Annotated in this window: 55 protein-coding genes, 2 tRNA genes and 1 pseudogene (1 of these 58 running past the window's edge); 15 read left to right on the forward strand and 43 right to left on the reverse strand. The window is 44.8% G+C overall.

Annotated elements, in window-relative coordinates:
* Positions 1-114 (forward strand): annotated as a pseudogene (locus LN893_RS12855) (IS1 family transposase); the annotation flags it as partial.
* A gap of 13 nt (positions 115-127) precedes the next feature.
* On the opposite strand, the gene LN893_RS12860 reads toward LN893_RS12855, so the two are convergent.
* Both LN893_RS12860 and LN893_RS12865 read right to left on the reverse strand, forming a co-directional pair.
* Positions 128-1,138 carry a dipeptidase gene (locus LN893_RS12860; protein WP_229970655.1) on the reverse strand — a complete coding sequence of 337 codons (1,011 nt, stop codon included), beginning with the start codon at positions 1,136-1,138 and terminating at the stop codon, positions 128-130.
* Positions 1,139-1,315: 177 nt separating this feature from the next.
* Positions 1,316-1,846, reverse strand: coding sequence for an RNA methyltransferase (locus LN893_RS12865; RefSeq protein WP_229970657.1), 531 nt, complete (start codon positions 1,844-1,846; stop codon positions 1,316-1,318).
* Between the two features lie 272 nt (positions 1,847-2,118).
* On the opposite strand from LN893_RS12865, the gene mutS reads away from it, so the two are divergent.
* The 4 genes from mutS to LN893_RS12885 all read left to right on the forward strand — a co-directional run bounded on the left by mutS (position 2,119) and on the right by LN893_RS12885 (position 6,260).
* Entirely contained in the window at positions 2,119-4,752 is a 2,634-nt protein-coding gene (mutS, locus tag LN893_RS12870; protein ID WP_229970659.1) for a DNA mismatch repair protein MutS, read from the forward strand.
* Positions 4,753-4,977: 225 nt separating this feature from the next.
* Positions 4,978-5,050: transfer RNA gene (locus tag LN893_RS12875), tRNA-Gly, on the forward strand.
* 85 nt (positions 5,051-5,135) lie between these two features.
* Positions 5,136-5,219, forward strand: a tRNA-Leu gene (locus LN893_RS12880).
* 867 nt (positions 5,220-6,086) lie between these two features.
* Positions 6,087-6,260 carry a hypothetical protein gene (locus LN893_RS12885; protein ID WP_229970661.1) on the forward strand — a complete coding sequence of 58 codons (174 nt, stop codon included), beginning with the start codon at positions 6,087-6,089 and terminating at the stop codon, positions 6,258-6,260.
* Positions 6,261-6,275: 15 nt separating this feature from the next.
* Here the strand turns inward: LN893_RS12885 and rodA are convergent, their stop codons facing one another.
* The 29 genes from rodA to LN893_RS13030 form a co-directional block, all read right to left on the reverse strand.
* The gene (rodA, locus tag LN893_RS12890) at positions 6,276-7,598 is read right to left on the reverse strand and encodes a rod shape-determining protein RodA (protein ID WP_229970663.1); all 1,323 of its coding nucleotides are present in this window, start codon (positions 7,596-7,598) and stop codon (positions 6,276-6,278) included.
* Positions 7,599-7,602: 4 nt separating this feature from the next.
* Positions 7,603-9,435, reverse strand: coding sequence for a penicillin-binding protein 2 (gene mrdA / locus LN893_RS12895; protein ID WP_229970665.1), 1,833 nt, complete (start codon positions 9,433-9,435; stop codon positions 7,603-7,605).
* Positions 9,435-9,962 carry a hypothetical protein gene (locus LN893_RS12900; RefSeq protein WP_229970667.1) on the reverse strand — a complete coding sequence of 176 codons (528 nt, stop codon included), beginning with the start codon at positions 9,960-9,962 and terminating at the stop codon, positions 9,435-9,437. Before LN893_RS12900 ends, mrdA begins: the two co-directional genes overlap by 1 nt.
* On the reverse strand, positions 9,952-10,818 hold the full coding sequence (gene mreC / locus LN893_RS12905; protein WP_229970669.1) for a rod shape-determining protein MreC: 867 nt from the start codon (positions 10,816-10,818) through the stop codon (positions 9,952-9,954). Before mreC ends, LN893_RS12900 begins: the two co-directional genes overlap by 11 nt.
* 9 nt (positions 10,819-10,827) lie before the next feature.
* Positions 10,828-11,853, reverse strand: a complete 1,026-nt coding sequence (locus LN893_RS12910) for a rod shape-determining protein (protein WP_229970670.1) — start codon at positions 11,851-11,853, stop codon at positions 10,828-10,830.
* 325 nt (positions 11,854-12,178) lie between these two features.
* Positions 12,179-13,699 carry a bifunctional phosphoribosylaminoimidazolecarboxamide formyltransferase/IMP cyclohydrolase gene (purH, locus tag LN893_RS12915; RefSeq protein WP_229970671.1) on the reverse strand — a complete coding sequence of 507 codons (1,521 nt, stop codon included), beginning with the start codon at positions 13,697-13,699 and terminating at the stop codon, positions 12,179-12,181.
* A 57-nt stretch (positions 13,700-13,756) separates the two neighbouring features.
* Positions 13,757-14,344: a phosphoribosylglycinamide formyltransferase gene (purN, locus tag LN893_RS12920; RefSeq protein WP_229970672.1), complete on the reverse strand. Its 588-nt coding sequence runs from the start codon at positions 14,342-14,344 to the stop codon at positions 13,757-13,759.
* A gap of 611 nt (positions 14,345-14,955) precedes the next feature.
* Entirely contained in the window at positions 14,956-15,213 is a 258-nt protein-coding gene (locus tag LN893_RS12925) for a hypothetical protein (RefSeq protein ID WP_229970673.1), read from the reverse strand.
* Positions 15,214-15,569: 356 nt separating this feature from the next.
* Positions 15,570-16,061: a PaaI family thioesterase gene (locus LN893_RS12930; protein ID WP_229970674.1), complete on the reverse strand. Its 492-nt coding sequence runs from the start codon at positions 16,059-16,061 to the stop codon at positions 15,570-15,572.
* Between the two features lie 95 nt (positions 16,062-16,156).
* Positions 16,157-16,594, reverse strand: coding sequence for a Fur family transcriptional regulator (locus LN893_RS12935; protein ID WP_229970675.1), 438 nt, complete (start codon positions 16,592-16,594; stop codon positions 16,157-16,159).
* A gap of 66 nt (positions 16,595-16,660) precedes the next feature.
* A complete protein-coding gene (locus LN893_RS12940) occupies positions 16,661-17,506 on the reverse strand; it encodes a geranylgeranylglycerol-phosphate geranylgeranyltransferase (protein WP_229970676.1) in 846 nt (281 codons plus the stop codon).
* A gap of 107 nt (positions 17,507-17,613) precedes the next feature.
* Entirely contained in the window at positions 17,614-17,808 is a 195-nt protein-coding gene (locus tag LN893_RS12945) for a cold-shock protein (protein WP_229970677.1), read from the reverse strand.
* Between the two features lie 117 nt (positions 17,809-17,925).
* Positions 17,926-18,423 (reverse strand): KdsC family phosphatase, encoded by a 498-nt coding sequence (locus LN893_RS12950; protein ID WP_229970679.1) that lies wholly within the window; start codon positions 18,421-18,423, stop codon positions 17,926-17,928.
* 227 nt (positions 18,424-18,650) lie between these two features.
* Positions 18,651-18,893 (reverse strand): Fe-S cluster assembly protein IscX, encoded by a 243-nt coding sequence (gene iscX / locus LN893_RS12955; RefSeq protein ID WP_229970682.1) that lies wholly within the window; start codon positions 18,891-18,893, stop codon positions 18,651-18,653.
* 105 nt (positions 18,894-18,998) lie between these two features.
* Complete coding sequence (locus LN893_RS12960) at positions 18,999-19,328, reverse strand: 2Fe-2S iron-sulfur cluster-binding protein (protein WP_229970684.1); 330 nt, start codon at positions 19,326-19,328, stop codon at positions 18,999-19,001.
* A 100-nt stretch (positions 19,329-19,428) separates the two neighbouring features.
* The gene (locus LN893_RS12965; protein ID WP_229970686.1) at positions 19,429-20,217 is read right to left on the reverse strand and encodes a Rossmann-like and DUF2520 domain-containing protein; all 789 of its coding nucleotides are present in this window, start codon (positions 20,215-20,217) and stop codon (positions 19,429-19,431) included.
* Entirely contained in the window at positions 20,214-21,425 is a 1,212-nt protein-coding gene (locus LN893_RS12970; protein WP_229970688.1) for a glycosyltransferase, read from the reverse strand. Before LN893_RS12970 ends, LN893_RS12965 begins: the two co-directional genes overlap by 4 nt.
* A gap of 84 nt (positions 21,426-21,509) precedes the next feature.
* A complete protein-coding gene (ccsA, locus tag LN893_RS12975) occupies positions 21,510-24,110 on the reverse strand; it encodes a cytochrome c biogenesis protein CcsA (RefSeq protein ID WP_229970690.1) in 2,601 nt (866 codons plus the stop codon).
* 147 nt (positions 24,111-24,257) lie between these two features.
* Complete coding sequence (locus tag LN893_RS12980; RefSeq protein WP_229970692.1) at positions 24,258-24,680, reverse strand: cytochrome c maturation protein CcmE domain-containing protein; 423 nt, start codon at positions 24,678-24,680, stop codon at positions 24,258-24,260.
* A gap of 144 nt (positions 24,681-24,824) precedes the next feature.
* Entirely contained in the window at positions 24,825-25,100 is a 276-nt protein-coding gene (locus LN893_RS12985; RefSeq protein WP_369427677.1) for a CcmD family protein, read from the reverse strand.
* Positions 25,087-25,782 (reverse strand): cytochrome c biogenesis protein CcsA, encoded by a 696-nt coding sequence (gene ccsA, locus LN893_RS12990; protein ID WP_500797095.1) that lies wholly within the window; start codon positions 25,780-25,782, stop codon positions 25,087-25,089. Before ccsA (LN893_RS12990) ends, LN893_RS12985 begins: the two co-directional genes overlap by 14 nt.
* 150 nt (positions 25,783-25,932) lie before the next feature.
* The gene (locus LN893_RS12995) at positions 25,933-26,601 is read right to left on the reverse strand and encodes a heme exporter protein CcmB (RefSeq protein WP_229970696.1); all 669 of its coding nucleotides are present in this window, start codon (positions 26,599-26,601) and stop codon (positions 25,933-25,935) included.
* A gap of 365 nt (positions 26,602-26,966) precedes the next feature.
* Positions 26,967-27,647, reverse strand: a complete 681-nt coding sequence (gene phoU, locus LN893_RS13000; RefSeq protein WP_229970699.1) for a phosphate signaling complex protein PhoU — start codon at positions 27,645-27,647, stop codon at positions 26,967-26,969.
* 58 nt (positions 27,648-27,705) lie between these two features.
* Positions 27,706-28,470 (reverse strand): phosphate ABC transporter ATP-binding protein PstB, encoded by a 765-nt coding sequence (pstB, locus tag LN893_RS13005; protein ID WP_229970701.1) that lies wholly within the window; start codon positions 28,468-28,470, stop codon positions 27,706-27,708.
* Between the two features lie 96 nt (positions 28,471-28,566).
* On the reverse strand, positions 28,567-29,424 hold the full coding sequence (gene pstA, locus LN893_RS13010) for a phosphate ABC transporter permease PstA (protein ID WP_229970702.1): 858 nt from the start codon (positions 29,422-29,424) through the stop codon (positions 28,567-28,569).
* Positions 29,417-30,322 carry a phosphate ABC transporter permease subunit PstC gene (pstC, locus tag LN893_RS13015; RefSeq protein ID WP_229970704.1) on the reverse strand — a complete coding sequence of 302 codons (906 nt, stop codon included), beginning with the start codon at positions 30,320-30,322 and terminating at the stop codon, positions 29,417-29,419. The genes pstA and pstC overlap by 8 nt, the downstream gene beginning before the upstream one ends.
* 53 nt (positions 30,323-30,375) lie before the next feature.
* Positions 30,376-31,380, reverse strand: coding sequence for a PstS family phosphate ABC transporter substrate-binding protein (locus tag LN893_RS13020; RefSeq protein ID WP_229970705.1), 1,005 nt, complete (start codon positions 31,378-31,380; stop codon positions 30,376-30,378).
* Between the two features lie 215 nt (positions 31,381-31,595).
* A complete protein-coding gene (locus LN893_RS13025; RefSeq protein WP_229970707.1) occupies positions 31,596-32,783 on the reverse strand; it encodes a porin in 1,188 nt (395 codons plus the stop codon).
* 162 nt (positions 32,784-32,945) lie between these two features.
* A complete protein-coding gene (locus LN893_RS13030) occupies positions 32,946-34,271 on the reverse strand; it encodes a porin (RefSeq protein WP_229970711.1) in 1,326 nt (441 codons plus the stop codon).
* A gap of 412 nt (positions 34,272-34,683) precedes the next feature.
* Here LN893_RS13030 and LN893_RS13035 point away from each other — a divergent pair, with 412 nt between their 5' ends.
* Both LN893_RS13035 and LN893_RS13040 read left to right on the forward strand, forming a co-directional pair.
* Entirely contained in the window at positions 34,684-37,494 is a 2,811-nt protein-coding gene (locus LN893_RS13035; RefSeq protein WP_229970713.1) for a TonB-dependent receptor, read from the forward strand.
* Positions 37,495-37,540: 46 nt separating this feature from the next.
* Positions 37,541-38,905 carry a beta-helix domain-containing protein gene (locus tag LN893_RS13040; protein WP_229970716.1) on the forward strand — a complete coding sequence of 455 codons (1,365 nt, stop codon included), beginning with the start codon at positions 37,541-37,543 and terminating at the stop codon, positions 38,903-38,905.
* 141 nt (positions 38,906-39,046) lie between these two features.
* Here LN893_RS13040 and LN893_RS13045 read toward each other — a convergent pair whose 3' ends face one another.
* The 5 genes from LN893_RS13045 to LN893_RS13065 form a co-directional block, all read right to left on the reverse strand.
* Positions 39,047-39,211 carry a hypothetical protein gene (locus tag LN893_RS13045; protein WP_229970718.1) on the reverse strand — a complete coding sequence of 55 codons (165 nt, stop codon included), beginning with the start codon at positions 39,209-39,211 and terminating at the stop codon, positions 39,047-39,049.
* 169 nt (positions 39,212-39,380) lie between these two features.
* The gene (locus LN893_RS13050; protein ID WP_229970720.1) at positions 39,381-40,373 is read right to left on the reverse strand and encodes an AAA family ATPase; all 993 of its coding nucleotides are present in this window, start codon (positions 40,371-40,373) and stop codon (positions 39,381-39,383) included.
* A 166-nt stretch (positions 40,374-40,539) separates the two neighbouring features.
* Entirely contained in the window at positions 40,540-41,040 is a 501-nt protein-coding gene (locus LN893_RS13055; protein ID WP_229970722.1) for a hypothetical protein, read from the reverse strand.
* Between the two features lie 259 nt (positions 41,041-41,299).
* Complete coding sequence (locus LN893_RS13060) at positions 41,300-41,686, reverse strand: hypothetical protein (RefSeq protein WP_229970723.1); 387 nt, start codon at positions 41,684-41,686, stop codon at positions 41,300-41,302.
* Positions 41,687-42,002: 316 nt separating this feature from the next.
* Positions 42,003-43,103, reverse strand: a complete 1,101-nt coding sequence (locus LN893_RS13065; protein WP_229970725.1) for a DUF8457 domain-containing protein — start codon at positions 43,101-43,103, stop codon at positions 42,003-42,005.
* 33 nt (positions 43,104-43,136) lie between these two features.
* On the opposite strand from LN893_RS13065, the gene LN893_RS13070 reads away from it, so the two are divergent.
* The 4 genes from LN893_RS13070 to recO all read left to right on the forward strand — a co-directional run bounded on the left by LN893_RS13070 (position 43,137) and on the right by recO (position 47,426).
* Entirely contained in the window at positions 43,137-43,457 is a 321-nt protein-coding gene (locus tag LN893_RS13070) for a 2Fe-2S iron-sulfur cluster-binding protein (protein ID WP_229970727.1), read from the forward strand.
* 157 nt (positions 43,458-43,614) lie between these two features.
* Complete coding sequence (locus LN893_RS13075; RefSeq protein ID WP_229970729.1) at positions 43,615-44,211, forward strand: thymidine kinase; 597 nt, start codon at positions 43,615-43,617, stop codon at positions 44,209-44,211.
* Between the two features lie 185 nt (positions 44,212-44,396).
* The gene (gene porZ, locus LN893_RS13080) at positions 44,397-46,709 is read left to right on the forward strand and encodes a type IX secretion system anionic LPS delivery protein PorZ (RefSeq protein ID WP_229970731.1); all 2,313 of its coding nucleotides are present in this window, start codon (positions 44,397-44,399) and stop codon (positions 46,707-46,709) included.
* Between the two features lie 3 nt (positions 46,710-46,712).
* The gene (gene recO / locus LN893_RS13085) at positions 46,713-47,426 is read left to right on the forward strand and encodes a DNA repair protein RecO (protein WP_229970733.1); all 714 of its coding nucleotides are present in this window, start codon (positions 46,713-46,715) and stop codon (positions 47,424-47,426) included.
* A gap of 53 nt (positions 47,427-47,479) precedes the next feature.
* On the opposite strand, the gene LN893_RS13090 is transcribed toward recO, so the two are convergent.
* The 3 genes from LN893_RS13090 to LN893_RS13100 are packed head-to-tail and all read right to left on the reverse strand — an operon-like array spanning position 47,480 to position 50,106.
* Positions 47,480-48,061 carry an FKBP-type peptidyl-prolyl cis-trans isomerase gene (locus LN893_RS13090; protein ID WP_229970735.1) on the reverse strand — a complete coding sequence of 194 codons (582 nt, stop codon included), beginning with the start codon at positions 48,059-48,061 and terminating at the stop codon, positions 47,480-47,482.
* A gap of 28 nt (positions 48,062-48,089) precedes the next feature.
* A complete protein-coding gene (locus LN893_RS13095; RefSeq protein ID WP_229970737.1) occupies positions 48,090-49,055 on the reverse strand; it encodes an FKBP-type peptidyl-prolyl cis-trans isomerase in 966 nt (321 codons plus the stop codon).
* A gap of 31 nt (positions 49,056-49,086) precedes the next feature.
* Positions 49,087-50,106, reverse strand: a complete 1,020-nt coding sequence (locus LN893_RS13100) for a DHH family phosphoesterase (RefSeq protein ID WP_229970739.1) — start codon at positions 50,104-50,106, stop codon at positions 49,087-49,089.
* 227 nt (positions 50,107-50,333) lie between these two features.
* Between LN893_RS13100 and LN893_RS13105 the strand changes: the two genes are divergently transcribed.
* The gene (locus LN893_RS13105) at positions 50,334-50,753 is read left to right on the forward strand and encodes a nucleoside-diphosphate kinase (protein ID WP_229970741.1); all 420 of its coding nucleotides are present in this window, start codon (positions 50,334-50,336) and stop codon (positions 50,751-50,753) included.
* Between the two features lie 197 nt (positions 50,754-50,950).
* Here the strand turns inward: LN893_RS13105 and LN893_RS13110 are convergent, their stop codons facing one another.
* Complete coding sequence (locus LN893_RS13110) at positions 50,951-51,328, reverse strand: LysM peptidoglycan-binding domain-containing protein (RefSeq protein ID WP_229970743.1); 378 nt, start codon at positions 51,326-51,328, stop codon at positions 50,951-50,953.
* A gap of 212 nt (positions 51,329-51,540) precedes the next feature.
* Here LN893_RS13110 and LN893_RS13115 point away from each other — a divergent pair, with 212 nt between their 5' ends.
* Positions 51,541-51,966: a hypothetical protein gene (locus LN893_RS13115; RefSeq protein WP_229970745.1), complete on the forward strand. Its 426-nt coding sequence runs from the start codon at positions 51,541-51,543 to the stop codon at positions 51,964-51,966.
* Between the two features lie 63 nt (positions 51,967-52,029).
* On the opposite strand, the gene LN893_RS13120 is transcribed toward LN893_RS13115, so the two are convergent.
* The 3 genes from LN893_RS13120 to dxs all read right to left on the reverse strand — a co-directional run bounded on the left by LN893_RS13120 (position 52,030) and on the right by dxs (position 56,256).
* Complete coding sequence (locus tag LN893_RS13120; protein ID WP_229970748.1) at positions 52,030-53,211, reverse strand: MFS transporter; 1,182 nt, start codon at positions 53,209-53,211, stop codon at positions 52,030-52,032.
* Positions 53,212-53,391: 180 nt separating this feature from the next.
* On the reverse strand, positions 53,392-54,168 hold the full coding sequence (locus LN893_RS13125) for an alpha/beta fold hydrolase (RefSeq protein ID WP_229970750.1): 777 nt from the start codon (positions 54,166-54,168) through the stop codon (positions 53,392-53,394).
* 168 nt (positions 54,169-54,336) lie between these two features.
* Positions 54,337-56,256 carry a 1-deoxy-D-xylulose-5-phosphate synthase gene (gene dxs, locus LN893_RS13130; protein WP_229970752.1) on the reverse strand — a complete coding sequence of 640 codons (1,920 nt, stop codon included), beginning with the start codon at positions 56,254-56,256 and terminating at the stop codon, positions 54,337-54,339.
* Between the two features lie 363 nt (positions 56,257-56,619).
* Here dxs and LN893_RS13135 point away from each other — a divergent pair, with 363 nt between their 5' ends.
* Positions 56,620-57,390: a segregation and condensation protein A gene (locus LN893_RS13135; protein ID WP_229970754.1), complete on the forward strand. Its 771-nt coding sequence runs from the start codon at positions 56,620-56,622 to the stop codon at positions 57,388-57,390.
* A gap of 111 nt (positions 57,391-57,501) precedes the next feature.
* Positions 57,502-57,671 carry the beginning of a lysylphosphatidylglycerol synthase transmembrane domain-containing protein gene (locus LN893_RS13140; protein WP_229970756.1) on the forward strand. The gene runs 880 nt beyond the window's last position, so 170 of the gene's 1,050 nt are visible here — the first part of the coding sequence; the start codon lies at positions 57,502-57,504; its stop codon lies beyond the right edge, outside the window.

Consider the following 57,671-nt stretch of genomic DNA (forward strand, 5'->3'; position numbering starts at 1 on the left):
CAGAGATGTTCAAGGTTAGTGAGAAAGGCACTCTCTTTCTCGAAAAAAATCGACAGGCACCTAATGGCTATTAAGTTCTTTGTCGCCAACTATAACTTATCATTACTTTTATAGAAGTACCGATACTTTATATAGCCCAAAGCCTTTGGATAAAATCTGCAGTGTTACCAAAAGCAATTTTTTCTACTTGTATGGGTGTAAGGTTTTTTCTTAGCTCGCTGAGTATATAGTTATAACTTATGCCTGCCTGCTCATGTTCTGTAAAATAAAATGGAAACCGCTCCTGGTCTGGATGGTCGGCAACATAGAAGTAATCAGCGCCAAAGCAAACGGTGTTTTCCGCACCATTTTCTAAGCCATACCTTATATGCTGTAGCAGTGCCTCTGGCTCATGGTTGTTTACAAAAGCTCTTAAAAAGTTCATGCCGATCAGCCCTTGTCGGCGAATGATTTCCTGCGTAAGTTCATCAGGTAGGTTACGGTTGTGCTGCCACACAGGCCTAAAATTAGAATGACTGGCGAGAATAGGTATGTCCAGGCGTTGGCTATCGATGTGGTTGAGAATATCATGAGCCAATGCGTCGCTGGTATGAGACAAGTCAACAGCGATACGGCGGCCATGCAGATAGTCGAGCAGCAGTTTACCATCTGTGGTTATGCCTAAATCAGACATATTGCCGCCTCCAAAGCGGTTAGGGGTGTGGTGAGTAAGACTAATGTACAGGATACGTCCGCAGTCGGTGATAATATTCTCTAACTTCTTAAAACCCTCTTCTAGATCATCATCTTCTTCGCAAAAGCCAGAGGCATTTTCTATAGCCGCCACCACACCAATAGTTGGCTCTTCGGCAGAACTCTGCAACACCTGCCCCAGGGAGGTAGCATCCGTTACGGGAACTAAGCAGTTGTCGGCTGTGGCTAGCTCTTTAAACATCTTGCTTTGCAAGCGTGCATAATTAGAACTTCCCGCGCCTACTGCCGAATAAATGGCCATTACCTGTAGCCTCACATTGCCCTGTAAAAGCGAGGGTATGGCACAGCCAATCTCTTCTACTTTATCGGCTGCAGAGCCAGGTACATCTGTCAGATACACCAATAAGTCGCAGTGCAGGTCAATAATGGGTAGGGGAGCAGCCATGTGTTTACTTTATTTTGTAGTTTTTGTTTTGTACTAGTTAAGCCCGTGCAGGGTTTAGTTGATCGCAACTACAATAAAGGCTGGCGTTTAGGCGCCACAACATAGCTATAATTGAAGGCAGAAATATGATTCCATTCTCGGAAGGGTTAGGTTCAACTTAAGAGGGAAATTGCAGCCTTATAAACTGCTTTTACTCAGAAAGTCCCATACCACCACACCTGTGGCCACCGAGATGTTAAGGGAGTGCTTCGTGCCGAATTGCGGTATCTCCAGCACAAAATCAGAAATATTAATCACCTCCTGGTCTACACCGAATACCTCATTACCTAGCACAAGTGCATAATGCTGGCCTGAGGCAGGTATAAACTCATGGAGTTTGAGACTGTTTTCCGCCTGCTCCACAGAACCGACTTTATAACCTTGCTCTTTTAGCCTCTTCACAAGTTCCAGCGTGTCGGCTGCATGTTCCCACTCCACCGACTCAGTGGCTCCCAGGGCTGTTTTCTCAATGTCGCGATGCGGAGGTGTGCCTGTAATGCCGCAGAGGTAAATTTTTTCTACCATAAAAGCATCAGAGGTTCTGAACACCGAGCCCACATTGTTCAGGCTGCGCACATTGTCTAGCACCAAGACTAACGGTATTTTTTTCTTATTTTTGAAGCTTTCAACCGAATCGCGGTTGAGATCGTCCATCGAAAGTTTACGCATGCTATTGATTAAGATTTAAAACACAGAACACAAGACTTTAAATCAGAAGAAGCAAGCTGTGCTACTACAAAGGTCAGGCAGAAGCGGCAGAAATCAAATTATTGTGGCTTACTGATTGTTCATTGTTAAATGGCTGTTTAACTAAATTGCTATTTTTCGCTGTTTCGGATTGCAAGTCCGAAACAGCTGAAGGAAGTAAGACACAGTAGGTGGCGCAGGGGTGGGAAGCCATTCATAATTTATAATTCAGAATTCATAATTACGCACATAGTATGAAAGGAGGAGACAAGGCTACAGTAACCCCGCTGATGAAGCAGTACAACGCCATCAAGGTGAAGCATCCGGGGGCGCTGCTGCTTTTCAGGGTAGGCGATTTTTACGAAACCTTTGGCGAAGACGCCATCAAGGCAAGTAAGATATTAGATATTGTACTCACCAAGCGTGGCAACGGCTCTGCCTCCGAAACGGCGCTGGCTGGTTTTCCGCACCACTCCCTCGACACCTATTTGCCAAAGCTGGTAAGGGCAGGGGAGCGGGTGGCCATTTGCGACCAGTTGGAAGACCCGAAAACCGTGAAAGGCATTGTGAAGCGGGGGGTAACGGAACTGGTAACGCCAGGTGTTTCCTTCAACGACCAGGTGCTGGAGCGGCGCAGCAACAATTACCTGGCAGCCGTACATTTTGGCAAAACCGAGACAGGTATTTCCTTCCTGGATATTTCTACAGGGGAGTTTATCACAGCGCAGGGTGATAAGAATTATATTGGCAAGTTGCTGCAAAGCTTGGCACCAGCAGAGGTGCTTTTCTGCAAACGTGAGAAAGAAACCTTTACTGAACGCTACGGTCCTGACTTCAGATATTATGCGCTGGAGGAGTGGGTGTTCAGCTATGATTTTGCTTATGAGTCGCTGACGCGACAATTCAGCACTACATCGCTGAAGGGCTTTGGTATAGAAGGCATGGCCGAAGGGATTATTTCGGCAGGTGCTATACTTCATTACCTTTCCGAAACACAGCATAACGAAATCAGCCATATCGCCACCATTTCCCGCCTGGAGGAGGATAAGTATGTATGGCTCGATCGGTTTACGGTGCGAAACCTGGAATTACGCTTTCCACAGCACCAGGAAGGCGTGCCGCTGATTCAGGTACTAGACCAAACGGTAACGCCTATGGGTGCCCGCCTGCTGAAGAAGTGGGTGGTGCTGCCGCTAAAGGACGTTGTTCAAATAAGGCGCCGACTTGATACGGTAGAGGCTTTAACGAAGCATACCGAATTGCTAGACGAATTGAACCAGCACCTGAAGCAAATCAACGACCTGGAGCGCCTGATCTCAAAGGTGGCGGTGCGCAGAGTAAACCCACGGGAACTGACGCAACTAGCCAAAGCCCTCGATGCAATTGTGCCGATTCAGCAGCAACTGGCCCTGAGCGATATTCCTGCCCTGCAGAAGCTGGCAGCTCAGCTGGCGCCTTGCGATGGACTGCGAGAGGAGATCAAGAACGTGCTGAAGCCAGAGGCGCCGCTGCTTACGAACCAGGGCAACATGATTAACGATGGCGTAAACGAGGAACTGGATGAGCTACGTCAAATTGCTTTCTCGGGCAAAGACTACCTGGCAAAACTGCAGCAGCGGGAAGTGAAAAACACTGGCATCAGCTCCCTGAAAATTGCTTACAATAAAGTGTTCGGTTATTACCTGGAGGTAAGCAATGCGCACAAAGATAAGGTACCAGCCACCTGGGTACGGAAGCAGACACTCGTAAATGCCGAACGTTATATTACCGAAGAGCTCAAAACCTACGAGGAGAAAATTCTGAATGCAGAAGATCGTATCTACACTATTGAGTTAAGCTTATTTAACGAGCTGGTGCTGCATGCCCTGGATTATGTGGCGCAAGTGCAGCAGAATGCCAAAGTGATCGGTGTAATTGACTGCCTAAGTTCTTTTGCAAGTATAGCTTTGGCCAATAAGTATGTGAAGCCCGATGTAAGTGATACGCACGTGCTGGACATAAAGAAAGGTCGCCACCCTGTTATAGAGAAGCAGCTGCCGTTGGGCGAAAGTTATGTGCCAAACGATATCTACCTCGACAACGAAGAGCAGCAGGTCATCATCATCACTGGTCCGAATATGGCGGGTAAAAGTGCTTTGCTGCGCCAGACAGCCTTAATCGTGCTGATGGCCCAGATTGGTTCGTATGTGCCTGCCGAGGCTGCTAGTATTGGCATTATTGATAAGATTTTTACCCGTGTGGGAGCCTCGGATAATTTATCGAAAGGTGAATCTACCTTTATGGTGGAGATGACGGAGACAGCCAGTATCCTGAACAACCTCTCGGACCGCAGCCTGGTGCTGATGGACGAGATTGGCCGCGGTACCAGCACCTACGATGGTATTTCTATTGCCTGGGCTATTGTGGAGCACCTACACAACCACCCTAAGTATAAAGCCAAAACCCTTTTTGCGACGCACTACCACGAACTGAATCAACTGGCGGAGGAGCTGCCGCGCGTGAAGAACTATAACGTGTCGGTGCGTGAGGCAGGCGGCAAGATACTTTTTATGCGCAAACTGGTGGAAGGTGGTAGCGAACATAGCTTTGGTATACATGTGGCCCAGATGGCGGGTATGCCGAACAACGTGGTGCTGCGTGCAGATGAAATTATGCACCACCTAGAGAAGGAGAAGGTTTCGGAGCAGGCACCGCAGCAAAAAATGAAGTCGGCTCCTAAAAGCAACTACCAACTCAGTATGTTCGAACTGAACGATCCACAGCTACAGCGGGTAAAAGAATTAGTAGAGCAACTGGATATAAATACCATTACGCCTGTAGAAGCGCTGCTGAAGCTAAATGAGTTGAAATTGCTGCTAAAGGACAAACGAGGAGAGGCGGTAGGGTAAAATCTTAGGAAAATTTGATGTGAATTCTTGTCTCTGTTCATTGGTTCAAGATCTTTTTTGAAAGGAGAAGTGGAGGTAGATATCTTTTATGAAAAATTTTCTCCTTGAAAATCAGGAGCAAACAATAAAATGATAGATTTTTTTTGCGGGTGCTATTGACATCTAACATTTTGTCTATATCTTTGCATCACTAAATCGCTAACGGGGTTTAGGAAATCAAAAAAAGCGGGAGTAGCTCAGTTGGTAGAGCGCGACCTTGCCAAGGTCGAGGCCGCGGGTTCGAATCCCGTCTCCCGCTCTGCTTACATAAAAAACAAAGACGTTGTCGAAAACAACGTCTTTGTTTTTTGAAGAAACCACTTCGGGTAACGATCCGAATGGCTGCCGGGATGGTGGAACTGGTAGACACGCAAGACTTAAAATCTTGTGAGCGCAAGCTCGTGCGGGTTCGATTCCCGCTCCTGGTACATAAGTCTCCTTTACAGGGAGCAGATGATTAAACAGAAAGCCCGCTTAAACATTGTTTAAGCGGGCTTTCTGTTTTCATAGTCCTTCACTAGTATACTCAGGGTTTTCGCCTACTATTTTCATAGCATTGCCAAAACCAGATCGCTGGACAGTCAGACAGGTTCATAAAAACCGAAAATGAAAGGGTAAAAGAGGCGCAGCAATAACTCTTCAGCAACACAGCCCTTACTTAAACAACGCAGCGCTTTCTGCTACGAGTTCATAGCCAAGGTACAGCAGCGAGCCTGCTAGCATGATGGAAATCATTATGTTTGGTGTCATAGCTAATGAAATTAGGTGATAAAACAACCCTGAAGCCCTAGCTGGTTCAGGTAGTTTATCAATAGACTTTTGCTGGTAATGTTTAAATAGTCGATGGTTATTAGTAGAAGTAGAATACAAACTTATGCAGATAGTTTAAAGGAGAGACAAAGAAAGCCCATACTTGTTACAAAGCAGCCGCTTAAACTGTAAAAAGAGTAAGCGGCTGCTTTGTATGTTAACTTATCTGCTGCTGTTGTGCATTCTTTATGAAATCTATTACTACTTGCCCCTTTGCTAAACTTATGCAAACAGAAGTTAAGAATGCCTTTGGAAGAACCTTCTATAAAATTAACTATCGGAAAGATCTGAATATAGTAGATGCCACCTGGCATGGTTCTGCGTCGAAGTAGGATCTGCAGAAAGCATTTTCTGTAAGGCTGGAGATGCACGAGTTCGTGCACTGTCCCTTTAGATTGAATGAAAACACTGACTTTTCTGGCCCTTGGGCAGATGCGGTTTCTTGGCTAGAGGAAGTATGATTGCCGCGCGTTTATAAAGCAGGAGTGAGATTCCTGGCGCATGTTGCCCGACCAAGCTCCTTTGGTGAAGCTGCAGGAGAGGCAATGCTTATCGGAAACATAGGGAAAGCAATAGAAGTTTGTCTCTTCTACAACAGAGACGAAGCAATTGATTGGCTAAAATCAAAACAGAGCCACACCCAGGCACAGCTTAGCTAAGCATAATCTCTTTACTTACCTCGACAAGTCTCTTGCTCTGTTGGCATCTATTGCAAGCAATATAAACAGCAATATTGTAAATGACCATAACGAGGAGCCTCCGTAACTGAAGAATGGTAACGGAATACCCACCACAGGCGCCAAACCAATAGTCATGCCCACGTTTACCAGAAAGTGGAAGAAGATAATAGAGGCAACGCAGTAGCCATAAGTACGACCAAAGACAGATCGTTGCCGTTCGGCTACCGCTACAATACGAGTAAGGAGCAATAAGAAAAGCCCGATCAGGATAGTGCTGCCTACCCAACCATGCTCCTCACCTATAGTACAGAAAATAAAGTCGGTGCTTTGCTCGGGCACAAAGTCAAACTTTGTCTGTGTTCCTTCTAAAAATCCTTTGCCAATCAGGCCACCAGAGCCAATTGCAATTTTAGATTGAGTAACATTCCAACCATAACCCAACGGGTCTGCCTCAGGGTTAATAAGGGCCTTTATACGGTTTTGCTGGTGCGGCTGTAATACATCATTTACAAAGTAATCAACACTAAAGATCATCCCGACTATAATCAGCAGCAAAGCGACCATGGTTTTAAGGCGGCGCATGAGGCGGTAGTCTAGCCAAATGGCTGCTCCCATCAGGGCAGTTATACCTATAATTAGGTAGAGCTTAGGCACCAACAGCGTTAAAATAAAAATTGCCGCTGCCGACACACCTATAATCAGTATAAGCGGTGACATACCCTCTCTGAAAAAAGGAAGTACAAAGGCTGCAAATACAAGCGCTGTACCTGTTTCGTTTTGAAGTATGATGATGGCAGGAGGCAGTAACGTAATTGCAGCCAAGATCATCTGGTCTTTGAGCCTTTGCTGGCGCAGGTTAACGTTGCTGAGGAACTTGGATACAGCAAGTGCTGTGGCAAACTTTGCCAATTCGGCAGGTTGTAAACGTATGCCGCCACCTAAATCGAGCCACGATCTAGAACCTGCAATAGGCTTGGCTACGGCTAGTGTAAAAAGCAGGAGCAATATAATGCCTCCATAAATAGGATAAGCTAGGTGGTCGTAAACCTTATAATCAACTACCAGCAATACGATAATCAGTATGATAGCTGCCGACATCCAGGCTAACTGCTTGCCAGAGTTAATGTCCCAGCTAAAAATGTTGACAACGTTGTCTGGGCTGTACACTACAGCATAAATGTTCATCCAACCGAGGCAAACAAGCACAAAATAGATTAGTATAGTAGGCCAGTCAAGCTTAGTAAAAAGGTTGTTTGACGAACGGTTACTGCTGCGAGTAGCTATTTTATACTTGGGTATAATCTGTTCTGCTGGCATGACTCTATTTAATTTCAAGGTAAGCTCTACTAAGCACCCATTTCTCTTTCCACAGATTCTTTTCAGATATAGTTCCTGTTAGGTACTTCTCCATCATCAGGCCAGCGATAGGAGCTGCCGACTGTGCACCAAACCCTGCATTTTCTACATACACAGCAATGGCTATTTTAGGGTTGTCTTTGGGAGCAAAGGCTACAAACACTGCGTGGTCTTTGCCCTGTGGGTTCTCAGCAGTTCCTGTTTTTCCACAAACTACAACGCCAATGTTTTCCAAAGAGGAGTTCCTGCCTGTACCTGATTTTACTACCGCTGCCATACCCTCCACCACAGGAGGGAAATGCTGCGCATCTACAGTAGTATAGTTCTTTTTCTGATATTCAGGCAGCGGTTCGCCATTCTCTCCAATAGAGCGAATTATATGGGGCTTGATGTAATAGCCTCTGTTAGCCATAATGGCCATAAAGTTTGCCATCTGGAGCGGTGTAACACCTAGCTCTCCCTGGCCGATACTCAAAGAATAGATGGTAGAGAACTTCCAGCGGTTTTGGCCATACACACGGTCATATAAATTTGTAGAGGCAATTATGCCCTGCTTCTCATTAGGCAGGTCTATACCTAATTTGGTGCCGAAGCCAAAGCTGGTAATTTGCTCTCGCCAAGCTGCCAAACCCAGCGCTGTGTCTTTAAATGTGTTTTTAGATTTGCCCTGGTTGAGCATCGCCCTAAACACCTGGTAGAAATAAGGGTTACAAGAGGTTTGTATAGCGATAGAAAGGTTGCTAGGAGCAGCATGTGCGTGAGAACACTTCACCAGGCTCTGGTTACACGGATAACCTGTATTGGGAGTAATAACACCATCCTGCATGGCAACAAGTGCCTGTGCCAGTTTAAAAATAGAACCTGGTGGGTTGCTGCTGGCCATTATCGGACGGTTGAACATGGTCTTATTAGGGTCGGACAGCAAGTTCATGTAGTTTTTGCCGTAGTCTTTGCCTGTGAACAGGTTTGGGTCGTAGAATGGGCTGGAGATATAGGCCAGAACCTCACCAGTAGCAGGTTCTATGGCTACTACACTTCCTTTCGCTCCATTCAGCAGGTATTCTCCGTAAGCTTGCAGGTCTAAATCTATGGTGCTAACTAAATTTTGACCAGCCACAGAGAGTGTGTCGTAAGCGCCATCTTTAAAAGAGCCTTTTTCCACGCCACGTACGTTCACCATCTTGTACTTTACGCCACGCTTGCCCATCAGGTACTTCTCGTACTCCAGTTCAATACCGCTTTTGCCAATATAGTCGCCTGGGCGGTAGCCTTTATAGGTAGAGTCTTCTAACTGCTTCGGACTGATTTCGGCAATGTAACCTAAGGCATGGGCCAAACTCTGGTGTGGATAGCCACGCGCCGTACGGGCATTTACATAAAAGCCTGGGAAATCAATCAGGTTGTCCTGGATATGAGCTAGGTCCTCAGTTGTTAGCTTCTGATAGAAAATAGAAGGTTGTACATAAGAGAAGGAGCGAGCTTTCTTCAGGCGCTCTCTAACATCCTCCATAGGCAATTCTAATAGGTTGCTTAGGCGAAGCGTATCCAGCTGCTTTACCTCCTTTGGAATAACCATCAGGTCATAGACAGGCGTGTTCTGCACCAGCAACTTGCCGTTGCGGTCGTAGATAAGACCCCTGAAAGGATATTGGATAATGGTTTTGATGGCATTGGTTTCGGCAGCCTGTTTATAGCTGCTGTCTATTACCTGAATGTAGAAAAGGCGAAGCGCATAAACCACGCCCACTAATACAAAAATGCCCTGAATAATGTACTTTCGGTTTTCGAGGTAATTCATTATAGTCTACTCGCTCTCTTAGATGAAAAGAATAGCAGTTGTAAGATAATCATTACAACACCAGTAAACAGGGTACTGAGAAGAACCTTGGCAAGTGTATACCATGCGATTTCGAAATTGATTGTTTCGAGAAAGAAAACAGCCGCATGATGAAACAGTATAAGCGTAAAAGCATACGTTAAAAACCAACGCCACCCCATCACGTGTATGTTCACGGAATCGTTGGTATCGTAACCATCGCGGGGTGTAAGAAGGTTCAAAATAGATGGTCTTAAAAAGGCCAGCAGTACACTAGCCGCGGCATGTATGCCCATGGTATCGTAAAAGACATCTACCGTAAAACCAACTGTAAAACCGAGGAAGAGCAGCACCACTTTGCTGATATCTATCGGTAGAAATAGCAGGAAAGCCACATAGATATAGCAGAAGCCTGTACTGTAAAGCACAAGGTTATCCATGAGCAGGATCTGCAAAGAAACGAACAGGATAAACTGCACGATATGTATAATGCCAAAGCTATTGTTCATCTGGAAGTATACCTGCGTTTTGTTCTAATGTGTCGCGTTCAGGCTTCAGTAGGTTTTCCACCACATACACATAGGATAGCTGTGCAAAATCTACCGACAACAGGACTTTTATAGTATAAAAGCTTTTGTCGGCCTCTTTCTCTACAGAACTGATGGTGCCCAACATGATGCCTTCTGGGAAAACTGTGTTAAAGCCGCTGGTTACAACAGTGTCGCCTATAGCTGGTTTAACGTGTAGGGGCACATAGTCGAGCAGCGCATTTCTGTAGTCTCCTCCCGTCCACTTTATGGTACCGAAAGTGTCGTCTTTCTTGATTTTGGCTGAAATCAACATCTGGGAGTGCAACAGCGAGGTGGCGGTGGCGTAATGCTCCGAAACAGTTTTAATGCGGCCTACAACGCCATTGGGAGAAATAACGCCCATGCCTGGTTTTACACCTTCTGCCGTACCGATAGAAAGCGTGAGGTAGTTGTTGCTCCTGCGTATAGAGTTGTTGATAACACGGCCCGCATGCAGTACATAAGGCACTTCTCTGAGCGTATCGGAGGCAGCAAAATAGGTGGTGTCCATTTCTGCAGTGCTGTCAGCTAACTGTACACGCTTGTAGGCCATTAACTCCTGGCGCAGCGTTGCATTTTCGCGAGCAAGGGTGCTGTTTACCGCTGCCAGCCTAAAGTAATCGGTAACGCCACTTTGGAACTCCAGCACCTGCCCCACATACTTACTGGCTGAATTGAAAAACGCTGCGCCCTGATACGTATTATAACGCACGATCAGGTAGACGCACAGCACCTCCAACAACACAAATATGAGGAACGCACGGAACCGAAAAATAAAAGAAAAGAGATTCCGCATGTAGCCTTACTATGTCAGCAGCACGTTTTTGAAGCCTTCAATATTTTTGATAGCTGCCCCTGTGCCACGCACAACGGCTCTTAACGGATCTTCGGCTACGTGAATAGGCAGTTTGGTTTTTGCAGCCAGACGCTTGTCCAGGCCACGCAGCAAGGCTCCGCCACCTGTCAGGTGAATACCGTTGTCGTAGATATCAGCAGAAAGCTCTGGCGGCGCAATTTCCAGTGCCTTCAGTACAGCTTCCTCTATTTTGGCAACCGATTTATCCAGGGCAATAGCAATTTCCTGGAAAGTTACCTTGATAACTTTTGGAATTCCCGTCATCAAATCACGGCCACGAATCTCGTAGTCAGCAGGTGGGTTTTCTATTTCAGTAAGTGCGGCACCTACCTCAATTTTTATTTTCTCGGCAGAACGCTCCCCGATCAGCAGGTTGTGCTGACGGCGCATGTAGTCCAGAATGTCTTTGGTGAATACGTCGCCTGCAATACGGATAGACTGGTCGCATACAATACCCGAAAGCGCGATAACGGCAATCTCGGTAGTACCGCCGCCTATATCCACAATCATAGAACCGATTGGCTGCTCCACGTCGATACCGATACCGATAGCAGCTGCCATTGGCTCTTGTATCATCCAAACTTCTTTAGCGCCAGCGTGCTGAGCAGAGTCGCGTACGGCACGTTTCTCCACCTCTGTAATGCCCGAAGGAATACAGATCACCATGCGGTGCGAAGGCTGGAACAAACGACGGCCTGTGTCAATCATCTTGATCATACCGCGAAGCATTTCCTCTGCAGCGTGGAAGTCAGCAATCACACCGTCCTTCAGTGGTCGAATAGTACGTATATTTTCGTGCGTTTTCTCGTGCATCTGCTGCGCATTGCGGCCTATGGCAATTACTTTGCCCGAAGTCCTGTCGATGGCGATGATGGAAGGTTCGTCAACAACAATTTTATCGTTATGGATGATCAAGGTATTGGCCGTACCCAAGTCAATCGCTATATCACTTGTAAGAAAATTAAATAGTCCCATTCTGCGGTGGTTTAGGCATATTTAGTGCCTATTATATTTTAAATATATGATATTTCTAGTCAGAAACTTGCGGCAAAATTAGTGAATTTCAGCGGAATTAATAATGCTGCATCCTTATAGGGGAAAGATTTATACTTTTTTGTGCAAGCCCCTCTTTTGTTTAAGCTGCCCCCATACAATAGTACCACATTTCTACCAAACCCACTTACGTATTTATAGCAAACGCACCGTAGTGACGAATACATATAAAAAGCCCTGCTTTCTGTACAAGAAGCAGGGCTTTTTAATTCTAAGTTTCTAATTATTAATTGCGCGCAGCGCTATACTAGTGCTTAAAGTGGCGTACGCCTGTCATTACCATGGCCATGTTGTGAGCGTCGCAATACTCTATCGAGTCTTTGTCTTTGATAGAACCACCTGGCTGTACGACTGCTTTTATGCCAGCCTGATCAGCAATCTCCACGCAATCTGGGAAAGGGAAGAAAGCATCAGAAGCCATCACGGTTTTGCTTATGTCAAAGCCGAAGCTGTTGGCTTTTTCGATAGCCTGACGAAGAGCATCTACACGTGAGGTTTGACCAACACCGCTGGAGAACATCATTTTGTCTGTAGCCAACACAATAGTGTTTGATTTAGTGTGCTTACAAACCTTTGCGGCAAACACAAGCGCTTTTTTCTCCTCCGCTGTTGGCTCGCGCTTCGTAACGGTAGTAAAGTCGGCCTCAGTTTCTGTTTTAAGGTCTTTATCCTGCTCAATTACACCGTTCAGCAAAGTTTTGAACAGCTTAGTTGGCAACTCTACTGGCTTTTGCTTCAGCAGGATGCGGTTCTTTTTAGAGCGCAGTAGCTCCAGGGCATCAGCATCATACTCAGGCGCAATTAGTACTTCAAAGAAGAGCTTGTTCAGTTCTTCGGCAGTGCCTAAATCTATGGTTCTGTTGGCGATAATCACGCCTCCGAAAGCTGAAACAGGATCAGAAGAAAGGGCCAGCAGATACGCTTCTTTTATAGTGTCGGCAGTGGCGCAACCGCAGGCGTTGGTATGCTTTAGGATAGCCACAGCTGGTTCCTCAAACTCAGCACCTAAAGCCACGGCAGCATCTACGTCTACCAGGTTGTTGTAAGAAAGCTGCTTTCCGTTCAGTTGCTCAAACAGGTCATCTAGCTTACCATAGAAAGTGCCTTGCTGGTGCGGGTTTTCACCGTAACGAAGCGGTGTTGCCTCTCGCAAGCTCTGCTTAAACACCTGCTCCTGCTCGTTGTTCAGGTAATTGAAAATGTGCGTATCGTAGTGTGAGGATACATCAAACGCTTTGGCTGCAAAACGCTTACGGTCTTCCAGATCGGTAGCACCGTCTTTAGACTGCAGCAACTCTACTACCTCTCCATACTGCTCGCGCGAAGACACAATCAGCACATCTTTAAAATTCTTAGCTGCTGCACGGATCAGGGAGATACCTCCAATATCGATCTTCTCGATGACGTCGGCTTCTGCGGCACCAGATGCTACTGTTTCCTCGAAAGGATACAGGTCAACTATAACCAAGTCGATTGGCGGAATCTCGAATTTCTCTCTTTCGCTTAGGTCGCTTTCGTTGTCGCGGCGGTGCAGGATGCCCCCGAAAACTTTCGGGTGCAGCGTTTTTACACGGCCTCCGAAAATTGAGGGATAATCCGTTAGGTCTTCTACGGCTACTACCGAAGCGCCTTGTTCCTCTAAGAAAGTTTGTGTGCCTCCTGTAGAGTAAATAGTAACATTGTGCTGTTTCAGGAGCTCTACAAGCGGCTCCAGACGGTCTTTATAATATACCGAGATCAGCGCGGATTTAATTTTAACAGATTGCATAGGAAATGTGCTAATTTATGAATTTGCTGATGTGCTACTTATCAGCTGTATGTCCTTTTAAAGTTTTTCAAGTAAAAGCCGCTCCACTACACGCGGCAAATGCTCATGCTCTAATTTTAAGATACGGGCGGCCAGATCTTCAGGCGTGTCGTTTTCGTGCACGGGGCAGCGCTCCTGCAGTATAAACTCACCTTGGTCGTACTCCTCGTTGATGTGGTGGATGGTAATGCCAGACTCTTTATCGCCAGCCGTTACTACCGCTGTATGTACGTTGAGGCCGTGCATGCCTCTGCCGCCATAGTTGGGTAGCAGGGCAGGGTGTATGTTAATGATCTTGTTAGGGAAAGCCCTCAGGAAGTTTTGCGGTACCAGCCAAAGAAAGCCAGCCAGCACTATAAGGTCAGGCTCAAAAGTCTGTACCTGCTCTAGCACCGTGTCGGAAGTATAGAAGGCTTCGCGGTTAAACAAAAGAGCCGGGACGTGGAAGGTCTCGGCTCTTTTTAGGGCATACGCTTTCGGGTTGTTGGCGAACAGGGCGGCCACCTGAATCTCAGGGTGGTGCTCGAAGTACTCCATGAGGCGCTGTGCATTGCTCCCCGACCCCGAAGCGAAAATGACTATATTCTTTTTTCTAGCTTGTGCCAAAAGTATAAATCGTAATGTTGGCGCAAATATAGTTGGTTTGTTTTTGAGAAGCCAGCGAAGTGTAATGAGAAAAGTGTAGAGGTGGCCAACTAAACAAATAAGCCGTAGTTTACCTGCTGCCCTTTATGCCCGCCAGCACAGCCTGGTTTAGGTGGCTTTCTTTGAGAACGATAAGGTAGGAGTAGTTGCGACTATAGGCTTTCTTTAAAGTGTGGACTTATGGTGTTGCCTCTCTTAGGTATCTATAAACTTACGTGCCTGCCGCCTACATAGGTAAGTTTGCCTGTGGTAAGATCAGTAAACGGCAAAAAGGTAGTCTTTATACCCCGCTGTATTTATGAGAATCTGGGACTGGTACACATTCAGTTTACACTCTTCGCCATACTTACGGTAGTCTTGCAATGTTCAGTTCCTATTGAAATTTTCTGATGCTGAGAATGGCTGTAGTGGAGTTTGTTTGTGCAAAGAAGGTAAGAGAGAAGAGCGTAAGCATAAGTTTTATTTAGATTTTACTATCGTTGTTTTTCGCACTTGATTTACGGTGGCACAGCTACCCTAAAGGCGTACTTAGCCAAAGTTCTATTAATGAATTAGGTAATTTTCTATAGTTCCTAAACTATAAAGCTATCATAGCACCAGTCAATTACATTTCCTGTCTTATTCATGATAATGTATAAGTCTTTTCCACTCCACCTATCCTTCGAGTACAGCCTAATGAAAACATAGATTTTGTCTCCAATTTCCAGATATTGATATATTTCCATAACACCAGTTTTGCCTGAGGGGGCTAAAGCTTTGATAAACTTTTTCTTAATTGGCTTTCTTACTTCCAATGAAAAAGTTGCCTGCTTTTCAAATGCCTTATTCATTTGATTTAGATATTGCTCAAACTCCTTGACTTTTACTTTTTGACTGTCACACATGATAGCCCTATGGTAGTAACACTTGAATCTACACGCCCATCAAAATAGGCCTGAATTTCCATGAATGGCTCCTCCTTATGTAGAAGGCTATCGGTAAAAAAGTCTAAGGCTACTTGCTCATATACAAGATTTTTCTTTCCATCATTTTGATTAGACAATGATGAAGAGTTGAAAATGCATAAAATTAAAATTATAGCTATCAATTTTTGATTTGAATAAGGTATAACAAGCAGATAATCGTATGTAAGCTCTCTATTAAATATTGCAACTATCATAGAGAGAGCATAACTCTCTCCTCGCCTCTACTTCTTCTTCGCCTTCAATGACCACGTAAACCTAAACTCCGCCACCTGCTCACCTTGCTCATCTACACCGCGGCTGATGGCTACTACCGTTACGCCCTCACCTGTGGCTTTCGTTTGGTCGGCGGCTTCCTGAATGCTTTTCCCGTCTTCGCAGGTGAAGGTAATTTTGCCCACTGCCTTCTTCGTGAAGTCGGCTTCCATGTGCACCACCAGCATCGAAACAGCAGGATCGGATTGGTAAACGTGCATCATACAGAGTACACCTGTAGAGAGTTCTGCAGCCATGCTGAGGCAGGCAAAATAAATAGAGTTGAACGGATTCTTGTTCAGGTACTTGTAAGGAATGGTTACGGAGGCGCGCCCAACAGTGAGGGAGGAGACTTTTAAATCGGCCATAAACGCCATCGGTAACTTAGATAGCATAAACAGGCGAAACTTGGCAGGGGAGGCCACCAAACGGCGGAATGCTTCTGTAGACGATTCTTTCACTTGGCAGGTAGTTTAGTGGAACAGGTGAGGCAGGTACTTGCTGCCTCTACTAAACCTACTAAAACACAGTCGCTTTCACAAATGAATTGTGTGGACTAAATGGAGGCAGCCGAACAGTTTTTGCATATACCCTGGGCTGTAAACTGTAGGCTGGCAGCTTTGTAGCCTTTCGGAAGTTGTATTTTCGGTATTTGTACTTCGTTTATACAGTAGGTCTGGCCACAGGTGGTGCAGCTGAAATGTATATGATTGTCCTGGTGCTGGTGTTCATCGCAGGACTCGTGGCAAAGGGCATACTTAGCTGCGCCGCTGCTGTCGTTAATGCCATGCAACAGCCCCTTCTCCTCAAAAGTATACAAAGTTCTGTACAGGGTTACGCGGTCATAGCGGTCACCAAGGGCTTCTTCTATATCGGCATGTGCCAACGCATGTTTTTTGCTCAGCAAGAGCTGTAGCACATCTAACCTGCAATTGGTTTTACGTAGGCCGTACTTCTCTAAAATTGCTTTAACTTCTGCCTTTGCAAACTCCATCTTCCGAAATGATACTTTATAGGATGCGAAAAAAATATTTAAGTTAACATATCTTACCTAAATAAGCTATTTAGCTAACAACATAGATAATATACCTGTCAGCATGATAAACTTGTTTAAGTTGCTCAGGAAGGTGAAATCGCGCTTTCGGTCCGCTCTAATGAGTTTTATAAGCATCCAAATGCTAGGCGCGAGTACCAGTATTATCATGTAAGCTTCAAAGTAAAACGAAGTACTTGGGTGAAAAACACTAGCCAGAAGGAGCACAAGAAACAAAGCGATAATAGGATAAAGCACCAGTTTTGTTTTGGGTAAGCCCGTTACAATGGGTAAGGTGCGGCAGTCGAAAGAGGCATCGCCTTTCATATCTTCGACGTCTTTGATGATCTCCCGGATCAGCGAGATAAAAAAAGCGAACAAAGCATATCCCAAGGTAACATTGTTGAGCATATCGGCATACACGGCCACTACCAAAAGCATGGAGGCTGAAAGCAAGGCGATAACAATGTTCCCTATCAGCAGCATTTTCTTAAATCGTGCCGAGTATCCCCACAGCAGCAATACAGCTCCCAAGTTAATAAGTGCCACTGGAATAGAGAGCATTAGCCCCAAAGCAACCCCTGCAAAAGACAGCAGCAGGTGTGCAAACATGGCTCTGCGCCTGCGGATTGCTTTGCCCACCAACACTCGGCTGGGCTTGTTGATAGCATCTATTTTGATATCGTAATAATCGTTGATGATGTAGCCAGCCGCAGCAATGCACACAGTGGAGAGGGTGAGCATACCAAAAGAAGGCTCCAGAACCCGCGACCAGCTAACGCCTGATGCCAACAAGCATGCCTGTACCAATGCCTGGCTTAGAACCACCAGCACAAGATTAGGAAACCGGATGAGGTTTAAAAACGCTTTCACGCAAGAAGATAAAAGGTAAGAGCTGTAAAGGTACGGCAGCGTAGTGAAAAGACAAGACATAAAAAAAGCCCCAAGGCAGGGGCTTTTCTGTAACGGTAAAAGTATCTTTAGATTCTTTGTACGTTAACAGCGTTGATTCCTTTTTTACCTTCTTGGGTATCGAATGTAACACGGTCATGCTGCTGAATCTCTACTCCGTTCAAACCAGTAACATGCACAAAGAAATCTTCATTGGTTTCGTCTTCTGTGATAAAGCCAAAGCCTTTGGATTCAATAAAGAATTTTACTTTTCCTGTCTTCATAAAAATGAAATAATTTAACTTTTAATCAAATGCTCTGTAATATAGATGCTAATCCTAATATATCCAAATTAATATTAAGAGAAATTTACTATTTGTAGATAGAATAGTATAATAGCTTTACCAAGTATCCTGTGCTTTCATAATCTTTTCAATCAGTTCACGCACAGCACCCTTGCCTCCGTCTCTTGTAGAAATAAAGGTGCTTATTTCTTTTATGTCATCCGCGGCATCGGCTGGGCAGGCACGCAGACCACAGCGCTCCATGGCCTCTAGGTCGGGCATATCGTCACCCATATAGGCTACTGTGGCAGGATGAATTCCCTGCATGTACAGGTAGTCTTCTAATGCGTCTACTTTATCGTCGGCACCTAAAAATATATGTTCTATGTCGAGCTGCTCCAGTCTTGTGCGTACCCCTGGTTCGTTTTTAGCTGAAATGATGGCTAAATTATAGCCTTGCCTGATGGCATGCTTTATGGCAAAACCATCTTTAATATTAAAGGCCCGTACTTGTTCGCCGTCGGCAAAGCAGTAGAGTAAACCATCGGTTAATACGCCATCTACATCAAAAACAAACGTGTTGATGCGAGTAAGGTCTGGTTGGGTAATTGACATAAGTTAGTTTGATAAACAGAAGATACTTTTATTTAAAGCAGCTCTGGTTGCTGTCAAAGTTTAGAAAAGAAGTGTACCACTGAGGTTCAGGCGTAAAAATAAAAAAAAGAGGCTGTACCAATTACTGGTGCAGCCTCTTTTTTTATTTTTAGTATCTCCTGCAAAAAAGCTTAAGCTGTTTTCTTCAGGAGATGTTTTTTCTATTAAAGGGGAGTACTTGAAATAAATTAATCCTGGTTATCACGCCATTCGTACACCCATGCCGCCTGAATCTGCTCCAGGTGGCCTTCGTTAGCCTGCTCACGCGTGCCTTCAAAATTAGGAACTTCCAACACCCACTCCAATAGTTCAGTAAAACGGATGCGGTATATTTTAGACTCTGTAAAGTCATCGCCGAATCTTTCGTACAGTGCCATTGCAATGTCTTCGTGATCGTTCCAGTGGATAGGTGGCTCGTAACTATTGCTCATATTTTTTTCTGTTAAGAATAAATTTAGGTAATTTATACATGACGCGCAGAACGTAAGGCAAGCTTTGCTTTCCCTGGAGCTCATGCTGCCATTTGCTGATGCTTGTTAGTGCCCCAGGAAGTCTTGCTCAGGTATGGTTACGACTAAATCTTCGTTACCTTGTACCACACATTGGCATCCCAGTCTGGAATTGATACGTGGATCTACAGCCCTATCGATGTAGTCTTCCTCTTTATCAGAAATTTCTGGCAAGTCATCCATGCCTGCTTCTACATAAACATGACAGGTACTGCATCCGCACACACCGCCGCAATTATGCTGCAGCTTAATGTTGTTGTTAAGGGCCACATCCAGCACTGATTCTCCTTCCACAGCAGGAAGGGTTTGGTCTGGAGAGCCGTTAGCAAACTTAAAGGTTATATTTACAACTTTCATTTTCTAATGCTTTTAAAATGCAAAGTTACAAAGTCAGCCTGCCGAATCAAAGTATAAGCCTAACTTGCCGCTTCAGCTGGTTTAATAACCCTTAGTGGATTTACTTGTTTCTGGCATCAATGGTTTTATCTTGTATGCTTCTGGAAAGCTGCTGGTACAGCAGTTGGTAAGTAGGATGGCTTTGTAGTGCCTGTAGGTGCTCTTCCAATACATTGTTGTCATGCCGCACAGCGGGGCCAGTCTGAACAGTAAATGGATCGTGTTGCGCAGCTTTTGCCACTGTTTCCTGGATGAGCGGCTGTAGCAAGCCTTCTGGTAAGTCTGCTTCTTGTAGCAGCTCGCGGCTTATTCCTAGCAAGTGATTTGTGAAGTTGCAGGCAAACACTGCAGCCAAATGCAATTGCTTACGCGCTGTAGAGTTAACCTCTTCTACCTTTTGGCTTATGCTTTGCGCCACCAACCGCAGTCGTTCAAGCGTCTTTATATTTTGCGCCTCCACTAACAGTGGTACCTCTTTAAAATCGACAGGCTTATGTTTAGAGAACGTTTGCAGTGGATAAAATACACCCAAACTCGCATTTGGTATACTTTCCAGTACAGCCATAGGCTGAGAACCTGAGGTATGAGCTACCACCGTACCTGATTTTACTTGTAGTTGAGTTGCTACCGTGGCTATGGCTGCATCGGGTACGGCTATCAGTACAAGCTCCACTTCTAGCTCTGTTAAGTTGAGAGAATGTAACTCCTTTGCCAGCGGCAGTTGGTTTAGCAATTCTTTTCTACTGGCTTCTGAGCGACTATAAACTGCTACTATCTGATGGTTTGCAGCTTTTAATGCTTTTGAAAGGTGCCATGCCACATTGCCAGCACCAATAAGGGCAATTTTCATGGATTCGTTTTAGTTATTATTTCCTGGTACTGCTGTACCAATCGAGGTAACACGGCCTGGCCTGAAAACCTGTTCATAAAATCCTGCCTAATCTGCTTACTGTCGTAGCGGTTGTAGTTAATTACCATATCGTGCATGGCCGCAGCCAAAGCCTCAGGATTGTTTTTATCTACCAGTAACCCATTTACGGGGGCAACTATACTTTCTGGACCTCCGCATTTAGTTGCTATGATAGGTTTGCCACAAGCAATTGCCTCAATGTATACAATCCCGAAGGATTCGTACTGACTGGGCATAACAAAGGCATCCGCTTGCTGGTACTCTGCAAGTACTGCACTACGGTCTATATTTCCTAGCCACGCAATATGCTCTTCTATCCCCAATCTTTTCGCTAGTTCCTGAAAGGGCACTGTATTTCCTTCTCCAGCAATTCTGAATTTAACCTTTTTGTGTTTAGCTGTCAGCTTGCTAATGGCTTCTATGAGTATACCTGTGCCTTTAGTAGGTGCTATAAATGATAAAGTTAAAAAAGTAAAGTGGTCACTCGATGGCTTTGCAGTGTTGGCAGGCCTGAAAAAATATTCATCAGCAAAATTGGGTATTACTTTTGCATTTTCTATTCCCTGTAGTTCCATTCTTTGCTTTTGAAATGGGCTTACAGCAATGTTTAGCGCAGCGGCATCAAAGGGCAGCTTGTAGAAAGGTAAAATATTACCTTTGCTGTCTGTAGTAGTAGGGGCAGGGAAAGGACCTATATGCTCTGTTAGGCAGTAAGGAAGATTCCTTCTCTTTGCTACCTCCATTGCAATACTACCAGCAGGATGCCCTACATGTGCATGAATAAGATCAACAGGGCCATAATCCCTAACAAAAGCATCTAAGTTATAAAGGTTTGCTTTAACGATGTTTTGAAAATTACCTTTGAGTATTTTCTTAGTCCAGGAAAAGGTAGGTTTTGTATACTCTGTCAGGTTAGGTAGTAGCCTATTGGACGATGGCTTGTCTCTTTCAGCGATCAGTTTAGAAATGTTCTTAAAATGATCTTTTGCCCAAAGTAGGTTGCGTTCGTCTTTATTTCCCCAAATACTAATACCTACGTTAATGTGGGGGTGCGACTTGCAAAGAGCAACCGTTTGTTCCTTTATCATTACCCCACTCACAGGCCGATCTTTACTAGGATACCAGGACGGAATAACAAATATGTTCATCTATGTAGGCTGCCGTATGAATGATTAAGAACAAAAAAAGGTAGACTGTTAGGTCTACCTTTCAAAGTTAGCATTTACTTATAACTAAGCAGCCTGTACGGCTCTTGGTTTACTCTTTTTGCGATTTGCTTTTGGAGCAGCTCCACCGTCTTCTTTACGGCGAACAATCGCCATAATAAAACCAATGGACATAATGATTGTGCCTATCCAAAGAACATTTACGAATGGCTTTTCCATTGCTTTCAGAATAACCCAGTCTTTCTGGGTGGCATTTACACCTATCTTGAAACGGTTGTTTTCTGTGTCGATGTTCATGAAAGTGATACGCAAGCCAAGATCAGCTATCTCTTCTGGAACACGTCCCATCATTTGATCCTTAATCATCAAGACAGGGTGGGCATGATAACTTTTGCTTTCGCCCAGAATTTGCATATCAGCCTGTACAGCTACGTCGTTTTGAGATAGTTCTACACCAGGAACCTGCTGTATACGCTCTACACCGTTTATAACGGCTATGTAGTCGTTCAGGAAAATAGTATCACCAGCAGCTACATCATACTCCTGCAGTTCGCCCCACTCTTTCTCTTCTGGTGCTATACCTGAAACGTGAGTATAAAGGTCTTTGTCAGCAAAGCTTTTTATATCTGGGGAGGCTAGCAAACCACCCATGTTTTCGTTTACCTGAGCACGAGGGTACAGCACAAAAGTCTTATCTGTCTCGCGCTCCTTGTATTCTACTTCAAAATAAGTGTTTTCAGGAGAAACCAGTGTCAGTGTATCACCCGTTTCGAAATATACCTTATTGTCTGCTTTTATGGTGTTGCGAGCAATACCAGTGTATTCATCTGCCGTTCTGTAAACAAGTTCTTTGTTTACATATCCAGGCACACCGTCTACTTCAAAAAACTGACCTCTGTAGTTTACGCTGTAGTCGCCCATGTCTATTGGAGCATTTCTCCAAAGTAGCACGTTGTCACGGTTCATCTCGTCAGAGAATTCGCGGGAGTACAGCAAGCCAGAATTATTTTGAGATATAATTCTTGAATAGCCTGAAGAGAACAGGATGCCGATCAGCATTAGAGCAAGACCCATGTGTGAAACAGCACCACCCGATAAAGAAACCTTCTTGTGTAGTAGCCCAAGTATAATGCTCAGGTTTGCAAACACAGAGAACATAGAAGCTACCAGCAATGTGATGTAAACAGGGTTATCCAGTTTGAAAGAGAACACATCAAACTTATTAGACAAGATGATGATTAAGCTGGAGAACAGTAGTGTTAGCATCAACGGCATGGTGATGGCATCCATAAAGCTGGATTTCTCCGCCTTTTTCCACCATAGCAACTGCCCTATACCTGAAAGTATGGCCACCAATACACCTGCCCATAACTGAAACTTCGTATAGTGTTCAATTTGGTCGGCTGGTAAGGCTGCGTTAGATTCTATACCTATAAAACCTAAGAAAGAATTATAAACTGGAATAGATGTAGTAGCTAACACCTGGAAGCCTGCCAGGCAAAGTACAGCTGCACCTATAAATACCCAGAATTCGGCATTGTAAGTAGAAAGTTCTTTTTCCGTTGTCGGGATATTCTTCCATCTGTAAATGAGCAAACCTACAGCCAGCACCATAAAGGCAGCCAGGTAAGCAAACAACTGTCCTGAAAGGCCTAAGTCGGTGAAGGAGTGTACAGAGGCATTACCTAAAATACCGCTTCGGGTAAGGAAGGTAGAGTAAAGAATAAGTATAAAAGTGGAGATTACGAGAATGTAACTTGCCTTCAAGCCTTGCTTACTGCGGCGGAATGCCACCATGGTATGTATAGCCCCAACCAGCACCAACCACGGAATGTAAACCGCATTTTCTACAGGGTCCCAGTTCCAGTAGCCACCGAAGTTAAGCGTTTCGTAAGCCCAGTAAGCCCCCATTATAATACCTACTCCCAACGTTACAGCTGCAAAATGCGACCAAGGCAGAGCAGGTTTAATCCATTCAGAGAACTTGCCTTTCCAGAGGCCAGCCATAGCGAAGGCAAATGGCACCAAGGTAGCAGCAAAACCCAGGAACAGCGTAGGTGGGTGTATAACCATCCAATAGTTCTGAAGCAGCGGGTTTAAACCAGTTCCGTCTTGTGGTACAAAGTTAGGGTCCATGGCAAATACAGGTGCATCTGTCATGAAATCACGCATCAGGATGAATGGAGAGGAACCGATTTTTACATCACCGATTACCACACCCAAGATCATGGAAGTAAGGAAAAGCTGCACGAACGAGAACATCGCCATAACAGGGGCTTCCCACGTCTTGTTTTTCTTGTTCGTATTAATCAGAACTACACCTAATAGCACGTGCCAGAAAATCCATAGCAGGAAAGACCCTTCCTGGCCTTCCCAGAAGCAGGAAATCATGAAGTGAACAGGCAGGTGGTTAGAAGAGTGGCTCCAGGCGTAGTAGTATTCGTAGCGGTGCTCGTAAATAATATTGAATAAGCTGAACACCACCATCAGCACAGCCAGAGCATGTATATAAAAAGCGCCACGTGCCAGCTTACGCCAGCTGGTGTCGCCAGAGACCTCTACTTTTGTGCGAGAGGCCATAAAATATGCATAAGAGGATACTATGGCCGCCACAAATGCCACAATCACACTAGCATGGCCAACATCCCCGATCAGCGTATTTATCATCGATTAAAGAATTTAAGAGTTAGAGGGTTAGTGAGTCAGAGAGTTCAAGGTCGAAAAGTATTTGTAGATTCTGCTGCCATTTTATAGCAGGACATATTCCCTACAATTTCACTCTCTAACCCCCAAACTCTATAACACTTCACTTATTTAAAGGCTTGCTGTTTTGGTAACATCTTTTTCCACGTACTTAGACGGGCACTTCAGCAGGATTTTATCAGCTACAAACACGTTGTTCTGCATGTTGCCTGTAATAACCACCTGCTCCGAGCGCTCAAAATCCTGAGGTTTCGGGTTGTAGTAAACTACCTGCTGCTCCACACGATTTGTGTCTACAAGCGTAAAAGTAAAGTAGTTAGGGTCCATAACAGGGTTGTATTGCATGCCCACAATGTGGCCCTGCGGGTCTTTTTTCAGGCGGCCAACCACGTGTACTTTGGTTGAATTTCCTTCTTCGGCGCGCTCAATGGCCTCTCCGAAAGATACATAAGTGCTTGCGTCGCCAGCTGTGGTCATGATGATCATGATGGCCACGGCTATAACTAAAATACCAATGATGTGTGACTTTTTCATCTATGTATAGAAAGTATGATATTCTATTTCTAATCGGCTAACATACTTTTGGAGGTATTAAATCCATTAGTTGCAGCTATTTTATACTTATTGAGCTTTTATGACTGGCTTCATGCATGTTACTGCAAGAAAACCTATAAAAGCTTATTCTCTGAACTGCTTTTCAAGCTTGCTTACCTTGCGGTCCAGCGAAACCAGGTAAACTATCAAACCTGCCAACACAGTGAGCAGTACCACCACTACCACGTAAATTTTGCCGTCCTGACGCAGTGTGTCGGCCATTTCTACTTCTGGCTGTGCCTGTGGTTCTGCAGAAAACTCTACAGCAGTTTGATCGTTCTGGGCCTGCAGGGTGGTGCTTGTACCTAGCATGATGCCAAGTATAAAGCAGCAGATTGCCAGTATTCTATGCATTTTCATATAAGCGTTGTCTCAGTATTTCTAATCTTGATTTTACATTTACTATCCAGATGCCCAACAGCGTCCAGCCAAGTACGGCAGGGTAGAACACTATGCGTAGGCTACTGTCCATGTCGTAGGAGTTGAAGCCAGGGTTGCCGCCGTTGCCAGGGTGCAGCGAATCTGTGAGGCGTGGCAGAATAAACAGCAACGGAATAAGGGCCGCAAAGGCAAAAACATTATACACAGCGCTGATGCGGGCACGCTGCTGTTGCTCGTTAAAAGAGCTGCGCAGTACGATATAAGCAAAGTATATAAGTAGACCAATGGCTGAGGCATTTTGTTTTGGATCGTTGCTCCAATACTCGCCCCAGGTAAAGCGGGCCCATTCCATACCTGTTATAATGCCTAACACACCGAAAAGTATACCTACTTTAGCAGCCTCGTAAGCAATCACATCATTCTTGACAGTCGGGTTCCGAAGGTATTTGATTGAGTAAACCACGGATACAAACAGGATCAGAATCATACCGAACCACATGGGCACGTGAAAGTATAGATTTCGAATAGTTTCGTTCAGGATAGCCAAACGCGGAACATCCGACAGCATGCCAGCCACTACGGTAAAAACCAGCAGTAGCACAGCAAGTATTTTCCACCAGTTGTTTTTCATATTTTTGAAGACGCTAGACGTAAGACACAAGACTTAAGACCTTTAATTATGTGTCCTTCCAAGCAGTCAGATTCTATTTTATATACTTTAATCTATTCCTTAGCTATTCTTGCCCCGCTTTTCCGAGACTGATTTCTATGTTACTTTAAAAATCTTGTGTCTTGATACTTGTGTCTATAATTACGAACGCCAAAGGTACGGGAATAAGATATAAGAAACAGTGACAACAATCATGTTTATGGCAAGCAAGGTTAGCAGTTCGTCGAGACTGGAACTGCGTTCAAGGCCGTCCATCGCATTTTTAGATATTTTAATCAGCATGAGCAGCATCGGCACAATGACTGGAAAACTCAGTACCGCCATCAGAGTGCCGTTGTTAGATGCTTTAGAGGCAATGCCTGAAATCATGGTTAAGGAAGTTGAAAAACCGATGGCTCCCAACACCAACGAAAGCAGGAACATAGGTATATCATCTACAGGATTGCCCAGCACCAGCGCATAAAATACAAAGCAAATCAGGGCCAGCACCAGCATCAGCAGTGTGTTATACACTATTTTGGCCAGTATTACCCCCTGCGGGCTCACGATAGAGTAAAAGTAGAGTAGCCGCCCACGGTTCTCCTGCATAAAGCTTTTGGCTATGGCATTTACCGAAGTAAACAGCAGGATAATCCAGAGGAGCGCATTCCAGACAGGTGCATCTAAGACGCCAGACCGCATACCGAAACTCAGGAAGCACACAAACACCGTGCTGCTGACGTACAGCAACATACCATTAAAAGCATACTTCTGGCGCCACTCCAGCACTAAGTCTTTCTTTACCAGGTATAAAACTTCTTTAAAAAGCACCGTCTCCTAATTTTCCGCAAAGTTACGACACAAATAGTTGGGAAGGTAGTTTTAGAGGTTTAATTGCTCGCTAGGTTGCTGTTTGAATGATTTTTGGCTTGGAATTGCTCTACATATTGAGAAAATGAACAGAATTTCAGACTTTGTTGTGCGTTTTTACTGACAAATGGAAAGGTATAGAAAGCGTTAAGAGTGCTATTATTCTGATGCCGTTTGGTTACCAGTGAAATATACAGCAGTGATCATATTGATGGCTTTAGCAAAAAAGAACACAAAAAAAAGCACGAACCGCTGTAGTTCGTGCTGCATATAATCTAAAGCTGTTGGCAGAAAGATCAGTAAGGTGTTGGCAACTTGTTAACACCTTACTGATCTTTCTTTTTCTTTTTGCGGGCCTTGTGGCGTAGCACTTTAGCGTCACGGTAAAAGATAATCTCTTCGGCAATATTAGTTACCTGGTCGCCAACACGCTCAAGTTTTTTGATGATGTTGTACAGGTGCAACCCAACTTCTATGCCTGCAGGATTATTGTTCATAAAAGATGCGATCACCTTATCTGATTTGCGGTAAATCTTGTTGAGAAGTTTATCCTGTTTTAAAATTTCACGTGCCGCTACAGGATCGTAAGTAATAAGGACTTGGCGGGATGCAACAAACATGCTGAGCGCAACATCATACATCTCGAGCAGACGGCTTTCTGCGGCAAGCTCCTGGGAAATAGGTTCGTGCAGTTTTTCTACGATGCGGCAAATACCTTCTGCTGTGTCGCCTATACGTTCTAAATTAGCGTTAATTTTAAGTACAGAAAGCACTTGGCGAAGGTCTACGGCCACAGGATTGAACAGGGCAAAGAAGTTCTCACACTGCCGATCTATCTTCACGTCATAGCGGTTTACCTTTTTCCCCAGCTTTATTACTTTGCCAGCGAGCTCTACGTCGTTCGTTAGCATGGCTTCGCGGCTGCTGCTAAGCTGGTACTCTACTATGTCCCACATCTCCAGGAGTTTTTCCTGAAGCTTGTTTAATTCTATATCTATTTGTGGCATAAAGTCTAATGTCTAAATGGGTGAGATTACGTACGCAAGAACAAAAGTCTGGTGCTGCCTAACCGAAGCGGCCCGTGATATAGTTTTGTGTACGAGTATCGCTCGGACTAGTAAAAAGTGCCTTTGTTTTAGAGTGTTCTACCAACTCACCCATATAAAAGAAAGCTGTATAATCGCTCACACGACCAGCTTGCTGCATGTTGTGCGTTACAATTACTATGGTGTAGTCGTTCTTCAGTTCGTGAATAAGCTCCTCAATTTTTGCCGTTGAGATAGGGTCAAGAGCAGAGGCAGGTTCATCCATCAGCAACACAGAAGGCGAAATAGCCAGAGCGCGTGCAATGCAAAGGCGCTGCTGCTGCCCTCCCGAAAGGGCTAGTGCCGATTTGTTCAGGTTATCCTTCACTTCGCTCCATAGCGCTGCCCGCTGAAGCGACTTCTCAGCAGTTTCCTGCAGAACAGCTTTATTCTTTATGCCTTGTAGCCGCAGCCCGTACACTACATTCTCGAAAATACTTTTGGGGAATGGGTTTGGCTTTTGAAACACCATACCCACTTCTTTGCGAAGCTCATCTACCCGAATTTTTTTGTCGTAAATATCTCTGCCGTCTAACAGAATATCACCTTCTGTTCTAAAGCCCTCGATAAAGTCGTTCATGCGGTTAAAAGTGCGCAGGAACGTAGACTTGCCACAACCCGACGGACCAATAAAAGCGGTTACGGCTTTTTCCTCCATGGCAATGTCTATACCTTTCAGTGCATGGAAGTTGCCGTAATAGGCGTTGAGGTTTTTAGCCTCCAGTTTATATACTTTCTTACTCATTGTTGATGACGATAGATGTAAGGCACAAGCTTAAAATATACTCTAATTTACAAATTTGAAAGCTTTGTGCCTTCATGTTGATGCCTCGCATTTAGTTTACCACTTCACTTTCTTCTGCTGCCTCAATCTGAGGTATACGGCAATTCCGTTCAGTAGGAAGGTAATGCAGAGGAGTACAATAATGGCACCAGCTGCGTTCGTTAAAAAAGCCTCTTGTGGTCTGGAGGTCCAGTTGAAAATTTGAATCGGTAATACGGTGAATTCATCCAGTGGTGTGGTTGGGGCAAAAGGTACGTAAGCCAGCGCACCAATCACGATAAGCGGAGCCGCTTCACCTACTGCTCTGGAAAGCGCCAGAATGATACCTGTCAGTATACCACCAAACGAAGCAGGCAGCACCTGGTTCCAAATTGTCTGCCACTTAGAAGCTCCCAAAGCATAGGATCCGTCTCTTACGCTACGCGGTACTGCTTTTATAGACTCACGGGTAGTTACAATGATAATAGGCAAAATTAGCAGCGACAACGTAAGCGCCCCAGCTAGCAAACTGCCCCCTAAGCGCATCTGGCGTACAAAAATCTCAAGGCCTAGCAAACCATAAATGATAGAAGGTACACCAGCCAGGTTGGCTATGTTTATTTCCAGAAAATTAGCCAGCTTCGTTTTCCTTGAGTACTCTTCCAGATACACAGCAGCGCCTACGCCTAGCGGGAAAGCTATAACGGCAGTAAGCACGAGAATCCAAAGCGTGCCTGCCCAGGCAGTATAAATACCTGCACTGCTGGCTCTTCTGGAAGGCAGGCTGGTCAGAAAGTCCCAGTCGATGCGGCTTATGCCGTCTATGGCAATATCGATAAGGAAAACCGCCAGCACAACCAGCCCGATTAAGGTGCAGAAGATGCCAAAGATTTGGAAAGCCTTATCTTTATATCGGTTAATGTCTGAGTTAGTCATACTTTTCCTGGTATTTCTTTTTGATCCAGAAGCTGATGTTGTTCAAGGCAAACGTGAAGATGAACAGTGTTAAACCAGCGGCAAAAATAGTTCTATACTCCAGCGAGCCATGCGGCACATCGCCTAAACTTACCTGTACAATATAAGTGGTAATGGTTTCGATAGGCACCAGTGGGTTTAGCGTCAGGCGCGGCTGCTGGCCCGCAGCAATGGCCACAATCATGGTTTCGCCAACTGCCCTGGAAATAGCCAGAATAATAGAAACCAATATACCTGAAGATGCAGCTGGAACCATTACGCCAAAAGCCGTTTGCAAGCGGGTGGAGCCCATGCCGTAGGCTGCTTCACGCAAAGAGCGTGGCACGGCGCTAATAGCATCTTCGCTGAGGGAAGAAATCATGGGGATGATCATGATGCCCATAACGATGCCAGCTGAAAGTGCGTTGAACCCAGCCAAACCAGGAATAAACTGCTGCAGAAAAGGCGTAACAACCGTAAGTGCGAAAAAACCATACACAACCGTAGGTATGGTAGCCAGAACTTCCAGCAGAGGCTTTATAATGGCTCTGAAAGTGCCATGGGCATACTCATTCAGGTAAATGGCAATAGTTAAGCCAATAGGCAGTGCTACGGCTATGGCTATAAAAGTGGTGAGGAAGGTGCCTGCCACCAGCGGCAGTATACCGAACTTCTTATCGGCAAACAGGGGAGTCCACTCTTTTTCTGTCAGGAACTCTACAATAGAGACCTCGCTAAAAAAGCTAACTGATTCTGACAGCAGTACCCAAATAATACCTACTGTAACCAGTATGGTGATGGTGGCTGAGAGCCACAGCAAGCCCTCAATAATTTTTTCTGATTTTCTCAAGGTGCTGAAGGTGCTGTTTAGGTGAAACATAAGTATAGCTTTGGCTTTGATGAATGCGGAAGCTATACTTGTGCTTTGTTTAGCTATTGTTGATTGTTTGCACTGGCGCCAACACCAGTTGCGAACTTCTGAAACTTCTGCTTCTGCTTGTTATACTCTTCCTCTGGCAGGGGAATATAACCCACTTCCTGGCTAAGTTCACCAGCGTTATCGAGGTAGAAGTTAACAAACTCAACCACTTCTGGTCTGGCTACTGCCTTAGAGTTAACGTAAATGAACAGCGGACGGGAAAGTGGTGTATAAGAACCGTCTTTTACTGTTTCTAATGATGGCAGAATTGCACCAGTGCCGTTGCTATCGTCTTCGTCGTTAACAGGTATTGCTTTCAGCTTACCCTTGTTTTCTTCGTAATATGCATAGCCGAAGAAACCCAAGGCATACGGGTCTGTCGAAACACCCTGCACCAACACATTATCGTCTTCGCTAGCGGTATAGTCGCCGCGGCTGGAGTGGCTTTTACCAACAATAGCCTCTGTAAAGTAATCATAAGTGCCAGACTCTACGCCTGCGCCATATAAGTGAAGCTCCTGGTCTGGCCACTCAGGGCGTACCTGATTCCAGCGTGTAATAGTGCCTTGTGCGCCTGGTTCCCAGATTTTCTTTAGTTCTGCTACTGTAATATCTTTTACCCAATCGTTCTCTGGGTGTACTACAACCGTTAAGCCATCGTAGGCTACCGATAGTTGTTCAAAAGAAATATCATTTCCTTGTGCCGCAGCCTGTTCATCGGCATTCATAGCACGCGAGGCATCTACTATGTCAATATCGCCACGGGTGAATTTCTTCATGCCGCCGCCTGTGCCTGATACACCTACCGTTACTTTAACGTTAGGAGCCTCCGTGCGAAATTCCTCTGCTACAGCCTCTGTAATAGGGTAAACGGTAGAGGAGCCGTCTATTTGGATGCTACCAGTAAGGTCGCTGTTCTCTCCCTCGCTGGTGTTGCCACCGCAGGCAGCAAAAAACAAAGAACCGCTAATCAGGAGTGCTGTGTGCAGCTTCTTATTTGTAAGCTTAAAATTTAACATAAGCCAGGTTATAGTTTTATGGTTGATTTTTGGAGATTGTTAGAATACTATGTCCAATTTTTTGCTGTATACTTCAATGTGGATTAAGTAGTTATAAACAGCAGGGCAATCGGGCTGAGAAGAATGTTATGGTGTGATTTCTGTTGCAAAGTTCTGCACAAGTAAGCAGACCCTCTAATGTGGATTGTTATGTTATTGTTAAGTTTTTATTAAGATTAAAGCGATAACTCCATCTGTAACCTAGCCTGTAGATAATCATCTATATTAGGCTGCCTTATGAGCGTAAAATCGCTTTGTACTTTTAAGTTGTGCCCCACAATATACCTGGAGATGCCAAGGGTGTATTGCTTTTCTGGAATGATACTTGTTGCTGCTGTAGGAGAGAAGGATGTGTAGCGACCTGCTATCTCCCAATCAATTGGGAAAACATATCCTACCTGTAAGTTTAAGGCTTCGCCTGTTACAAAAGTCTCTTCTACAGTGCCAAAATCAGTTCTGCTTACCACGGGGCCATTCAGAGCTTTACGGTTAGCATATTCGCCCATAAAAGACAAGCCTCTAAACTTAAACATAGCATCTACAAACCAGGTGCTCAAATCACGTTTCTCGCTCAGGAAAGAACCTAACTGGCCACGTGATCTGGAAGCATTATCGTTATAGTCGTAGGAGGCGGCTATAGCAAGTTTAGGGGTGGGCTCCCGTTCCAGGTCACTAGATACATAATCACCATCTCCTATAAACTCGCCAAACGGAAGCACCTCCAGGCGAGCAGTATAATCATAGCCACCTGTATTGGTTACAGTAATGTTGCGGCCTTCACCCATAGATACGGAACCTATCTCGCGAAATACTACTCCGCCAATAGCATGCTCATTACGCAGTTGTATGCCAGCGTCACGATCTAGGTTAAACTGAGCGTTTAGAAGGCTGCGGTCTACGAATTGTAGGTTCTGAGAAGAAATAACACGCTCCCGATTTCCTGGTAACTTTGTCTGCCCAAACCATAAGAATAAGGTTTCTGTCATTTGCCACTTCGCAACAGCGTCCAGAACAACATTATCAGCTTGGTTGTTCTGTTCTAACAAGCCACTACCGATGTCGCTGTTGCTAAGGCCCAACTCAATTTTATAAACTACTCTAGGTGAGAGAACAAATCCATCAAACTTCAATCGTGCTCTGCGAATCAGAAAGCGGTCGTCCCAGTTCTTCGTTTCCTCATTGTGTTCACCATGATACAACATCTGAAAACGAGTGCTGAACTTAAGGCTAAAAGAAGAGTCGGCGGCTATGAAACGTAGACCGTTGCCAAACTTAGACTTGTTTATACTTTGTGCTGATGCTTTGGAAAACCATAGTAAGGAGGTTAAAAAAGCAAGTATAACAGCTAGCTTGTAACGGTTCACGATTACCTGAGTTTGGTGAGAGTCATAATTTAGATTGGTTCTTATACTGTAGAATTGAAGAAGAGGGTACAGCTGATGCAGAAAGAAAAATAAATAGGCAGTAGCACGCACTCCTGTACGAAAACGGCTATACCTACCGCTTTCGTACAGGAGTGCATGCTGCTAAAAGTTAAATTGAGCCTGAAGACGTAGCCTATTACCAAACTGCCTGTTGTAGAGATTGGCAGCGTTGCTTGTGGTGCGGTCAGCAATGCTATAGTCTGCTACCAGTTCGAAATTTTTGAAAGGTTGCCATTCTGCTCCTATTTCTGTTTCTGCAACCCTGTGGCTGGTCGCATCGCGTTCGTGCTTTTTGCCGCCTTTGTAGTATTGCAGCTTTATAAAAGGAATAAGCACCTGGTTGCCTACCTGCATTTTGTACATAGTTTGGGCATAGCCACCATGCAGCGGCTTAACTTTTATAGAAGAGGTAGCAGCGTCAAATTCAGGGCCACGGCCAACATTGTACTCTGCCTGAAAACCAAGTCTTTGCGGATACACAACCAAACTAGCGGCTACACGTTGGTCTATAAATCCTTCTTGTAGTTGTTCTTCTGACCCCACTTTTACGCCTGATGAAAGTTGATCTGGAGTAACAACATATTTACCAGAGTATGCCTGTATGCCTGGTTCTATAAATTGACCGTTAGCTAGCCTGATAGGGTAAGCAATACGGGCTACTGTATGTAGCTCATCGTTAGCGTCTGGTCTGTTGGCGGTTTGCCCGTTGAATACACCTAACCCAACTACACCGTAGTCTCCACTTCCTTTTAATCCTAAGCTGGTAAGCTCCTCAAACCGCTCTCTTATCTTTGACGGTGCCCAATAGAACATTACGGCCAAGTCGCGTTCATTCGCTAAAGCACTATTGATGGCGTCGTTACGATCTAGCGCCAAGCGGTTGCTGCTAGATTGCATGTTTTCGAAGCCATAGGGTATTTTGCTCTGCCCGATTCTAAGTCTAAATTCTTTCTTGGCGTCTAGCGCCAGGTCAAAATAAGCATCACGGAGTTGTACAAAGTTTAGGGTGTTACCACCAGGAGAGGAAGCAAAGTCTGGTTGGATATAAATAAATAGCCTCTCGTGAACATTGCCGCTGAATATAATACGTGTTCTTCTGATGAAAAGGCCGTTACCAGCTCCAAGCGACTTATCGCATTGGTCGCATTTTAATAATGGGTTGGTTTCGAGCAGGCGATTATACCTTACCTGTGCATAACCACGGATCGAGATTTTTTTATACCACGGAGTTTTACCAGGAGCCTCCTGTGTAGGAGCGGCAACATAAACAGTGTCAGTAGGTGCAAGGCTACTACTAACAGCTGATGAGGAATCTGCTGTAGTGTTTGAAAGTGTAGCGTTACTAGAATCAGATTTACCTGATGCATTGTTTGCCAGAAAACTGGCAGATAACAACAGAGCAGCTGCTCCGCAAATAAAATTTTTCACTTATTCCGATTAAGGTGAGAATTAATCAATTGCCAACTATAGTAGTCTCTTTTCTATAGCTGTAAACCTGCTTTTACAATTACAAGCGGGCAGTTAGTCAGGCTGCTGTTGCGCTTGTAATTGTTTGCGATGCAAAGTAACGGAAGTAATGTTACCCGTTCTTTAAGTCAATGTTAAGCCAATGTTAAGATTTGTACGATGTGTGTGCAGTTCTTGCCTGTAAGAGTGTGCTTTATGAGTAGAGACTTGTGTTGTTTACATGTTCTTAATATAGGCTTTAATCTAAATTAACATACAGATAACAATGTGTTAACATTGAGCGGTTAGGTTTAACATTAAGATAATTAGTGGATAACACTGACTTAAACTGACTGGTCTACTTTTGCAGCGAGACTAAAAACAAAGTATATCAATGAAGTTCTTATTTACATTTCTCACCATTTTCACCACTTCTTTTTACGGTTTTGCCCAACAAGCTACACTTAAGGGTAAGGTGACAGATAAAATCACTGGCGAAGACGTTATCGGAGCTGTGGTATTTATTAAAGGTACTTCTAAGGGAGCCACCACAGATTACGAAGGTAACTATAGGTTACAGTTAGAGCCAGGTGCCTACACGCTTTCGGTAACTTTCCTTTCCTATAAGCCATTCGAAACAGCTGTAAACTTAAATGCGGGTCAGACCTCAACCGTAAACGTGCAGCTAGAGCAGAATGCACAAGAAATTCAGGCGGTTGAAATTGTAGGCGCGCGACAGACTAACACTGAAGTGGCCGTGCTAGAAACCATGCGCCAAAGCGAAGTGGTCGTAAGCGGTGTGTCGGGCGAGCAGATCTCGAAGTCTATGGACCGAGACGCAGCCGCCACAGTAAGACGTATACCAGGCGTTACAGTAATGAACGATCGCTACGTGATGATTCGCGGTATGAGCCAACGCTACAACACTGTAATGTTGAATGATGCTCTAACGCCGAGTGTGGAGACAGATTCCAGAGCTTTCTCATTTGATTTGCTGCCCACCAGCGTTATAGATAGAATCCTAGTTTATAAAAATGGTTCTCCAGAACTGCCAGGCGAGTTTGGCGGTGGTGTGATAAAGCTATACACCAAAAACGTAGTTGCTGAAAACTCCACTTCCATCGGTGTGTCGGGCTCTTACAGAGCAGGTACGACTTTCAACAACTTCTTAATTGATAAAAAAGGACGCACCGATTTCTTGGGCTTCGACAACGGAGACAGAGCTATACCAGGTACAGTGCCAGCCAACATGGGGCAAATGAACAGAGGTGATGAAAGGTTGGTGAATATTGGTCGTGCCTTCCCGAACACATGGGCGCCTAACTCATCTACGGCCATGCCAGATCTTCGCTTTTCGCTTGGGGTAAACCGCCGCTTTGATCTTGGTGCTATAGAAATGAGTTCAGTATCGGCCATTTCTTACAGTAATACCAACACCTTAACAAAGGGTACATTCAAAACCTACGAGGACTATGATCCTACTTTAGGCTACAGTAATCCACAGCTAAACTTTCAGGACGAAATGTATACAAACAATGCACGTCTGGGGGTAATCAGTAACTGGTCAGCACGCATTAACAGCAACAACAAAATAGAGTTTCGTAACTTCTTTAACCAGCTGGGTGTGAGCGAAGTGCTACAAAGAGAAGGAACAGACGATACAGGGACTCCAGACAGGTTACAGCGTAACTACTCGCTACGCTACGAGAGCCGCAGCATTTACTCTGGCCAGTTGCAGGGTACACATGACTCTGATGATAACAAAACAACCTATACCTGGACAGGGGGGTACTCTTACACAGGAAGAAACGAGCCAGACTACCGCCGTTACCGCACAGCATACGATCAGAATGCAGATGCCTACAGAATAATATACTCAAACATTGTTACGCCAACAGACTTGGGCCGTTTCTACTCAAAGCTTAATGAGCATGTGGGCATGCTAAGCGGACAAGTAGAGCATCGTTTCAATACAGCTGACTCTACTGCCGAAAATGCACCAGTAATCAGAGCAGGGTTTTATGCAGAACGTAAAAACAGAGATTATGCAGCCCGCTTCCTGAGTTATGCACCTTCTAACTCAAGCAGCTTTGACTCTAGGTTACCGCACCTGCCAATTGAGCAGTCTTTTGCACAAGAGAATATAAACAGCTCTACTGGCTGGAGTATTATAGAGCAGCGATTGCCACTGCCGATATACGATTATGATGCTCAAAATAATCTAATAGCTGGTTTTATCGGGGGAGCGGCTCCACTTTCAGCAAGATTATCAGCTTCTGGTGGCGTAAGGGTAGAATATAACAACCAGTTGCTACAGGGTGTTAGCCAGACTTTTGAAAAAATTGATCAGAGCACGCCAAAGCTAAGCATTTTACCTTCTGCTAACTTTAGCTACGAAATTACATCGCGTGCCAAGTTACGTGCAGGTGCCAGTGTTAGTGTTAACCGCCCAGAGTTTCGTGAGCTTGCTCCATCACCTTACTATGACTTCGTAAACCAGTTTGAAGTAAGAGGAGAGCCTAGCTTGGTAACGGCAACAATATACAATAGCGATGTGCGCTACGAGTTTTATCCAAACCCATCCGAAATATTCTCAATAGGTGCATTTTATAAATACTTCAACAAGCCTATAGAAACAGTTTTTGCAAATACGTCGGGTGGTAACACTATCACTTTTGAGAATTCTAAAAGAGCTTATAGTGTAGGTTTGGAGGCTGAAGTAAGAAAATCATTGCTTAACCTTTCAGAGTCAAGGCTTATACAGAATACCTCGCTGGTGCTGAATGCAGCCTTAAACAAAAGTGAAGTACAGATAACAGACGAAAGAGCGGCATACCAGCCTGGTACACGTCAAATGGTAGGACAGTCTCCTTATGTAGTAAACGCAGGTTTATACTATCAGGATGATGCCAGCAACCTACAGGTTAATGTGCTTTATAACGTAATTGGGCAGCGCATATTTGCCGCTGGTGGTAACCTGCGCCAGACAATTTACGAGATGCCCCGCAATCAGATTGATATCTCTTTAACAAAGGGCATAGGAGAGCATTTCGAAATTAGAGCAGGCATACAAGATCTGCTAAACCAGAAGACACGCCTGATCCAGGATTCTAATGAAGATAATAAAATTACCTCTGTAGATGAGTCTTTCAGAGAGTATCGCAGAGGGCAGTATTCAACTATAGGAGTTACCTATAAATTCTAAATCGAAACCATTAACAATCTCAACTTATAACACTTTAAACATGATTATGAAAAAGTTATTTAATTTACTGTTAGTTGCTTTTCTAGCGGTGTCTTTTGTTGCTTGTACCGATGACGACGATGATGGTGGAACTCCTGTAACTGGACAGCCATTAACAACATCGCAGGAGAATGGTATGACGGTAGTTTCTGGTTCAACAGATCAGGATTTCACGATGAGAGCCAACACCAAATACTTACTAAGAGGTTTTGTGTACATTAAAGATGGTGCTACACTTACTATAGAGCCTGGTACTGTAATTATGGGTGAGTCTACCTCAAGAGGAACCTTGATAGTTGAACGTGGCGGTATGATCATGGCAGACGGTACTGCTTCTAACCCTATTGTGTTTACTTCTGACCAGCCTGTAGGTTCTCGTGCTACTGGCGACTGGGGTGGCTTAATTATTTTGGGTAATGCTCCTGTAAACTTGGGTTCTAGCGCAGAGATAGAAGGTGGCGTGAACAGAGAGTACGGCGGCAACGATCCTAACGACAACTCTGGTGTACTACGTTATGTACGTGTTGAATTCCCTGGTGTAGCTTTCCAACCTAACAACGAGATCAACGGTATTACATTAGGTGGCGTGGGTGCTGGTACTACAATCGACTATGTACAGGTATCACACTGTGGTGACGACGCTTTTGAGTGGTTCGGTGGTACAGTAAACGCAAAACACCTAATCGCTTACAAAACTGTTGACGATATGTTTGATACTGACAATGGTTACGCTGGTAACCTGCAGTTCCTGGTAGGTATCTCTGATCCTGATATAGCTGACGTTTCTGCTTCTAACGGTTTTGAATCTGATAACGACTCACAGGGTAGTACTGCTACACCTATTACGGCTCCAACTTACTCTAACGTAAGCTTATTCGGTCCGCTTGCTACTAACCCAAGCGCTACTGTAAACAGCAACTATGGCCGTGGCTTACACATTCGTCGTAACAACCAGACTAAACTGCACAACTCACTTATTGCTGGCTGGCCTACAGGTCTGTTGTTAGACGGTACTGCTACAGAAAACAACGCTACAGCTGGTTCTATGAGAATTCGTAACACCGTTATTGCAGGTACTCCTGCAGGCAGAGCGTTAACTGTAACTTCGACTAGCACTTTCGATCTTGCTTCTTGGTTCAACGCTTCAGCCAATGGTAACAGCGTGGTAGATGATGCTTCTACTTTAGGTATAGCTGGTTCATTCACACAAAATGGAGCTCCTAACTTCTCAACAGGTACTCCGCTACAGTCTGGAGCTAGCTTTGCAGATTTAGGAAATTTCTTTGAGCAGGTAAACTATATCGGCGCTTTCGGTACTACTGACTGGACTTCTGGTTGGGCTAACTGGACTCCAAACGAAACAGCTTACTAGTACTGCTTTAAGTTATAATATTGATTGCACATGTATGGGTGAGAAACATTCGTTGCAATCATTAGCAGGGTGGCTTAGTCTCCCACTTTGCGTGAAACCCGCCAGTTCTGGCGGGTTTCTTGTTTTTAGTAGGGGCACAAGTTAAAAATCCGCACCACCAGTTCCTCCTACAAAATACTGATACAGGAAATAGAGGATAACTAAGATAACTATAAACCCGATGCAGCCGCAGCCACCTCTTCTGCCGCCTCCGCCGCCACCAAAGAGTTTCCTGAGTAGCCAAAATCTAAATAAACCTCCTAGCATATTTCTTTCTGTTTAAAATTGTAAATGCCCTTATACCTGAATTCTTAAGCCCCATGTCGGGTGCTGAAGTGTTCAGGAAGGTTTACGGAGGGATAAGAAAGCATGTTGTTACCTTGTCTGCCAAATGTAGAGCAGACAAGGTAAATGCAGATTTAAAATATGAGTGGTATTAGCTGATAGGTACTTTGCGTAGAATGGCTTCTATAAAATCTTTTGTTTTGATGCCATCAGCCTCTGCTTCGTAATTAAGTATAATCCTATGGTTCATGACATCATGTGCCACTTCCTTTATATCTTCGGGTAGTACATAATCCCGCTCGTCAAAATACGCTACAGCCTTGGCTGCACGGTTTAAGGCTATGCTTGCCCTTGGCGATACACCAAACTGTATATATGGTGCAAATTCGTTCAGGTCGTATTCGGCTGGTCTGCGGGTGGCAAAAACAAGCTCAATTATATACTTCTCTAGCGTTTCAGATATCTGTACCTGGTTTATTTCGCTCCGGATGTCAAAAATATCTTCTTTAGAAAGCACTTTGGTAACAGGGTCGTTGAAAGACATATTGGACATACGGCGCATAATCTCTAATTCATCTGCTTTTTTAGGGTAGTCGATGTACACCTTCATCATAAAGCGGTCTACCTGTGCTTCGGGCAGAGGGTAGGTTCCTTCATGCTCTACCGGGTTTTGGGTAGCTAGTACCAGGAAAGGTAAATCTAGCTTATAGGTAGTTTCGCCAATAGTTACCTGTTTTTCCTGCATCGCCTCCAGCAGTGCCGACTGTACTTTGGCAGGAGAACGGTTCACCTCATCGGCAAGTATAAGATTAGCGAAAATAGGCCCTTTCTTTACTTCAAAGGCCGAAGCGTTCTGGTTATAGATCATGGTGCCGATCAGGTCCGATGGCAGCAGGTCTGGTGTAAACTGTATCCGCTGAAAGTCGAGGCGTAGTGCCTTAGAGAGCGAGTTGATGGTAAGTGTTTTGGCAAGGCCAGGAACACCCTCCAGCAAAATATGGCCACCTGTAAATAAGCCTATCAACAGGCGGTTAACCATGTAAGACTGCCCTACAACTGCCTTGCTCACCTCGTTGAAAACCTGTTTTATTTTCTGCTGATGTGCCTTTATTTTCTCCTGAAAAACCAATTCGTCTGTTGCCATGCGTTTCCGCTAAGGTTATTGTATGTGCTAAATATAAGTAGAAGCAGGCATTACTGCCAGTACAAAGGTAAGCAGTGCTCCTGTTTCTTTAAGCTATAACGTTGCAATAATAAAAAAAGCGCCCTGAGGCGCTTCTATGGTTCTGTTTATGTTAAGTATGAAATGCTTATGCTGCTGCCTGAAGGCTGTTTTGTGCTTTAGACTTTACCTGCTTTAGGCGGTCCTTTCGTGCTTGGCGTACCATTTCAGCCAGGCTATTAGCGCTATCGTGCTGTATGTCTAACGACAGGATCATTACTTGCTTAGGAGTTGTTACCTGAATGCAGTTGCGACGCGTCATCATATATAGCATTACAAAGAAGCCGCTGATCAGGGCAAAGGAGTCGTCATAATACACCATAAGAGCAGCCAGTACGCCTAATGTAAGATATGATGTGTTTCCTAAGGTTTTTACTTCCCAGTTGGTGATATCTTCCAGCATAACAGAAGAGGAGCAACGCAAATCCCAAGGCTTATACTTTTGAATAAGGCGGTGGGTCGTAAGCGTCAGCTTCTTATCAACGGTCTGGACAAGGAGTTGCTCTCCACAAAACAGCTTGGTGGAGTCTACAGCTAAAAGGCTGTTAAGTTTGTTGCGGATTGGGTTGCGTAGTAATGTAAGTAGCACGGCTTTGGGTTTTTGTAAGGATGATTCCAAAAACCACCAAATGGTTGCATCGGTAGTGCGCAAAGATAATTTTTTTATTTAAGTTCAGATGCTGTTGTAACACCTTTTTTGAGAATATTTATGAAATTTTTCTTTATCTGCAAACAAACACATCCTGCCAGTCCTTCTTTAGATAAGCATATGCTATTCAAACAAATAGGCGCATGATACAACGTAGTGTCATGCGCCTATTTTATAAGTAAAGACTGTTAGAAGCTCTCTATAAGTAATAATCTCCTTCGTGTCCGTGTGCACGTTGGTTTTTAAAGCGGGCAATGTCAGCCTGCATGTTATCGTAAATCTCCTGTACTTCTTCCGAATCTTCCGTTAGCGGCTTAATATGTTCACTCAGAAGTTTGGCAGCCAAAGGATAGAACTTTGAATCGTCTGTATTTTTAGCATTAACTCTGAACGCGCTTACAGCATTATCCAGTTTTTTTAGTGCAACAGGATGCTTGCTTTTAAACTCTTGAATAGTGTCGCGAAGCTTCTCCCGTATCATCAGGTATAAATCCTCCTCAAACGTTGTTCCGAAATCGTCGTCATCCTCTTCGTCCTCGAAACTATTCAAATCAAATTCGTCATCGTATTCGAAATCATCTTTCATGGCTGATAATAAGGTTTTTAGTTGATAGTAGGCGCTTTTTTTCTCTTTACTTTCATTGTATACTTGTTTAGAAAAGACATGGTTGAGACTTTTTTAAATAAGTGTGCATTATGCAAAGCAGTAGTATGCAGCTGCATAATTAGTGGTTGCTAATGGTTTTTGCAAAACCTTCGGTCCAATTTTTCAACTTATTTTGTTCAATTTTGTGCAAAGCATTTAGCCTGAGACTTAAGCTCTTAAAATTACACTACAAAGCAAAAAATTAGCGCCCGCAGCTAAGCTGCGGGCGCTAATTTTTTAAGTATGAAAAATGGGCTCAGGAGAACTTTCGTTCGATAAGCTTCAGAAGCTTCTGTACGTTTTCCTGCTTTTTACTCCAGTCGTATTTAGGAGCAATTTCATGATTAACGTAATTGAAGGCCTGCTCAGGAGTTGTAAATCCATCCAGGGTAGAAATCATTTGGTAGTAGGTAAGGTTATCGCCATCGAATAACTCATTGATAAAGCTAAAGCGTTGGTTGATAGAAATAGAGTTCTTTAGCGAATCAATTTTACGGTTGCTATGCGAATCGGCAAGTGAAGCAGGCGTTTCCTTACGGAAATTGTCGTTTAGCGTCGGCCTGTCGTTTCGGAAACGCTCGCTTAGGTTCTGGTTAGGCACTGGCGTGGCAGGCGTAACTGGCGCAGAAATTTCACGCTGTGCATTGTTGATAGGCGCTACCACTTCCTTTTCCTGAATTGGTGCGGCTGGAGTAGGTATAGCCACTGGAGGCGCTGGCGTAGCGGCAGGAGCTGGTTTGCTAACAACTTCATCAGGCGTTACGGGCAGTAACTCGCTAAACTTGGTGGTAAGTTCTTCTATCTTTGTTCTGCTGCTTTGGCTTGCGCCCACGTATAGCCTAAAGCGGCTAATAATATAGTCGCGATCTCTGTTAGAAGGCGAGAGAGTTTCTATGAAGCCTGCAAAAAGGGGCTTGTTTATGTCAATGTACTTCAGGTTGTCCTGCAGCTTAGGCAGTGTTATTTCCTCTTGTATGCGCAGGAACTTCTCTTCAAAAGTTACCACGGGGTCTAAAACCAACAGAAAGGTATCGTGAATAGCTTTTTGCAACAGGGCCTCAAACACGTTTCGCTTCATGAGAATCTTGCGCGACAGCACATTCATAAAGTTCAAGAGAGCCTCCTTCACATCCTCGTGCTCATAATCAAAATAAGGACTGCGTAGATTGGCCATTTCGTGCTGCCATTGTTGCAAGAGCTCCTTTATTGCAAAAAGGTTTACCTGCTTAATAGGAGTAAAACCAATAAGTTGCGGCCCGTTAACAGTATCGTGCGAGGCAAAGTGGCGGTCGCATAACAGATTTGCGAGGTCTTTGCTGTAACGCTCTAGGTGTAATTGATTATATTTGTCTTCCATTTAGATTTCTTTCTCCTGTAAAGTTAAAAAAATATGCCAAAGTTAACTGTGCAAAATCTTGCCAACAAAGAAGTATTTGTGCGGCAGGGGCAAACGGTGCTAAAGGCGCTGCAGGAAGAAGGACAGGACTGGATGCATGCCTGCGGAGGCAAAGGCCGCTGCACAACTTGCCGCATTATTGTACTACAAGGGATGGAGCATTTTGCACCGTTGACAGCCTGTGAGTTGAAGTATAGGGAGAAGGGACGCATTGAAGACAACGAGCGGCAAACCTGCCAGTGTACCATGGTTAGTGGAGAGGCAGTTGTAAAGGTGCCTGAACAAACAAAGCTGCCGCACCTTAATTATAGTTAGAAAGTTAGAGGGTGGAGAGAGTTAGAAGGTTAAAAAGTTGGGAAGTTAGAAAGTGAAGAGCTTCAACTATGGCAATCAAACATCTAAGCCATTCCTTGTTCAACACATTACCGCATCAGTACATTAGCAAATTACCGCATTAGCACATTATATAGAAATGTTTATTGAACCACGCGTAGGTAACGAGAACCACGCACACAGAAGAGGATGGATTGAAGTAATCTGCGGCTCGATGTTTTCTGGCAAAACCGAAGAGCTGATCAGGAGGCTGAACAGAGCAAAGATTGCAAAGCAGAAAGTGGAGATCTTTAAACCTACCATAGATAAGCGTTATCATGAGGTGGATGTAGTGTCGCATAACGATAATTCTATACGTTCTACTCCTGTAGACTTTGCACAGGACATGCTGCTGTTAGGTGGTAGTTGCGATGTGGTAGGCATAGACGAGGCGCAGTTTTTTGATGAGGGTCTGGCAGAGGTATGTGTAAAGCTTGCCAATAGCGGCGTGCGAGTTATAGCAGCTGGGCTGGATATGGATTATCTTGGAAAACCTTTTGGACCAATGCCTGCCCTGATGGCGGTGGCGGAATACGTTACCAAAGTACACGCCATCTGTGTGCAATGCGGAGATATTGCTACCTACTCTTACAGAAGCGCTGCCTCAGAACAACAGGTGCTACTGGGCGAAACCGATTCTTATGAAGCCCGTTGCCGCCACTGCTTCTTGGAAGGAACGAAGAAAGCAAGGAAGTAGCAGTTCTGGCTTTAATTGTTGGATGTTTGTAGTTGAAAAGCTGTGTGGTTGGATGGCTGGTAGGCATAGAATTTTAAAGCACTTCACTTTATCCTTTCATAATTCCTTGTTCTTAAACGGCACGGCTGTAGTATAGACCATGTAATATTCCAGTAAGCCCGCAGGAGAGGAAACTATAGCATAGCATGAACCACCACCAACACAGTTGGCAGAAGCTGAAATACTTAAAGATATACTTCGGGGTATGGCTAGGGCTACTGTTGACTGGTTATAGCTCGCTGGCGCAAAGCCAGGTGCCGTTAGGGGCGTGGCAGGTGCATGTGCCGTTTCAAAATGCGAAAGCTGTAGTAGAGGCAGGCGATAATATATACGTAGCGGCAGAACAAGGGCTTTTCTACTACGATAAAGCCTTTAACAGCATTGAAACGCTTACCAAGCTGGATGGACTGAAAGAGCAACTCATCAGCACCATCGGCTACGACCAAGCGACGCAAACACTTATCATCGCTTACAAAAACACCAGCATCGACTTAATCCGCCAGGGCCGCATCTTCAACATCGGCGCCATTAACAGGCGGCAACTGCCTGGTGAGAAAAAGATCAACCACATACTGGTACATAACAAGCTGGCGTACTTATCTGCTAGCTTTGGGGTGGTGGTGCTAGACCTACAGAAACAGGAAATAAAGGAAACCTACAGTAACATCGGCCCTGAAGGTACAACCATCAGCATAAAAGAGGCGGCTGTACTTGGTGATAGCATTTTTGTGGCCACGGCCAATAGTGTGCTGGGTGCCAGTCTTTCTGCTAACCTGCAGGATTTTGCCAGTTGGAGCTCCGTTAGCGAAAGCCTGCCGCCAGTACAGAACATTACAACTATTGAAGGCTTTAACAACGAATTATACCTGGGCACTTCTGGGCAGGGTGTGTTTAATAGGCAAGGCAGTAACTGGCAAGCGGCTCTACCTGAGGCAGGCGAATCCGTTTATAATTTAAGTACATCGGGTGGTATCTTGGTGGCGGTATCAGAGGCAAAGGTGGTGCTGCAGCGGGTGCAGGGGCAAACACAGGTAGTTACAAACGATTTTCTGCAAGCTGCGCAGCAAGCTATAGCTGGTACCGATAACATTCTTTGGGTTGCAGACTATAACAAAGGCTTGATCAGGATAAACCTTGCAACAGGTGAAAGGACTGCTTTTGCGCCAGATGGCCCCTATTCCAGCCAGAGTTTTAATGTGTATGCCGCCAATGGCAGTGTGTATGGTCTCAGCGGTGGCTACAATCAAAACTACCAACCTTTCAACTCCACCAACGGTTTTTATAAGTATAAAGGCGGCATTTGGGAAAACTACAACTCCACATTGGCTAGCTTTCCTGCTGTAAAAGATTTAGTTGATGCCGTGTATAACCCTGTAACGGGTAAGTTATACTTTGCCAGCTACGGCAGCGGGTTATTGGAGTGGGAAAGTTTGGAGAAGCATCAGCTCTATAACACTACCAACAGCACGTTGGTGGCGAATACGGCTGGTGAGGTGTGGATAACAGATGTGGCAACCGATGCAAGCGGTAATGTGTGGGTAGTGAACAGGCATCAACTTACCAACAGACCTGGCTTGCATGTGTTGCGCCCCGATGGCAACTGGCAGAGCTATACATTGCCTGGCATACCAGACGGAGCTAACCTGGAGCAGCTGGTAATTGACGACTTCGGAAATAAATGGTTGTCCACTAGCAGGAGTGGCAACAGCAGGAGCGGACTAGTAATTTACAGCGAAGAAGGGCAGCGGGTACGTTCTTTAACGACAGGTACAGGAAACGGTAATTTACCAAGTGGTGCGGTACACGCCCTGGCTAAAGATCTTAATGGTGATATATGGGTGGGTACTGCAGCTGGTGTGGCGGTATTTTATAATACAGGTGCTGTGTTTTCGTCCCAAAACTACGATGCACGCGTTCCTATTATAAATAGGAGGCCTTTGCTAGATGGGCAAACGGTGCATGCTATAGCCGTAGACGGCGCAAACCGAAAATGGATAGGCACGGACAATGGGCTTTGGCTTTTGGGGCCTGACGGAGATGAGTTGCTGGCGCATTTTACTTCTGCTAACAGTCCTTTGCCCTCTAATACCGTACAAACCATAGCTGTGGAGCACCAAACGGGAGAGGTGTTTGTAGCTACGGATGCAGGCATGGCATCTTACAGAGCAGGAGCTACTGTAACGGAAGGTACACCAGGTTGCGCTGTGGTTTTTCCGAACCCTGTGCGGCGAGAGTTTACAGGTATGGTGGGCATTTCTGATTTACCGAATAATGCGCAGGTGCGTATCACCGATATAAACGGCACGTTGGTATATAAAGGGCAGGCTACTGGTGGCACTTTTACCTGGAATGTGCGGGGCTACAATGGCAAACGCGTAAAAGCAGGCGTATACCTGGTGCTGAGTTCTGACAAAGATGGGCAGAATGCCTGTGTAAGTAAAATTGCTGTACTGGAATAGAAAATGCTTGTTAAAACCAAAGGAGTTGTACTCAATTATATCAAGTTCCGTGAGTCTTCCATCATCACGAAGATTTATACAGAGCAGCTAGGGGTGCAGTCGTACATCGTAAACAGCGTGCGCAAAAAAGGCAATGGCTCCCGTATTGCGCTGTTCCAGCCATTCACGCTGCTGGACATGGTGGTTTATAGTTCTCCTAGAGGCGGTATTCAGCGCATCTCAGAGTATAAAACAGCCTATCCTTTTGCTACCATTCCTTTCGACATCCGCAAGAGCAGTATTTTGTTGTTCTTATCAGAAATGGTGACGCGTACGGTGAAGGAGGAAGAGGAAAACCCTACGCTTTTTGCTTTTCTGTACAACAGCATGATCAGCTTCGATCAGCAAGTGCAGCATTTTGAGAACTTCCATCTCGAATTTTTACTTGAACTGACGCAGCACTTAGGCTTTGGGCCTGGTTCGGGAACAGAAATTATTGAGCAGGTTGCTTTTTCTGCCAATACACAGGCCGCTACGTCAGCTCCACCTGTGCTGGCCTTGCATGCCTACGAAACCTATTTCGATGGTTTACTTCGCCCTGGCGTTGCGAACGAAACCATTCCTAACGGCAAGATCAGGCGGGAAATGTTATCTATACTTATTCGCTACTACCAGCTGCATGTAGATAAGCTTGGAGAAATAAAATCACTGGCAATACTTTCGGAGGTATTATCCTAAACAAAAAGAGCAGCCCTTAGAGCTGCTCTTTTTGTTTGTATTCAGATAGATAACTACAGTTTTCTTAACACCTTAATATCAAAAGCAAGTACTGTGTTGGGTGGTATAGAGTTGTTACCACATATGCCGTAGGCTAGATAAGAAGGGATGTAAAATAAAGTATTCTCGCCAACCTTCATTAACTGTAAGGCCTCATCCCATCCTTTTATAACTTCTCCAGCCCCTACTGTTATAGTCAAAGGACTGGCTCTTTCATAAGAGTTGTCAAAAGTTTTAGAAGTGCTGAAGGAACTGCCATCAATGAACTTACCTACATAATGAACTTCTACCCTATCTCCTGCTTCCACTTCAGCACCAGTACCTTCTTCCAGTACAAAGTAATGGATACCAGAAGCAGTTTCCTGCATGGCAGTGGTATCGATGTTATTGTCCCTGAAATACTTTTTAATCGTCTGGATGTCCTGAGGCTTCACAGCAAGCTTTTCTTCTTCTGTTGGTAAGCAGCGATATTGGTTGTAATAGTCATCCAAATCGTCGCCACCGCAGGCAGAAAAAGATGCCGCTATTACTACAAAGGCAAAAGCCTTAAGTGCATTATGCTTTGTGAACCAGTTAGAAAAGGCTTGAAGTATCATAGAATGCAATAGTTAATGTAATTTGAAATTATTGTTGAACATCAACCAGCTCAACATCGAAACGAAGAATGGAGTTCGCTGGCATGTCTGCACCACGATCTTGTTCGCCATACGCTAATGGAGAAGGCACAAGAAGTATAGCTTTGCCACCTTTGTTCAGTTTCTGAATACCTTCGTCCCAACCTGGTATTACCTGGCCTTGGCCTAACTGGAACTGGAATGGTTCTCCGTTAGCCATTGGGTTCTCGTAAGATGAATCGAACTGCTTGCCGTCTAGGAAAGTGCCTTTGTAGTGTACAGAAACCTTGTCGCCTGCTTTAGCTGGTGCGCCAGATCCTTCTTGGGTAACTACATAGTACAATCCAGATTCAGTCTTCTGAACGTTTTCTAAGCCTTGCTCTTTTATGTAAGCCTGTATTTTCTCGTCGTCAACTACTTTTTGTTTCTCGGCACGCGCCTGTGCTTCTTGCATATACTGCTGGAACATTTCCTGCTGATACGCCTGCGCCTCTTCCTGGCTCATTACACGCTCAGACTTGATGAAGAAAGTAAGCTCAGAACCAGGCTTAATGAATGGAGGAAGTGGTTGTTTAAAAGTTTTAGCAAATAAAGTATCAGCATTTACTTTAAACACGCCGCTGTCTCCAGGAGAAAGCATCATGATTGCGTTTTCCAGGCCGCCTCTCATAGTTGGCTCAGAAACAGGAAGCATAATTGGGAAAGCAGGCACTTGCTTACGTGTATCTGCAAAAACAGAGTCTTCAGAGTTTTGGATGGTCCAATGGAATGCAGCTACCTGGCCAATACGGGCTCCTGTAGTGTCGTCTGCGGCTACTTCGCCTTTATTCTCATACTCGCCATTTTCGCCTTGCTCAAAAATTTTATACTTTAGGCCATCAGCCGTAGTATGAAACTCGTCGTTGTTTTTGTTACAAGCCTGTAACATTACGGCACCAGCCACTACTGGTAACAGAAATTTGATTTTAGATAGCATTTAGTTATGGATTGATAATGATTCTTTTAAATTAATTGGTGCTGCTGTTTAGCTGTTCTTTATATTTTGGCAAAAGGCCTTCAAACTTAGCAACAGTATTTTCTAAAGTGTCTGTAGAAATACCGCCCGAAGCATTCTTGTGTCCTCCGCCACTAAAGTTCTCTCTTGCGAAATCGTTTACAGAGAAATTGCCTACCGAACGGAAAGACATTTTTACGCCTTGTGAGCGATCGATGATGACAGCGGCAAAAACTATACCTTCTATAGACAGCGCAAAGTTAACCAAACCTTCGGTATCGCCAGTTTTAGAGTCGTAAGCTTTTAGTTCGTCCGCAGAAATGGCAATATAAGCTGTTTTAAACTCTGGCAGCACTACCAGCTTGTCTTTGAGGGCATAACCCAGGAAACGCAGGCGTAGTTCCGAGGAGCTATCATATATAAGGCGGTGAATATTGGAGGCATTCACACCAATGTGCAACAGATCGGCAATAATAAGGTGCACGTTTTTAGAGGTGCTTGGGTGGCGGAAAGAGCCAGTATCCGTCATGATGCCAGCATACAGGCACTCGCCAATATGCGTGTCAATCAGGTCGGCTTCGCCCATTTCCTTTATCAGGTCATAAACAAGTTCTGCCGTGGCAGCAGCGGTGGTTTTAGAGTAGTCAAGGTCTGCAAACTGCTCTGGCTGCAGGTGGTGGTCTATAAGTACTTTTGTGCCTTTGGCCTCTCTTATATACTCGCCCATTTCGTTTATGCGGCTAAGTACCGAGAAGTCGAGGCAAAAGATTACCTGCGCCTCATCTATGATACGGTGTACTAGTTCATCATTCTCTTTAGAGTAAACAAGAACATCCTCGTTACCGCTCATCCAAGCCAGGAAATTAGGGTAATCAGACGGTGTGATAACCGTTACACGATGGCCTTTCTTTTTCAGGTAACCTGCTAAGCCTAAGGAAGAACCCAGTGCGTCGGCATCGGGTTTATGATGTGTGGTGATCATTACCTCCTTAGGCGTTTTCAAGAGCTCTTTTAGAGCATTGATATCATGCATAGAGTAAAATAAATCCTCTGATTAATAAGGATATAAGTTGCGAATTTCTGAAGAAATATCTTCTAAAGCAATAGAAGGGGGTTTAGGCGCCGCGATGGCTAACTGAACAAAACTGCCGATTACCCGATACAAGAATAAAGTATAATTGAAAAGTAGCGGCTAATTAGAGTAAATGCTCTAATTTTGCAGCTCAAAATCTGAACTATAAACATTTAACACGAGTAAAAATGGCTGGAAACATCACATTTACAATGATTAAGCCTGATGCGGTAGCAGACAACCATATCGGTGGCATTACGCAAATGATCGAGCAAGGCGGATTCCGTATTGTGGCTATGAAAAAAACAAAGTTATCAGAAGAGCGTGCTGGTAAATTTTACGAAGTTCACAAAGAGCGTCCTTTCTATGGCGACCTTGTAAAGTATATGTCTTCTGGGCCAATCGTAGCCATGATTTTAGAGAAAGACAACGCGGTAGAAGATTTCCGTAAGCTGATTGGTGCTACTAACCCAGCACAGGCCGAAGAAGGTACTATCCGTAAGAAATATGCTAAGTCTATCGAGGCAAACGCCGTACACGGTTCTGACTCTGATGAGAATGCTCAGATTGAAGGAGATTTCTATTTCTCTGCTGACGAGCGTTTTTAAGCGCAAGCGCTAAACATAAATAAAGAAGCCCGCTATACATTAAATGTACAGCGGGCTTCTTTATATAGTTGAAAATTTAGAAAGTTAAATAGCCACTTAGCAAACTGCTGTAAACATAACTGCTCGTTGTTGGCAAGTAGTACTTTAACAGAGCGAAGCCTCCATTTTTAATTCTTAATTTCTAATTTGGTGTAGCCTTAGTCTCTCGGAATGATAATGCGTTGGCCTGGGCGGATCAAGTCTGGATTATCTCCGATTCTGTCTTTGTTAGCGTTGTATATCTTGTTCCACTCATTAGCGTTACCGTACAGCTTTTGAGCAATTTTAGAAAGCGAATCACCACTTGCAACTGTATATTCCTGCTGGTTGGCAGTAGGAGTTACAGGTGCTTGTTGCATGTCTTTCTCGCTGTAAAAGCCTTGCTCTGGTTTTCCTGGCTGGCGCGATGTCATGTCGGTGCCTTTGCTTATAGGCTGTGTGCCTTTCGGCGTCTGTACATTTTTTGATGACGGTACGTTACTTGTTGGTTTAGCGGGTTCTTCCTTTCCCTTCTTTAAAAAATCAAACAATCCCATATCTAAATATTTTTAGTTCTAAATTCATTTAAGCAGCTCCAACTCGTGTGCAGCTACCTTTATTTAATACGCTTAGTGTGCTAAGTGGTTGTGTAGCGCATATTTGAAGTTGTATAAGGATAGGCGTGTTTAACATATTTACTCCTCAAGACGTACTTTTTCTGATAGGCCATTGCAAATGCCATGGCCATTTAATACAAAAAGCTAGAACAATGGAAGCAACAACTAAAACTATGTATAGAAGCGGGTGGCAGGCTATGATGGCTGTATTCGCAATCTTTGTGATGGTAAGCTGTGGGGGCAACAACAAGGTAGGGTCAGAAAATTTCCTTTCGGGCCCTGATAACAAGACATGGCGTGCCAGCAAACAACTAAGTGCCACTGGAGATACAGAGCCACTGAAACAGGAGGAGCAAGAAGCCCAGACGGTACAGTTTTATGCTGACGGTCGTTTTGCGATGGGAGGAGATGGTGCGAACGAAAAGGGTACCTGGTCTTTTGATCAGGCAGCCAAACGATTGTCGTTGCACTTTGCAGGGCAGGATGTAACAGAGAACTTTGAGGTAGAGAAGCTGACAGAAAATGAGCTGCGCCTAAAAGCTAACGATGGCTCAACCATGGAGCTGGAAGCAGAATAAATTCAAACATGTTCATAAAAATAGGCCTGGGCAGTATGTTCAGGCCTATTTTTATGAACATGTTTAAAGAAGCCTTTTAAGAAACCTTAACCCGAAGAGGGGGCCGATGGCAAGGGTAATGAAAAGGTACGGTGGCGTAAAGTGCTCCAGCAGTTGGCTCATCAGCAGTATACTTACTATGGTAATGGCAAAGCCAATAGAGGTAACAATGGTTAAAGCGGTGCCTACCAAGTGTGCAGGTGCCGTTTTAGCGGTAAGTGCTGATAGCTGCGGAGAGTCGCCTGCCACTGCCACTCCCCACAGTAGTAGAAAAGGCATAAGTATAGCTGCGGAATTCAGCTCGAATAAAAAGAAAGACAGGAGGCAGCACAAGCCTGATACAACCAGCTGTACAAAAGCCACACGGCCACTTCCCCAACGCTGCGACAAATATCCTCCTGCTACGCAGCCAATGGCTCCTGCTCCAATTACGGCAAAGCTAATAAGCGAAACCTCCGCTGTCGATGCTTCTGGCAACGCATACACTAGCACAACAGGAACGAAAGCCCAGAAGGTGTACAGCTCCCACATATGCCCAAAGTACCCGAAGGCAGCAGCCCTAAACTTTTTTGCATAAAACACTTGCAACATGTTGCGGGCACTAAAGGCCGCGCCCTTACCTAAAAAGGGGCCATTGGGCACTAATAGGTAAAGCAGTAAACCACCTGAGGCGGCGAGTAAGCTTACAGCCATGAGCATAGTTTGCCAGGGTAGCGAACTGCCTATGCTTCGCAGCAAATGCGGAAAAGCCGTACCCAACACTAAGGCTCCTACTAAATAGCCCATAGCTTTGCCCAAGCCCCCACTGTACCAACTGGCGGCTATTTTCATACCCACAGGATAAATGCCCGCTAGCAAGAAGCCTGTGATGGCGCGTAGCAGCAGTACTCCCGTTAAGCTATCAGAAAACACAAGTATAAGTGCGTTGGCCACAGCTCCCAGTAAAGCACACACTAGAAAAAGCAGTCGTGGCGAAACTCGATCTGCTAGTGAGAGGATGGCAAAGCAGAGGGTGCCTAATATGAAACCGAACTGCACAGCCGAGGTGAGTAAGCCCAACGCCTCCTGCTTTAGCCCCAGCGAGGCTTGTAACTCTGGCAACACCGCATTGCCTGCAAACCACAAAGACGTACCCGCAAATTGTGAAAACACGATGGTAGGAAGAATGCATGAAGGCGCAGGAGCAAGAACGGCAGCTTTAGGCATGCTTTGGAGTTAAAGAGTTAAAGTGTTAGAGATATAGGGAGTGCTTTTAAGTTTGGGAGTTAAAGATTTAGAGGGTTGAGGAGTAACTAAAATGAATCTATAGCCTGAAACATAAGCGCTTGAAGCTGAAATTTAACTTTCTAGCCTTATAACTCCTAAACTCTCTAAATCTTTAACTTTCTAACTCCCAATAATCGTTTCTGCAAATTTTTCTAACGTTACACGGGTTCTGTAGGGGTGTTCGAACATACCCATGTGGCCCGTTTTTTCTATGAAGTAGACCATGCTGTTGGCAGGCAGGTGGCATTGTGCCAGCGCTTTCTCCATTGGAACAGCACCATCATCTTTGCCGAAGATAAAGAGCACAGGGCATTTAACCTCTTGCAGTACTTGCGAACGGTCGGGGCGGTCGCGCATGGCAGCCAGGGCACCCGTTACACTTGCCTGAGGAGTGGCTTTGCCTATTTCTTTTAGAAGTTGTATTTCAGCTTTTAGCCTTTCCCTGTTTTCTCTGTAGAAAAGCGGCTCTACGAATGGGTTTATGAAGTTTACAACCCCATGGCGCTTTACATAATCAATGCTCTTGCTGCGGTTCTCTTTCTTTTCTTCCGTATCAGGTAGGGCAGAGGAGTGAAAGAGGCAAATGCCATGAAGCATGCTACCGTATTTTTCAGCAAAAGCCATGGTTACATAGCCGCCCATCGAATGGCCGATCATGATGCATTTCTTCACACCCAACTCATCTAACTGCATTTTCACAGCTTCGGCCATACTTTCCATGCTGTAGCTAGCTACGCTTTCAGTATTATCGCCAAAACCTGGTAAGTCAAGCGCTATTGTTCTGTATTTATGCTGCAGCGGCTTTGTGAACTCCTCCCACAACTGCTTGCTCTCGCAGAAGCCATGCAGGAAAACCAGTACATTGCCAGCGCCATTGTCAGTGTATGTATTTGCCATAGTCTTGGTTTTAGTTCAAAATTAGAAATTAAAAATTAGAAATGGAGGTAAGTCATGGCCTCATTGCGTGTTTCGTACTTGAGAGCACCTTGTCTGCTATACAACAAAAAGCCTCACAAGGTACTATCCTTATGAGGCTTTAATCTATCATCTAAAATCTAGTATCTATTATCTATTTAAAACTGTCGCGCCAACCAGTTCACGTACTGTTTTTTCAATGGCAGCAGGGTTGAAACCAGCGTCGCGGTGCAGTTCATCCTGTGTACCGTGCTCAAATATTTTATCTGGTATGCCAAGGCGTTTTACCTGAGAAGTGTAACCGTTATCCACCATAAACTCCAGTACAGCACTTCCGAAGCCGCCTTGTAAGCAGCCATCTTCTACCGTAATTACTTTCTCGTATTTCTGGAAGATGTGGTGCAGTAACTCCTCATCCAGCGGCTTTGCATAGCGCATGTCGTAGTGGCCAGGTTTCAAGCCATCCTGTGCCAGGTTTTTGCAAACCTGCACTGCATAGTTTCCGATGTGGCCAAATGTAAGTATTGCCACTTCTTCGCCTTCCTGTATCGTGCGGCCTTTGCCAACCTGCTGCAACTCCAGCGGTGTGCGCCAGTTAGGCATCACACCTTCGCCGCGCGGATAACGGATCGTGAACGGCCCCATATCATCCTGAGAGGCCGTATACATCATGTTGCGCAACTCCTGCTCGTTCATAGGGGCAGCAACTACCATGTTCGGGATGCAGCGCATGTAGGCAATATCGTATGCTCCGTGGTGTGTCGGTCCGTCGGCACCAGCAAAACCTGCTCTGTCGAGGCAGAAAACCACGTTCAGGTTCTGAAGGCACACATCGTGTACAACCTGGTCGTAGCCGCGTTGCATAAAGGAACTGTATATGTTGCAGAATGGCACCAAACCCTGTGAAGCCAAGCCCGCAGAGAACGTAACAGCATGCTGTTCTGCTATGCCAACGTCAAACGCACGATCAGGCATGGCCTTCATCATAATGTTGAGCGAGCTGCCAGAAGGCATGGCAGGCGTTATACCCATTATCTTTGGGTTCTGCTCTGCTAACTCTACCATCGTATGCCCGAAAACGTCCTGGTATTTCGGTGGCTGAGGCGTATCGTAATGCTTTTTATAAATCTCGCCCGTTATTTTATCGAACAGGCCTGGCGCATGCCATTTCGTTTGATCTTTTTCGGCGAGGGCAAAACCTTTGCCTTTTGTGGTAAGGCAATGCAGTATTTTCGGACCTGGAATGTGCTTTAAGTCATTCAGTACCGACACCAAATGGTTTATGTCGTGGCCGTCTATCGGACCAAAATAGCGGAAGTTGAGCCCCTCGAACAGGTTGCTTTGCTTTAGTAGCGTGGCTTTTACACCGCTTTCTATCTTAGAGGCAATCTGGCGTGCATCAGGACCAAACTTGCTGATCTTGCCTAATATCTTCCAGACATCATCCCGCATTTTGTTATAGGCACGGGAAGTAGTAATGTCGGTTAAATATTGTTTCAGCGCGCCAACATTCGGGTCGATGCTCATGCAGTTATCGTTGAGCACCACCAGCAGGTTAGCGTTGGCTACGCCACCGTGGTTCAGCGCCTCGAAAGCCATTCCGCCTGTCATGGCACCGTCACCAATCACGGCAATGTGCTGGCGCTGGTCTTCGTGCTTATACTGCGAGGCAACCGCCATACCCAGCGCAGCAGATATAGAAGTGCTGGAATGGCCTACGCCAAAAGCATCGTACTCACTTTCTTTTCTTTTCGGAAAACCAGAAAGGCCGCCGTACTTGCGGTTTGTGTAAAAGTTGTCGCGGCGGCCCGTTAATATTTTATGACCGTATGCCTGATGCCCTACATCCCACACCAGTTGGTCGTAAGGCGTGTTAAACACATAGTGTAAAGCCGTTGTAAGCTCCACTACACCCAGGCTGGCCCCAAAATGGCCCCCATGAATTGATACAACGTCGATGATGTACTGCCTTAGTTCCTGGCAAACCTGCAGCAATTGCTCCTCCTTCAGATTTCTCAGTTGGGCAGGTGTGTCGATGGAGGCAAGCAGCTCTCCAGGATTAATAATCATAGAATTGTCTTTATAGACTTCTAACAAATTTCTTGTGCAATAGTTTGCAATACAAAAATTGCACCCAATCCGACAAAAAGCAAAGGTAACAAAATTACCCAAACTCACTGCCTTTCTACTTCTTGCAGTACGCTATACTATAATGTTTTCTAAATATAGCACAAACATTATATAACTCAAAACTGCTGTAAAACAACACCCTGCACTTTATATAGCTGAAACTATATACATATACTGGTTATATGTAAAAGTTGTTTTAAATAAGAACTTAAGGTTAAAAAAACTTTGCTGCCATTGGTTTTGTTTTAATTAAAGTATTTTTGTGTTTTGCCAGTAGCGCCATGCGTTTAACCATAGTATAGGATGAGTTTCGAGATTAAGTTACCGTTGTTTGAGGGGCCGTTTGACCTGTTGCTTTTCTTTATCGAACGCGATGAGTTGGATATTCATGACATTCCGATCTTTCAGATTACGAATGAGTTTGTGGGATACTTGCGAGAGTTGGAGCAACTGAATATAGAGGTTGCCAGCGACTTTATACTTACTGCTGCCACTCTGATGCGCATAAAAGCAAAGATGTTGTTGCCGCGTACGGAAAAAGACGAGGAAGGTAACGAGATAGACCCTCGCCAGGAACTGGTGCAGCACCTGCTGGAGTATAAGAAGTACAAAAGCGCTATACCTGACCTGACAGCGATGGAAGAACAGCGCCTGGCACAGGAAAACCGAGGGAATATACAGGAGGAGCTACAGCAGATTGCCAACGCCAACCATTTCGAATACGAACTGCAGGACCTGAGCCTTTACAAGCTGATGCGTGTGTTCGAGAAAGTGATGACCCGTTATACAGAGGAGCAGAACCGACCGAAACATACGGTGCTTACCTATCCTTATACCATAGAAGGGCAGCGCGATTATATTATGAATAAGGTGCTGGAGCGACACAAAGTAGCCTTTTCTGAAATTATTTCTGAATATCCTGACAAGATCGGGATGATCTTTAACTTCTTGGCCATACTGGATATGTTGCAGTTAAATGTGATTGGAGTGGAAATAGGAGAGGGTTTTAATGATTTTGCCATTACCGTAGCCGAAGGTCAGGCTAACCAGGTACTCCAACTACTGGTAGAATAATGAACCGCACCCTATAATATCCGTAATTTGTCGGAAGTGTTTAGCTTTACATGTTTGCCATTTTATAGCATATATTTCAAAAAGTAGCAGGCAAACAATCCAGCTCGTTAAATGGATCAGAACAAGAAAACAATACTTCAAAATTTTAGTCCTGTAAAAGTGCTGATACCAGTTCTGCTGGGGTTAGCTGCTACCGCATGGCTCTTTATTAAAGACGACAGAGTAAGTGAGCTAAAGGGAATTACCGATGCCAACATCTGGTGGCTTTTGGCGGCACTGTT

The organism is Pontibacter harenae, assembly GCF_020907245.1.
Classification (GTDB): domain Bacteria; phylum Bacteroidota; class Bacteroidia; order Cytophagales; family Hymenobacteraceae; genus Pontibacter; species Pontibacter harenae.

Excerpts from the sequence above, each read along its gene's own strand:
- LN893_RS13095 (WP_229970737.1), bottom strand. The coding sequence starts at position 49,055 with ATGCTATCTAAAATCAAATTTCTGTTACCAGTAGTGGCTGGTGCCGTA.
- LN893_RS13125 (WP_229970750.1), bottom strand. The coding sequence starts at position 54,168 with ATGGCAAATACATACACTGACAATGGCGCTGGCAATGTACTGGTTTTC.
- LN893_RS13050 (WP_229970720.1), bottom strand. The coding sequence starts at position 40,373 with ATGGCAACAGACGAATTGGTTTTTCAGGAGAAAATAAAGGCACATCAG.
- LN893_RS13065 (WP_229970725.1), bottom strand. The coding sequence starts at position 43,103 with ATGGAAGACAAATATAATCAATTACACCTAGAGCGTTACAGCAAAGAC.
- mutS (WP_229970659.1), top strand. The coding sequence starts at position 2,119 with ATGAAAGGAGGAGACAAGGCTACAGTAACCCCGCTGATGAAGCAGTAC.
- dxs (WP_229970752.1), bottom strand. The coding sequence starts at position 56,256 with ATGATTATTAATCCTGGAGAGCTGCTTGCCTCCATCGACACACCTGCC.
- LN893_RS13105 (WP_229970741.1), top strand. The coding sequence starts at position 50,334 with ATGGCTGGAAACATCACATTTACAATGATTAAGCCTGATGCGGTAGCA.
- ccsA (WP_229970690.1), bottom strand. The coding sequence starts at position 24,110 with ATGATAAATACGCTGATCGGGGATGTTGGCCATGCTAGTGTGATTGTG.
- LN893_RS13110 (WP_229970743.1), bottom strand. The coding sequence starts at position 51,328 with ATGGGATTGTTTGATTTTTTAAAGAAGGGAAAGGAAGAACCCGCTAAA.
- pstB (WP_229970701.1), bottom strand. The coding sequence starts at position 28,470 with ATGAGTAAGAAAGTATATAAACTGGAGGCTAAAAACCTCAACGCCTAT.
- LN893_RS13100 (WP_229970739.1), bottom strand. The coding sequence starts at position 50,106 with ATGCATGATATCAATGCTCTAAAAGAGCTCTTGAAAACGCCTAAGGAG.
- recO (WP_229970733.1), top strand. The coding sequence starts at position 46,713 with ATGCTTGTTAAAACCAAAGGAGTTGTACTCAATTATATCAAGTTCCGT.
- LN893_RS12910 (WP_229970670.1), bottom strand. The coding sequence starts at position 11,853 with ATGGGACTATTTAATTTTCTTACAAGTGATATAGCGATTGACTTGGGT.
- LN893_RS13090 (WP_229970735.1), bottom strand. The coding sequence starts at position 48,061 with ATGATACTTCAAGCCTTTTCTAACTGGTTCACAAAGCATAATGCACTT.
- LN893_RS12935 (WP_229970675.1), bottom strand. The coding sequence starts at position 16,594 with ATGGAGTTTGCAAAGGCAGAAGTTAAAGCAATTTTAGAGAAGTACGGC.
- mreC (WP_229970669.1), bottom strand. The coding sequence starts at position 10,818 with ATGCGGAATCTCTTTTCTTTTATTTTTCGGTTCCGTGCGTTCCTCATA.
- LN893_RS13075 (WP_229970729.1), top strand. The coding sequence starts at position 43,615 with ATGTTTATTGAACCACGCGTAGGTAACGAGAACCACGCACACAGAAGA.
- LN893_RS13040 (WP_229970716.1), top strand. The coding sequence starts at position 37,541 with ATGAAAAAGTTATTTAATTTACTGTTAGTTGCTTTTCTAGCGGTGTCT.
- LN893_RS12960 (WP_229970684.1), bottom strand. The coding sequence starts at position 19,328 with ATGAAAGTTGTAAATATAACCTTTAAGTTTGCTAACGGCTCTCCAGAC.
- LN893_RS12945 (WP_229970677.1), bottom strand. The coding sequence starts at position 17,808 with ATGAAGACAGGAAAAGTAAAATTCTTTATTGAATCCAAAGGCTTTGGC.
- LN893_RS12925 (WP_229970673.1), bottom strand. The coding sequence starts at position 15,213 with ATGAATAAGGCATTTGAAAAGCAGGCAACTTTTTCATTGGAAGTAAGA.
- pstC (WP_229970704.1), bottom strand. The coding sequence starts at position 30,322 with ATGTTTCACCTAAACAGCACCTTCAGCACCTTGAGAAAATCAGAAAAA.
- LN893_RS12865 (WP_229970657.1), bottom strand. The coding sequence starts at position 1,846 with ATGCGTAAACTTTCGATGGACGATCTCAACCGCGATTCGGTTGAAAGC.
- LN893_RS13120 (WP_229970748.1), bottom strand. The coding sequence starts at position 53,211 with ATGCCTAAAGCTGCCGTTCTTGCTCCTGCGCCTTCATGCATTCTTCCT.
- rodA (WP_229970663.1), bottom strand. The coding sequence starts at position 7,598 with ATGCCAGCAGAACAGATTATACCCAAGTATAAAATAGCTACTCGCAGC.
- pstA (WP_229970702.1), bottom strand. The coding sequence starts at position 29,424 with ATGACTAACTCAGACATTAACCGATATAAAGATAAGGCTTTCCAAATC.
- LN893_RS12900 (WP_229970667.1), bottom strand. The coding sequence starts at position 9,962 with ATGAACAATAGCTTTGGCATTATACATATCGTGCAGTTTATCCTGTTC.
- porZ (WP_229970731.1), top strand. The coding sequence starts at position 44,397 with ATGAACCACCACCAACACAGTTGGCAGAAGCTGAAATACTTAAAGATA.
- LN893_RS12985 (WP_369427677.1), bottom strand. The coding sequence starts at position 25,100 with ATGAAAATGCATAGAATACTGGCAATCTGCTGCTTTATACTTGGCATC.
- LN893_RS13070 (WP_229970727.1), top strand. The coding sequence starts at position 43,137 with ATGCCAAAGTTAACTGTGCAAAATCTTGCCAACAAAGAAGTATTTGTG.
- LN893_RS12980 (WP_229970692.1), bottom strand. The coding sequence starts at position 24,680 with ATGAAAAAGTCACACATCATTGGTATTTTAGTTATAGCCGTGGCCATC.
- LN893_RS13020 (WP_229970705.1), bottom strand. The coding sequence starts at position 31,380 with ATGTTAAATTTTAAGCTTACAAATAAGAAGCTGCACACAGCACTCCTG.
- purH (WP_229970671.1), bottom strand. The coding sequence starts at position 13,699 with ATGCAATCTGTTAAAATTAAATCCGCGCTGATCTCGGTATATTATAAA.
- phoU (WP_229970699.1), bottom strand. The coding sequence starts at position 27,647 with ATGCCACAAATAGATATAGAATTAAACAAGCTTCAGGAAAAACTCCTG.
- LN893_RS12860 (WP_229970655.1), bottom strand. The coding sequence starts at position 1,138 with ATGGCTGCTCCCCTACCCATTATTGACCTGCACTGCGACTTATTGGTG.
- LN893_RS12970 (WP_229970688.1), bottom strand. The coding sequence starts at position 21,425 with ATGAACATATTTGTTATTCCGTCCTGGTATCCTAGTAAAGATCGGCCT.
- iscX (WP_229970682.1), bottom strand. The coding sequence starts at position 18,893 with ATGAGCAATAGTTACGAGCCACCTATCCACTGGAACGATCACGAAGAC.
- LN893_RS13035 (WP_229970713.1), top strand. The coding sequence starts at position 34,684 with ATGAAGTTCTTATTTACATTTCTCACCATTTTCACCACTTCTTTTTAC.
- LN893_RS12950 (WP_229970679.1), bottom strand. The coding sequence starts at position 18,423 with ATGTCAATTACCCAACCAGACCTTACTCGCATCAACACGTTTGTTTTT.
- LN893_RS12965 (WP_229970686.1), bottom strand. The coding sequence starts at position 20,217 with ATGAAAATTGCCCTTATTGGTGCTGGCAATGTGGCATGGCACCTTTCA.
- LN893_RS13060 (WP_229970723.1), bottom strand. The coding sequence starts at position 41,686 with ATGAAAGATGATTTCGAATACGATGACGAATTTGATTTGAATAGTTTC.
- LN893_RS13115 (WP_229970745.1), top strand. The coding sequence starts at position 51,541 with ATGGAAGCAACAACTAAAACTATGTATAGAAGCGGGTGGCAGGCTATG.
- LN893_RS13045 (WP_229970718.1), bottom strand. The coding sequence starts at position 39,211 with ATGCTAGGAGGTTTATTTAGATTTTGGCTACTCAGGAAACTCTTTGGT.
- LN893_RS13135 (WP_229970754.1), top strand. The coding sequence starts at position 56,620 with ATGAGTTTCGAGATTAAGTTACCGTTGTTTGAGGGGCCGTTTGACCTG.
- mrdA (WP_229970665.1), bottom strand. The coding sequence starts at position 9,435 with ATGAATTACCTCGAAAACCGAAAGTACATTATTCAGGGCATTTTTGTA.